This window comes from Actinomadura sp. B10D3, assembly GCF_039871695.1.
GTDB lineage: Bacteria > Actinomycetota > Actinomycetes > Streptosporangiales > Streptosporangiaceae > Spirillospora > Spirillospora madurae.
Genome location: NZ_JBDPLY010000010.1, coordinates 1 through 55,461, shown reverse-complemented (window position 1 = coordinate 55,461; position 55,461 = coordinate 1). Strand labels below are relative to the sequence as shown.

Genomic DNA, 55,461 nt, shown 5'->3' with positions numbered 1-55,461 from the left:
CGGTCAGCTCCCCGGCCCGACCTCGCCTCGACCCCGTTCACGATCGCCACCGAGCTCCGCCACTGGCCCCGGGAGGCCGACCGGCCACGCGTCGCGTCGGTGAGCGCGTTCGGCTTGGGCGGAACCAACGTCCACATGGTGGTGGGCGATGTGCCGGACCCGGACCCGCTGCCCGCACCGGCGCCGGGCACCCCGCCCCATGTCATCGTGCTGTCCACGCGGTCCGACCGCGCCACGGAGGAGCTGCGGGCCGGGCTCGCCGGCCATTTCGCCGCGCACGGCGACGAGCATTTCGCCGACGCCGTGGCGACCCTGCAACACGGCCGTACCGCACATCCCGTTCGGCTCGCCGCCGTGTGCACCGACTCCGTCGACGCGGCCAAGGCGCTGACCGACCCCGCCCGGCGGCTCACCGGTCACGCCGGAGACGCGTCCACCGTGCTCCTGTTCCCCGGGATGGACACGCTCCCGCCACGCGCGGCCATCGCCCTCTACGGGTCGGTGCGCGCATTCACCGTGGCCATGGACGAGTGCCTGGAGCTGTTCGAACGCGCGGGTGCCCGCCGCCTGTACGACACCTGGCATGCCGACCGGCCGGCGAACGACCCCGCTGTGGTGGAGCCCCTCCTGTTCGCCATGCAATGCGCGCTGGCCGCCATGTGGCGTGATTTCGGCGTCGAACCGCACGCCGCCCTCGGATACGGCCTCGGCGAGGTCACCGCGGCCACCGTCGCCGGCCTGATCGACCTCCCCGCCGCGGTGGAGGCGGTACGCGCCCGCGCGATGGCCGGGCACCCGGGCGGCGGCGACGCACGAGAGGCCGCTGCACGATGGGCGGCCGCCATCGCGGCGGCACCGGTTCGGCCGCCGCGGATACCGATCTACTCGGGGACGACCGGCCGGCGCGTCACCGACCTGGAGTCCATCGTTCCAGGGCTCCTAACCGGCCGGTCCATGCGGCCCGAGCCGCTCGGCCAGGCGCTGCGGGCCGTGCTGGACTCGCCCGGCCGGCTGCTGCTGGACGTCGGGCCCGGCACCGCGCTCGGCGACCCTGTGACGGTCGACCCGCCGGTCCCCGTCGTGGCCGGGCTGCCCGCGGGAAAGGAGGATCTGGACGGCATAGCACACGCCGTGGCGGAGCTGTGGGTCAACGGGGTGGAGGTCGACTGGGAAGCCGCCGGCCACCCGGCCCCGTCCCGGCGGGTGGCCCTGCCCGGCTATCCCTACCAGCGAGACCGGTACTGGATCGACCCGCCGTTCAGCACCGTGGAATTCGTGCGCCGGCCCCGGCCGGAGACCGCGGACGGCAGCGCCGGAAGCGCTCTCGTGCTGTCGCCCGACGAGGGCGAGCAGGCCGAGCGCGTCCTGCTCGCCCTCCGGCTCGCCGGCTACCGGACGACGGTGATCCGCCGCGGTGAGGGTTTCGCCGAGACGGACGCGGGGTTCGTCATCGGCGGCGCCGGCGACCTGCGGCGTGTCGGGCTCGTGATGGAGGAGAGCGGTGAGCGGCCTGACGCCTTCGTCCACGCCGCCAGTCTGGCGGCGTCGCCGGCCGCCGGATCCGCCCTCCTCCCCGCCCACGTGGAGGGGACGGCCGAGAGCCACGTCACGTTCGCGGAGCTCGCGACCGGCCGGCGGTCCGGACCCGGCACACCCGCGTTCCACATCCTCACCACCGGTGCGGTGGACGTCTCCGGAGACGACCGGGTCGATCCCGCCAGGGCCGTGCTCCTCGGCGTGGCTCGCGACCTCCTCACCGCGTCCGGCATGCGCGGCGGCGTGATCGACATCGGCGACCGGGTGAGAGCGGCGGACATCGCCGCGGAGCTCCGGCTCGGCCTGCCGGCTCCCCTGGTGGCGCTTCGCGGACGGAACCGGTGGCTTCCCACCGGATGCCCGCTCGCGCTTCCCGCCACCGGATCCGACGGGCTTCGCGAAGGCGGCGTCTACGTGGTCACCGGCGGGCTCGACGGGCCGAGCCTCGCGGTCGCGCAGGCACTCGGCGACAGGCTGCGCGCCCGCGGCATGGACTTGCATCCCATCGCCGCCGACGTCGGCGACCGGAACGCCCTGCGCGGCGAACTGGTCGCACTCACAGCACGGTTCGGACCGGTCAACGGGCTGTTCCATATCGGCAATGACGCGGGACCGGCGACGAACGCACTGCCGGAAGCGGCCGCCGTCTCCGTCAGGAAAGCCCTGGGCTCGGCGAACCTCGCGGAGGTCTTCGCCGACGCGCCACCTCTCGACTTCGCCGTGCTCTTCTCCGGCAGGACGGGCCGCGCCGTGGACGCGGCGGGCGACGCCGTCCTCGATGCGATGGCGGTGACGCCGCCGCCGTCCGGCCGCCCGGTCAGCATCATCTGCCCGGTTCCGCCCGACCTCACACCGACCGGCACCGCACCGACCGGCGCAACGGCAGACCCGGAGCAGCCGGCCGCGATGACGTGGGAGATGGAGTTCAGTGCGAGCACCCACTGGACGCTCGACGAGCATCGGACAGGCCGGACTCCGGTGATGCCGGAGACCGCCTGGCTCGACCTCGTCATCGGCCTGTTCGGCGAGAAGTCCGCCGATTCCGGCGCGGCGGTCGAGCTGCGTGACGTGGCCTTCCACGAACCGTTCACCGTCCAGGGAACCCGCTCCGCGCACGTGACGATCGCCCCTTCCGGCGGTGGGTACGAGTTCGCGATCAGGTCGGCCCCCGAGGACGGCCGGGTCCTCCACGCGACCGGCTGGATCTCCGGGTACGACGGCAGCGCGCCCGTGGCCGATCTCGCGGCGCTCACCACCCGGATGACGGAGACCGGCCGGCGCGTGCACCTGCCGGAGGGGCATCCGTTCACGATCGGCCCGCGCTGGCACAACGTGACGGCGACCGCTCAGACCGGCCGGGAAAAGCTCGTGTCGGTCACGCTGATGAGCGCTTTCGCGGCCGACCTCTCGGAGCACCGGTTGCATCCCGCGCTCCTGGACACCGCGACCGCCGCCATGTTGGCGGCCGGCGAAGGCTCTTTCGCGCCGGCGGCCATCCGCCGGATGCGGGTGTACGGCGACCTGCCGGCCGGTTTCCACAGCCACCTGCGCCGGGAATCGCCGACGGCGACCCCGATGGCGGCCGGCGATATCGAGCTGATCGCACCGGACTGCACCGTGCTCGTGAGCATCGACGGCTTCACCGCGCAGGAGCGCGGCACGGGTGACGGCCGGACCGGACCGGCGGCCACCGATGCCGGCCTCGCGGACCCGACGTCATCCCGGCCCGGCCTCGATCCGGTCGAATGCGCTCAGGTGGTGCTGCGGGCACTGGCGGGCCAGGCCGAGGGCGCGATTCTCGTCCGCCCCGATGCGGGACGGTGATCGGCAGCGGACCCCGAAGAGGGAACCAGGGCGCATCCGCCCACCGGCCCGGCCATCCGGCGGAACCGGTTGGGGATCAGTTCCGGAGCGCCAGCATCGCCGCCCTGGTCAGGTCGGCCTTGTTGCCGAGAGCCCACTTGGACCGGATGCGTTTGACGTAGGTGTCGACCGTGTGCCGGCTGATGCCCAGGCGGGTCGCGACCTGGTTGTGCGTGAACCCCCGTGCGATGAGATCCAAGACCTGGTGCTCACGCGAGGAAAGCGAACCGAGCCGCTGCGCCGGCGCCAGCGCGGCCGGCTCGGTGTCCTCGGTGCCCTCCCAGAACCGCGCGCCCCGGGCCGCTCCCCGCACGGCCGAGACGAAGCTCGTGCCATCCGCTTCGCGATTCACGCAGCCACAGGCGTAGGCGGCGAGCGGCGTCGAACGGACCGCGAAAGCGTCATCGGTGACCAGGAGCAGCGGTGGAGCCCCGAGGGAGAACGCCGCGCCGGCCAGCGCGTCGTGCGCGATCGGGAGTGCCATCACGAGAACGTCCGCCCGCCACCACGACCCGATGCTCTGCAGATCCGAGTGAATCCCTGTCACGGTGATCCCGTTCTGGCTGAGCAAGGCGGAAAGGCCATTCGCATAGATCGGCATGTTGTCGAACAGCTCAACTCTGATCACGCACGCCCTTCCTCCCCGATTTACGCAGCTGAGCGCAGGTGGCAGTCTGCCAGCATCCGGTTTCAGATCCGCTTCACCACTCATGCAGGTGTGCGTCGTCCAGCCGTAGTGACATTCGGGGTTGCGGGCTTCTCCACCGTCCCGGGACGGTGTCATGTCCGGGCTGGAGGTCTCTCCTTGAGGGCGGCGGTGGTGAGGGTCTTCATGCGGCGGCATGCTCGTCGGTAGAAGCGGAGCTGGGTGGCGCGGCCGAAGAGGATGAAGCCGAGGCGCACGATCGGGTTCGGGATGGACGCCCGCTGCGAGAAGCCGTGGACGTGGAACTCCACCTCGCCCGTGTCGAGCCACTTGCGCACTTCCTGGTCCATCTGGCCGCGTTCGAGATGGCCCTGGAGCGTCCGGTAGTGCCAGCCCCACACGCGCGCGCGGCGGCCGTCGACGTCGACGACCCCGTCGACGACGTCTCCGACGCGGAGGCCGAGGTAGAAGCGCAGCCCGTAGAACCGGCCTTCGAGCAGCATGTCCCGTCCGGGCTCCGGAGGTCCCGAGCGGCGGATCTCCCGGATGATGCGCGGGTCGGCGTACTCGTAGTCGCGGACGAGGCGGCGGGCGACCTCCCAGCTTCCTCCCTCGACCGGCGGGCCGGGCGGTTCCGGTGGCAGCGGCTGCCGGAAGTCGTCGACGTGCCAGCCCCGTTCCGGACGGCTCATGTCGTGCTCGTCCGGATCGAAGTTGAGGGGAAGCCGGTGCAAGCCGGCGTGGCGCCGGCGCATCCGCTGCTCGACGCGGGTCCTCGGTCTCATCGGGTCCTCTCCGGCAGGGGCGACCGGTCGGAGCGTGCATGCCCGGCACGGCGGGCCGCATTCCGCACGGCGGCGTAGGTGACGCCGCGCGCCTGCTGGAGGACGCCCGCGGGAGGCAGGTGCGCTATGCGATTGAGGACGGGGTTGAAGCGCATCGGCTCGCTGTCGTCGTCCCGCGCGGGGCCCTGGATCCGCAGTTCACCGAATCGCTCCCAGGGGCCGAACTCGGTGGCCACCACCAGGTCCAGCAGCAGGGGCCGCTCGTCCAGGGCGCGGGCCAGGGAGACGAGGTCAGCGGGGATGTGCGAGCCTCGTCGCGCGACCGCGCCCAGCAGGACCTTGCGGTCACCGGCGCGATACGCGAGGAGGGAGCCGTAGAACGCCGGGCTCCACCTGGTCGCGGGTCGTAGCAGGTGGCGGCCCAGCCGGGTCTGGCCGGTCGTCGCCAGGAGCAGTTCCGCCTCTCCTGAGGACGGTTGCCGCCATCGCAGTGCCAGGCCGAGCACGTCCGGGAGCAGGGGCGGCAGGCCGACCGCGCGGGAGAGCCGCGCACGGCCGCGCAGTGCCGTGCGGTCGTCGAGGAGCGGGACGCCCCAGTACCGGGACGTCCCGTGCAGGGTCAGGGTGGCGTCGAACACCAGGCCCCGGGGATGCAGCGGCCGGTCGCGCAGCTTCGTCGCCAGGGCGAAGGGCCGGGCGAAGGCGGAGGTGACCGCGCCGGTGACGAGCCGCTGGAAGCGCCCGGGGCCCGAGACGTCCGCCCGTTCGGTCCAGACCTCCACGGCACCGATCATGCGGCCGCCCGACAGCTCGGCGACCCGGGTGCAGAAGTGCGTCCACATGTGCAGCTGCATCTCCTTGGCGATGCCCAGGCCCACGTAGAGCGCCTTCCCCAGGCGGTCGGCACTGCGCGCCCAGGACTCGATGGTGAAGACGACGCCGCCGCCCGGGAGGTCCTGGGCCCGGAACTCGATCTCCCCCGCCTCCAGATGGCCCTGGAGCGTTGCAAACCGGAACGACTCCGGCGTCCGCTCCACCACCCGGACCGGGCAGTTCCACGGCCCGGGCATGTGGACCACGTACTCGTCCCCGACCTCCAGCGGCCGGGCGTCCCCCACGGTCTTGTCGAAGACGGCGACCTCGACCGGGGAGGCCGCGTTGAGGTCCTTGCCGAGGCGTTCCATCAGCTGGGCCGCGCTCAGCGGGCAGTCCGAGAGGCGGACCGTGTAGCGCCGCTGGTAGACCGGCCCGGTGCCCTCCCGGGGGGGCTGGATCCCCTCGACGTCGCGGCGCGGTATCCGCTTGATCTCGGCCACGGCTCCCGTGCGGAGCCGGCCCCGCCGGACCCGGCGGGAGTTCCGCAACCACCGCCACAGGGCGATGCCCATGCCCGCGGGCCAGCGCACCGCCCGCGCACGCCGCCGCCATCGTACTCGCACGGCGCCCCCCGATACCGTCGCATCGGTGCCCCGGCATCCGCCGGGCCGATGGGCGTGGCCTACCCGGCCCGATCCCGCCGAATCACGGCGGCGGGCCCGGCTCGCCTTCCGGCGCGGCGGTGTGCGACGGCAGGCCGCGTGTCCGCCGCCGCTCCTTCATCTCGGCTTCCTGGACGTGCCGCCGGCCTCCCGTGAGGCGGTCGCGCACCTCGCCCTCCAGACGGTGGAACGCCTGGTAGTAGCCCTCGTCGTACTCCTCCACGAGCTGGAACGTCCAGCGGCCCCGCAGGACGTTGCGGCCGATCAGCTCCTCGGCGACCCGGTCGGCCAGGTCGCCGTGGCCCGCGGCGCGCAGGAGCTCCACGGCCTCGTCCAGTTGCCCGTCCGCCCGGCCGGTCAGTTGATGGAACGCGTACAGGTGACCCCGCGCGCACTCCGTGGTCTCCAGCGCCTCCGTCACGCGGCCGGCCGCGGCCACGGCCTCGTCGGTGGCGCCCCCCGGCCTGAGATGGCGGGCCGCGGGCCGGTCGGCGGAGCCTTCCTCTGCGATCATGCGTCACCTCTACCCCGCGGCGGGGCCCCCACCCCGCACGGCGCGGCCAGCCGGCGAAGAGCGCCGCGAGACGCCGAGGTCCGCCAGCGCGCCGGGCAGCGGATCATCGGGCGGGTTCCGGTCGTCGGCACGGTCGCCCACCGCGGCGCGGGCCCGCTCGACGAGGCCCCACCAGTCATCGATCGTCACGGGCGGCGAGCCCAGCGGGACCGGCCGTCAGCGGGCGCCGAGGTTCATCCGGATGTCGTCGGCGGCCCAGAGGACGAAGCGCTCGATCGGGGTGATCGTCTGGCCGGGCGCGAGCTCGAAGCGGAACCGCTTGAGCAGGATCGCCAGGACGAGCTCGGCCTCGACCATGGCCAGGGCGGCGCCCTCGCAGCTCCGCGGGCCGAGCCCGAACGGGATGTAGGCGAGGCGGTGGCGTCCCGCGGACGCCTCCGGGGTGAACCGGCCGGGGTCGAACCTCTCCGGGTCGGGCCAGTACTCGGGGTTCATGTGCACGGCCCAGAACGGATAGAAGATCGTCGTGCCGGCCGGGACGGTGTACTCGCCGAGCCGGACGTCCTCGGTGGCCTCCCGCGCGCCGTAGGGGCCGGGCGGGTAGAGCCGCATGGCCTCCTTGACGACCGCGTCCAGGTGGGTCAGTTTGCGGAGGTCACTGTAGTCAGGGGCGGGACGGTCGCCGAGGATCTCGTCCACTTCGGCTGTGGCGCGCTCCGCCGCGTCCGGGTGCCGGGCCAGGAGATACAGGGTCCAGGAGATGGCGACGCCGGTGGTGTGGTGGGCGGCCAGCATGGTCATCAGGACGGTGTCGCGGATCCGCGCCGGGGACTCGCCGGCGGCGGCCAGGGCGGCGATCAGGTCGCTGCGGCCCGCGTCGCCCCGCTCGCGGTGCGCGGCGAGCACCTCGTCGGTGGTCGCGCGCAGGTAGGCCAGGGCCTCCTCGGCCCGGCGCGCCTCCTCGCCGCCGGACGCGTCCGCCTGGCCCATGTAGTGGGTGAGGACGGTCTCGAACGCGGACACGACCCGTCCGGCGGACTCCTCGGACCCGAGGCCGCTGCCGAGCGCGTACTGGCAGATCATGCTCAGCGACAGTTCGCTGAGGTCCTTCTGGAGGGCGATCGGGCCGTCGGTCGCCCGCGCCGCCCACCGGTCGGCCATGCCGGTGGCCAATGCGGTGAACTGCGCGAAGTGGGCCTCGTGCGAGGGGCGCCCGGCCAGCACCGACAGCATCGCCCGCCGCCACGGGCCGTGCTCGGCGGCCGGGATGGTCTGCAGGTTGCCCGACTCCTGGAGGGGAGCCAGGAACTCGAAGAGCTTCTCCGGACGCTTGTCGATCTTCGCGGTCGCCTCCAGCAGGACGGGGTCGGCGACCGACACCGCGAGGCCCGCGCCGGGCAGCGGGAAGCGCACCACCGGCCCGTACTCGGCGTGCAGGTCGAGCTGGTAGTTGTGCAGCCCGCCGGCCGCCGCGATGGCCGCGCCGCCGTCCGACTCGGTGGGCGGTCCAGGGATTTGCGATGCTGTGCTGGCGTCGCCTGGCATTTGCGCTCCCGCGTACAGATCTCGGCTTCGGTTGTCCCCGAGTTGATCACAATGCTTACATGTTCGGGGACGAATCGCGATAAGTCCGAAGCCGGACACGATCCGCCCTCGAGAGGCCGGGAGGAGATGATGGACGGCATCGATGTGAATACGCCGAACGTCCCGCGAATGTACGACTACCTCCTCGGCGGCAAGGACAACTATGCCGCCGACCGGGAGGCCGTGGAAGAGGTGGTCCGGCATGCTCCGGACACGCCGTTCATGGCGCGCGAGAACCGCGCCTTCCTGCGGCGCGCGGTGCGTTTCCTGGCCGAGTCCGGCATCCGCCAGTTCATCGACATCGGCTCGGGGCTGCCCACCCAGGGCAACGTGCACGAGATCGCCCACCAGGTCGCGCCCGACGCCCGCGTCGTGTACGTCGACCGGGAGCCGGTCGTGCTCGCCCACGGGAGGGCGCTGCTGGCCGCCACGCCCGAGGTCACCGTCATCCAGGGCGACGCCCGGCGCCCCGGTGAGATCCTGGAGGATCCGGAGCTGAACGCGCTCATCGACTTCGACCGGCCGGTCGCGGTGCTGATGCTGGCGGTGCTCCACTTCATCGGCGACCACGACGACCCGCCCGGGATCGTGGCGCGCCTCCGCGACGCCGTCGTCCCCGGGAGCTACCTGGCCGTGTCGCACGTGACCGGCGACTTCGACACCGACAGCCGGGTCCGGGACGCGGGCGCGGTATACGAAAAGGCCACGTATCAGATCACCCTGCGTGCCCGCGCGGACATCGCGCGCCTGTTCGACGGCTTCGAACTCGTCGATCCGGGACTCACCACTTTGTCGATGTGGCGTCCGGACCCTCGTTCTACCGTTCCACTCCGGGCCGACCGCCAATGGTGCTACGCCGGCGTCGGACGCAAGGTGGGCCCGGGCGAGGGCGGACCGGCCCGCACCTGAGCCATTTTGGTTGAAATTTGTAATTCCAGCGTCCACCGGGTTTGACCAGTTCCCGCAGGGGTGAGTAAGCGCTCCTTTCCCCCGGGCTCCGGAAACGCCGGCGGTCAGAGGCCGAGGCGCCGGGCGTGCCGGTCGAGGAAGGCGACGACCTCGTCGGCGGGCTTGTCCGGCAGGCCCCACATGATCTCGGTGACGCCGGCCTCCTCCCAGGCGGCGATGTCCTCGGGCGAGGGGCGCATCGCGGCCAGGACGGAGATCTCCGGCCGGCCGCTCCGCCCCGCGTCGCTCCAGGCGGCCTGGAGCGCGGCGGCCTTGGGCAGGATGTCGCGCTCGATCGGGGTGGTGATCCAGCCGTCGGCGTGGGCGGCGATCCACGCGAACGTCTTCGGCCCGCCGCCCGCGCCGATCAGCAGCGGGATGTGCGGCTGGACGGGCTTGGGCCAGGCCCAGGACGGGCCGAACGAGACGAACTCCCCGGCGTAGGACGCCTGCTCCTCGGTCCACAGCGCGCGCATCGCCTCGACGTACTCGCGCAGCACCGTCCGGCGCCTGCCCGCCGGGACGTGGTGGTCGGCGAGCTCGTCGGTGTTCCATCCGAACCCGGCGCCGACCGTGACCCGCCCGCCGGACAGGTGGTCGAGCGTGGCGACGGCCTTGGCGAGCGTGATCGGGTCCGACTCCACCGGCAGCGCCACCGCGGTCGCGAGCCGGATCGTGGACGTGACGGTCACCGCGGACGCCAGCGAGACCCACGGGTCGAGCGTGCGCGTGTAGCGGTCGTCGGGCAGCGTCTCGTCACCCGTGCCCGGATGCGCCGCGTCGCGCTTGACCGGGATGTGCGTGTGCTCGGGCACGTAGAACGTGTGGAACCCGTTCTCCTCTGCGGCCTTCGCGGCGGCGGCGGGCGTGATGCCCCTGTCACTGGTGAAGAGCACGATGCCGTGTCGCATGCGTCCGATACTAGAACGCGTTCTATCGACGCGGGGGCGGGATCCCGGCCTACGGTTCGCGGCCGCCGCGCACGGCCCGCGGCAGCGCGGTCAGCTTCCGGCCGACCTTGAAGCTGACCGAGCCGCGGACGGATTCCAGCTCCTGCCTGGCGCGGGCCAGCTTCTCCTCCGTGCGGGCCAGCCGCTGCTCCGCCTGGGCGAGCCGCTCCTTCACCTTGGCGGAGTCGTTCTTCTTCTTCGCCGCCTTGGCCTTGACGCGGACGAGCGGCCGGCCGGCGACCTCCTGGACCTCGTGCCAGACGTCCTCCCGGCCGCGCAGCCACTCCAGGAGCTCGTCCTGGACGGCGGCCGGGTCGCCCCAGGTGCCGTAGAGCTTCTGGGTGGTGACGCAGATCGGGTGCAGCCCGTCGACGGCCACCGCCTCCCAGACCGCGGCGGAGACGCCGGGGGTGTGCTCGGACCGGTAGTCGTCGCACACGACGAGACCCTCGGCGGGCAGCATGATGTGCGCGGCCCGGATGTCGCCGTGCACGTGCTCGTACAGGTGAGACGCGTCCACGTGCACGAACCGGCAGGTCTCGGGCTGGACCTGGTCGAGGATGAGCGACGTGGGCCCCTGGACGATCACCGGGAGCTCATCGTGGAACGCGCGGTAGTTGGACTCGAACGCCCGGCGGGTCAGGGTGGAGTACGAGCCCTCCATCTCCGCCTGGTTGGAGTCGTCCGGTGCGTCGGAGTCGAACAGGTCGCACACGGTGAAGGTCTCGCCCTCGCGCCGGTGCCGCCCCATGAGGATGGCGCTCTTGCCGAGGTAGGAGCCGAGCTCCACGAGGTCGCCGCGCTGCCCCAGGCGTTCCTGGCGTTCCAGAAACCAGGTGAAGAGCAGCTGGTCGACCTTGGGGAACCACCCCTTGACATCGTCGAGCGAGGCGGGACGCCCGGTGTCTTGGCTGATCATGAACGACTCCATCGTCATCGTGGTGCGGGAGCGAGGGACACGAAGCACCGAATTCGTCATGGTAGGTGAACAGAGCGTCATGACCGCAACCGCCGTTTCGGCCAGAGTGGACGACATTGACAGCGGTGTCCACGGCGCCGTACCGTTCGGCTGATTTCACGGTCGCCCGAGGGAAATCCGGTGAGAGGCCGGTGCGGACGCGCCACTGTATCCGGGACGCAGATCCCGGGAGCCAGGTCGCTCGGGTGATCGCGACCTCATTGTCCGGGACGCGCTAGATCCCCTACGGAGGCACCGTGAGCACTGCGTCTGCACGCAGCATGCCCGCTCGCACCATCCCCCTTCACCGAATCGTTCCGTGGCTGCTCGCGGTCCCCGTGCTGCTGCTGCTCGGCTACCTCGTCCTGATGGACAACGGCGCCGTGTCGCAGACCGGCGGCTACCTCCACGAGCTGATGCACGACGGGCGGCACCTGCTCGGCGTGCCCTGCCACTGACATGGTGCGCACCCTGCTGGTCAGGGGCCTGCTTCTGGGCCTGCTGGCCGGTCTCGTCGCGGGCGCCTTCGCCTTCGCGGCCGGTGAACCCCGGATCGACGAGGCGATCGCACTGGAGAACGCCGCCGCAGCGCACGAGCACGCCGCCGGAGCGGCCCACGAGCACGGCGAAGAGGTGAGCCGGGGCACGCAGAAGGCCGGGCTGTTCCTCGCCACCGGGCTCTACGGGCTCGCCGCCGGCGGCGTGTTCGCGCTCGTGTTCGCGGCCCTGCGGGGGCGTGTCGGCCCGCGGTCGGACGGCGGGCTCGCGCTCGCCGCCGCGGGGACCGCCTTCGCCGCCGTGATCCTCGTCCCGTTCGTCAAGTACCCGGCGAACCCGCCGGCGGTGGGCGACCCGGAGACGATCAACAGCCGGACCGTGCTGTACCTGGCGATGATCGGTGTCGGACTGCTCTCGGCCGCCATCGCGGTGACCACGGCGCGGAGCGTGCCGGGCGGGCCGTGGGCGCGCTGGCCCGCGGCCGTACTCGCCTTCCTTATCCCCGTGGTCGTGGCGTCGCTGCTGCTGCCCGGGGTCGACGAGGTGCCGGACGGTTTCCCGGCCACGCTGCTGTGGCGGTTCCGCATCACCTCGCTCGGGACGCAGATGGTGTTCTGGGCGTCGTTCGGCACGCTCTTCGGGTGGCTCTGCGACCGGGCGGCGCGTCCCGCGCCGGCCCCGGCGCCGGCATGAGCGGGCCCGCCTGAACGGGGTGCTGTTCGTCCGCCACGCGACGTCGGCGGGGATGCGGGAGGCCCGCTTCCCCGCCGGCGAGGCCGCCGACCCGTCCGCGCTGGCGCGGGCGCGGGCGCTCGCCGGGCGGCTGCCGGACGGCGCGTGCTGGACCTCCCCCGCGCCGGCCGCCCGGCAGACCTGCGCCGCGCTCGGGCTCGACGCCCGCCCCGAGGCGGCCCTCGCCGAGGCCGACCACGGCCGGTGGGCCGGGACCGCGTACGCGCGGGTGGCCGCCCGCGAGCCGGACGCGCTCGCGTCCTGGCTGGCGGACCCGCACGCCGCCCCGCACGGCGGCGAGAGCCGGGCGGACCTCGCGGCGCGGGTCGGGGCGTGGCTCGGCACCGGGCCGTCCGGCGTCGCCGTCTGCGACGCGGGCGCCATCCGGGCCGCGCTCGCCCACGCACTCGGCGTCGGCGTCCTCGCGGCCGACCGGATCGATCTCGCGCCGCTGTCCACGACAAGGCTGACCGCCGCCAGGGGCGGCTGGCGCGTCGCACACGTCAACCGGAAGGTCTCGGAGTGAACGCCACCTATCCGTTCAGCGCCGTCGTCGGGCTGGACGACCTGAAGCTGGCGCTGCTGCTGAACGCCGTCTCACCACGGGTGGGCGGCGTCCTGGTGCGGGGCGAGAAGGGCACCGCCAAGTCGACGATCGTGCGCGCGCTGGCCGCGCAGCTGCCCGCCGTGGACACCGTGGCGGGCTGCCGGTTCGCGTGCGACCCGGCGGCGCCGGACCCGGACTGCCCGGACGGGCCGCACGAGGCGGGCGGGCCCGCCGAGCGGCGGCCGTCCGCGCTGGTGGAGCTGCCGGTCGGCGCGTCCGAGGACCGGCTCGCCGGGTCGCTGGACGTCGAGCGGGCGCTGACGGAGGGCGTGAAGGCGTTCGAGCCGGGGCTGCTCGCGGCGGCGCACCGGGGCGTCCTGTACGTGGACGAGGTGAACCTGCTCCACGACCACCTGGTGGACCTGCTGCTGGACGCCGCCGCCCTCGGCACCTGCTACGTCGAGCGCGAGTCGGTGTCGGTCCGGCACGCCGCCCGGTTCCTGCTGGTCGGCACGATGAACCCGGAGGAGGGCGAGCTGCGTCCCCAGCTCCTCGACCGCTTCGGGCTGACCGTCGAGGTGAGGGCGTCCCGGGACCCGAAAGAACGCGCCGAGGTCGTCCGGCGCCGGCTGGCGTTCGAGGCGGACCCCGCCGCGTTCGCCGCGCGGTGGGCGGACGCGGAGGCCACCCTCGCCGGGCGTATCGGCGCCGCGCGGGAGCGGCTGGACGGCGTCCGGCTGCCGGACCGGCGCCTCGAACAGATCGCGGCGGTGTGCGCCGGGTTCGAGGTGGACGGGCTGCGCGCCGACCTGGTCACGGCGAACGCGGCGCTCGCGCACGCCGCCTGGCTCGGGCGGGACGTGGTGACGGCCGAGGACGTGCGCGCGGCGGCCCGGCTGTCGCTGCCGCACCGGCGCCGGCGCGACCCGTTCGACGCCCCCGGCCTGGACGAGTCACTGCTCGACGAGCTCCTGAGCAGCACATCACCCGACGATGACGACCCGCCGCCCGGCGGCGGCACCACGCAGGAGACCGGCGGCGCGCAGGAGGGCGGCGGCGCGCAGGAGGGCGGCACCCCACCGGAAGAGGACCCCGCGCGGGGGGAAGATTCCGCAGGGCGGGAAAGCGGCGCAGTGAGGGACCGCCCTCCGCGGGGCGACGACCCCGCGTGGGGCGACAACGCCCCGCGGCAGAACGACCCGCCTGGGGGTGGCGACGGCGTGGGGAGCGGTGGTGATCACGCGGCGGGCGGCGTGCCGGGTGAGCGGGTCGCGGTGGCTCTGGCGCCGTATGCGGTGCCGATGCTGGAGGTGCCCGGGGTCGGTGACGGTGTCGCGGGGCGGCGGTCGCGGGCGCGGACGCCGCGGGGGCGGGTCACCGGGGCGCGGCGCCCGGACGCGAGGGTCCGGGACCCGCACGTGGTCGCGACCCTGCTGGCCGCCGCGCCGCACCAGCGGGCGCGCGGCCGGGACGGCGCGGGACTCGTGCTACGGCCGGACGACCTGCGGGAGGCGGTCCGCGAAGGCCGCGAGGGCAACCTCGTGCTGTTCGTCGTGGACGCCAGCGGCTCGATGGCGGCCCGCCGCCGGATGACGACGGTGAAGACGGCCGTCCTCAGCCTCCTGCTGGACGCCTACCAGCGCCGCGACAAGGTCGGCCTCGTCACGTTCCGGGGCCGGGCGGCCGAGCTGGTCCTGCCCCCGACGTCGTCCGTCGAGGCGGGGGCGGCGCGGCTGCGGGCGCTGCCGACCGGCGGCCGCACGCCGCTCGCCGCCGGGCTCGTCCGGGCGGCCGAGGTCCTGCGCGCCGAGCGGCTGCGGGACCCGGCGCGGCGCCCCCTGCTGGTGGTCGTCACGGACGGCCGGGCCACCGCGGGCGGCGACGTGGAACGTGCCGCGGGGCTGCTGGCGGGCACGGCGGCGATCGTCGTGGACTGCGAGTCCGGCCCGGTGCGGCTCGGCCTCGCGGGGCGGCTGGCGGTCCGGCTCGGGGCGCGGCTCGTCCCGCTGGACGACCTCGGCGGGGCCGTCCGCGATCACAGGAAGGCGGCCTGAGATGCCCCAGGGAAAGCCCGTGTCCGTCCCCGACGACGGCCTGACCACCCGGCAGCGCCGGAACCGGCCGCTGCTGATCGTCCACACCGGCCCAGGGAAGGGCAAGTCGACGGCCGCGTTCGGGATGGCGCTGCGGGCGTGGAACCAGGGGTGGCCGGTCGGGGTGTTCCAGTTCGTGAAGTCGGCGAAGTGGCGCATCGGCGAGGAGCGGGCGCTGCGGGTGCTGGGCGAGAGCGGCGAGGGCGGTCCGGTCGCCTGGCACAAGATGGGTGAGGGCTGGTCGTGGATCCGGCGGCCCGGCACCGAGGCGGACCACGCGGCGGACGCGCGGGAGGGCTGGGAGCAGATCAAGCGGGACCTGGCCGCCGAGACGTACCGTTTCTATGTGCTGGACGAGTTCACCTACCCGCTCAAGTGGGGCTGGATCGACCTGGACGACGTGGTCGGCGCGCTGACCGGGCGTCCCGGGAACCAGCACGTCGTCGTCACCGGCCGGGACGCCCCGGACCGGCTCGTCGAGGCCGCCGACCTGGTGACGGAGATGGGCAAGGTCCGGCATCCGATGGACGCCGGGCAGAAGGGCCAGCGGGGCATCGAGTGGTGATCCCCCGGCTGGTCGTCGCCGCGCCGTCGTCCGGGAGCGGGAAGACGACGGTCGCGACCGGGCTGATGGCGGCGCTGCGGGCGCGCGGGCTGAAGGTGTCGCCGCACAAGGTCGGCCCCGACTACATCGACCCCGGCTACCACACGCTCGCGGCGGGACGGCCGGGCCGCAACCTCGATCCCTGGCTGACCGGCGAGGAGCGGGTGGGGCCGCTGTTCCGGCACGGTGCGGCCGGGTGCGACGTGGCGGTCGTCGAGGGCGTGATGGGCCTGTTCGACGGGCGCGGCGACACCGGGTTCGCGTCCACGGCGCACGTCGCGGAGCTGCTCGCCGCGCCCGTGGTGCTGGTGGTCGACGCGGCGCGGCAGAGCCGGTCGGTGGCGGCGGCCGTGCACGGGTTCGCGACATTCGAGCCGGGCGTGCGGATCGGCGGCGTGATCCTCAACCGGGTCGGCTCCAACCGGCACGAGGAGCTGTGCAGCAGCGCGCTGGAGGCGACGGGCGTGCCGGTGCTCGGCGCGATCCGGCGGGACGACGCGGTCGTCACGCCGTCCCGGCACCTGGGGCTGATCCCGGCGGCGGAGCGGGGGCCTGAGGCCGTGCGGGCGGTGGAGCGGCTCGGTGAGCTGGTCGGCCGCTCCTGCGATCTGGACGCGCTGCTGCGGCTGGCGGGCACCGCTCCCCCGCTCGCGGGGGCGGCGTGGGACCCGGCCGGGGAGGTAGTCCCGGTGGAGGGCGGCCCGGTCGTCGCGGTGGCGGGCGGTCCGGCGTTCACCTTCTCTTATGCGGAGCACGTGGAGTTGCTGCGCGCGGCGGGCGCCGAGGTCGCCGTCTTCGATCCGCTGCGCGACGAGCGCCTCCCGGACGGGACGGGCGCGCTCGTCATCGGCGGCGGCTTCCCCGAGGTGCACGCCGCCGACCTCGCCGCGAACGCGCCGATGCTCGCGCAGGTCGCCGCGTTCGCCGGGCCGGTCGCCGCCGAGTGCGCCGGGCTGCTGTACCTGTGCGAGGGGCTCGACGGGCTGGCGATGTGCGGGCGGGTGCCGGGGCGGGCGGCGATGACGCCCCGGCTGACGCTCGGGTACCGGGAGGCGGTCGCCGTGGCGGAGTCGCCACTGACCCGGCCGGGCGAGCGGTTCCGGGGGCACGAGTTCCACCGGACGGCCCTGTCCACCGGCGCGGCACCGCTGTTCCGGTGGCGGGACGGCTCCGACGGGTTCGGGGACGACCGCGTCACCGCGTCCTACCTGCACCTGCACTGGGCCGGATACCCGGAGGCGGCTCAGCGGCTGGTGTCGTCCTCCAGGTCGCCCTCGGTCTTGAGGTAGACCTCCTGGAGGCCCTGGAGGATCTCCGGGTCGGGGTGCTCCCACATGCCGCGCTCGGCCGCCTCCAGGAGCCGCTCGGCGATGCCGTGCAGCGCCCACGGGTTCGACTCCTCCATGAACGCGCGGTTCTCCTCGTCCAGGACGTAGGCGGCCGCGAGCCGGTCGTACATCCAGTCCGCCATCACGCCGGTGGTCGCGTCGTAGCCGAACAGGTAGTCGACGGTCGCGGCCAGCTCGAACGCGCCCTTGTAGCCGTGCCGCCGCATCGCGGCGAGCCATCGCGGGTTGACGACGCGGGCCCGGAAGATCCGCGCGGTCTCCTGCGACAGGGTCCGGGTGCGGACGGCGTCCGGGCGGGTGCTGTCCCCGACGTAGGCCTCCGGGGCGCTGCCGGTCAGCGCGCGGACGGTCGCGATCATGCCGCCGTGGTACTGGAAGTAGTCGTCGGAGTCGGCGATGTCGTGCTCGCGGGTGTCGATGTTCTTGGCGGCGACGGCGATCCGCCGGTAGGCGTTCTCCATGTCGGCGCGGGCCGGGACGCCGTCGAGGCCGCGCCCGTAGGCGTGGCCGCCCCACACCGCGTACACCTCGGCGAGGTCGGCGTCGTCCCGCCAGTTGCGGCTGTCGATGAGCGGGAGCAGCCCGGCCCCGTAGGCGCCGGGCGCGGACCCGAAGACGCGCAGCGTGGCCCGCCGCTCGTCCCCGTGCCGGGCGAGGTCGGCCTGGGCGTGGGCCCGGACGTGGTTGTCGGTCTCGGGCTCGTCGAGCCCGGCGACGAGGCGGACGGCGTCGTCCAGCATCGCGACGACGTGCGGGAACGCGTCCCGGAAGAAGCCGCTGATGCGGACGGTCACGTCGATGCGCGGCCGGCCCAGTTCCGCGATGGGGATCGGCTCCAGCGCGGTGACGCGGCGGGACGCCTCGTCCCATTCCGGGCGGACGCCGAGCAGGGCGAGTACCTCGGCGACGTCGTCGCCCGCCGTGCGCATCGCGCTCGTCCCCCACACCGACAGGCCGACCGAGCGCGGCCACTCGCCGTGGTCGGCGCGGTAGCGGTCCAGCAGGGAGGCGGCCATCGCCTGCCCGGTCTCCCAGGCGAGCCGGCTCGGGACGGCGCGCGGGTCCACCGAGTAGAAGTTCCGCCCGGTCGGCAGGACGTTGACGAGCCCGCGCAGCGGCGAACCGCTCGGACCGGCCGGGACGTACCCGCCGTCCAGCGCGTGCAGGACGTGGTCGAGCTCGTCGGGCGTCCGGGCCAGGCGCGGGACGACCTCGGACGCGGCGAACTCCAGCACGCGTGTCACTGCTTCGCGGCGGCCCTCCGGGAGTGCTTCGGCGGCACGGGCGGCGGCGTCCACGGCCCAGCCGGCGTCCTCCATGGCCTGGACGAGCTCGCGGGCTGTGGCCTCGGCCGCGTCGACGTCGCCGAGCGCCTCGCCGCCGTCCTCGCTGAGGCCGAGCGCCTCGCGCAGGCCGGGGAGCGTCTCGCGTCCTGACCACATCTGGCGGGCGCGGAGCATGGCCAGGACCAGGTCGACGCGGGCCGCGCCCTCCGGCGCCTCGCCGAGGACGTGCAGGCCGTCGCGGATCTGCGCGTCCTTCACCTCGCACAGCCACCCGTCCACGTGCAGGAGGAAGTCGTCGAACTCGGTGTCGTGCGGGCGGTCGTCCAGGCCGAGGTCGTGGTCGAGCCTCGCGGCCTGGATGAGCGTCCAGATCTGCGCGCGGATCGCGGGCAGCTTCGCCGGGTCCATCGCGGCGATCGTCGCGTGCTCGTCGAGGAGCTGTTCGAGGCGGGCGATGTCGCCGTAGGTCTCGGCGCGGGCCATCGGCGGGACCATGTGGTCGACGAGGACGGCGTGCGCGCGGCGCTTGGCCTGCGTCCCCTCCCCCGGGTCGTTGACGAGGAACGGGTAGACCAGCGGGACGTCGCCGAGCGCGGCGTCGGTGCCGCAGGACGCGGACATGCCCGCCGCCTTGCCGGGCAGCCACTCCAGGTTGCCGTGCTTGCCGACGTGGACGATCGCGTGCGCGCCGAACTCGTCCGCCAGCCACCGGTACGCGGCCAGGTAGTGGTGGCTCGGCGGCAGGTCGGGGTCGTGGTAGATCGCGATGGGGTTCTGCCCGAAGCCGCGCGGCGGCTGCACCATGACGACGACGTTCCCGGCGCGGAGGGCGGCGAGCACGATGTCGCCGTCCTGGACGAACAGCTGCCCGGGAGGCGCGCCCCAGTGCAGCTCCGTCTCGCCCCGGAACACCTCCGGGAGGGTGCGGTACCAGCGTTCGTAGGACGCCGCCGAGATGCGGACCGGATTGCCCGCGAGCTGCTCCTCGGTGAGCCAGTCCTCGTCCTGCCCGCCGGCCGTGATGAGCGCGTGGACGAGCGCGTCGCCGTCCTGCTCCCGGACGCCGGGGAAGCCCTCGCCGAGGTCGTACCCGGCCGCGTCGAGCCGCGCCAGCAGCCGCACGGTGCTCGCCGGGGTGTCGAGACCGACGGCGTTGCCCACGCGGGAGTGCTTCGTCGGGTACGCCGACAGCATCACCACGATGCGCCGCTCGGCGGGCGGGGTGTGCCGCAGCCGCCCGTGCCGGACCGCGATCCCGGCGACCCGCGCCGCCCGCTCCGGATCGGCCCGGTAGACGGTGAGGCCGTCCTCGCCGGTCTCCTTGAACGAGAACGGGACGGTGATGATCCGCCCGTCGAACTCGGGGATCGCGACCTGCGACGCGGCGTCCAGCGGGGACAGGCCGTCGTCGCTCGCCTCCCACTCGGCGCGGCTCGTCGTGAGGCAGAGGCCCTGGAGGATCGGCACGTCCAGCGCGGCCAGCGCGCCGACGTCCCACGCCTCGTCGTCGCCCCCGGCCCCGGCCGTGGCGGGCCTGGTCCCGCCCGCCGCGAGGACGGTCACGACCAGCGCGTCCGCCTCCCGGAGCGTGTCGAGCAGTGCGGGCTCCGCGGTGCGGAGCGACGAGCAGAACACGGGGAGCGGCCGCCCGCCGGCGTCCTCGACGGCCTCGCACAGGGCCTCGACGAAGTCGGTGTTCCCGGCCATGTGGTGGGCGCGGTAGTAGAGCACGCCGATCACGGGGCCGTCGCCGCCGCGGGTCTCGCGCTCGAGCCGTCCCCAGGCGGGCGCCGGCCGCGGCGGCCCGAACCCGCGTCCGGTCAGCAGCACCGTGTCCGACAGGAACGCGTGCAGTTCGGCGAGGTTGGCGGGACCGCCGTGGGCGAGGTAGGAGTGCGCCTCGGCGCAGACGCCGCCGGACACCGTCGACAGCTCCATCAGCTCCGCGTCGGGGGCCTGCTCGCCGCCGAGGACGACGACCGGCCGGGGCCCCGCGAGCAGGGCGTCGAGCCCGTCCTCCCACGCGCGCCGCCCGCCGAGCAGCCGCACCACGACGAGATCGGTTCCCTCGACCAGCCCGGGCAGGTCGTCCACGGAGAGCCGCGCGGGGTTGCCGAGCCGGTAGCCGGCTCCGGACGCGCGGGCGCTCAGCAGATCGGTGTCGGACGTCGACAGCAGCAGGACGGTGCCAGCGGACACGGCCGTTCCTCCCCCTGGGGTCCTCGCCCCGGTCGCGGGTGTCGCGACGGCAGGAGTCTCCTGGCTCCCGGATCGACGCTCGCCCCGGCCTTCCCGTCCGTGCGGACAGTGGCCTTCGGCGGGGTTCGCTCCCCGGTCACAGTGGCGGGACCGCGCCGGATTCGCACCGGCTTCCTCCCATTGCCATCGCCTGCCCAGAACCCTACGGCAGCGCGGCCCGCCCGCAAAGTGTGGTTAACATCCTCCCCGTGCCGAATGTCAGAGCCCGTGCCGACGCGTGTCCTGGGGCGCTGCAGACACACGACGCCGCCGACGGGGCGCTGGCGCGCGTCCGGGTGCCGGGGGGCGCGGTGTCGTCCGCGCAGCTCAGGGTGCTCGGAGGCGCCGCCCGCGACCTGGGCTCGGACGTCATCGAGCTGACGTCCCGGGGCAACCTCCAGGTGCGCGGCGTCCGGGACCCGGCGGCGCTCGCGGAGCGGCTGGCGGCCGCCGGGCTGCTTCCCTCTCCGTCACATGAGCGTGTGCGCAACATCGTCGCCTCGCCGCTCGGCGGGCGCGGCGAGCACGGCGCCCTGGAGACGGACCCGCTGGTCACGGACCTCGATCGGGCGCTGTGCGGACGGCCGCCGCTGGCAGGGCTGCCGGGACGGTTCCTGTTCGCCTTCGATGACGGCAGCGGCGACGTGGCCTCGCTGCAAGCGGACCTCACGCACACTCCCGGCGGCTTCCTGCTGGCCGGGCTTCCGAGCGTCCTGCCGCCCGGCGACCCGGTCCGGACGATGGTCGCGGCGGCCGAGATCTTCCTCTCGATCCGAGGCGACGCCTGGCGCCTGGCGGAGGTGCCCGACGGCCCGCGGCGTGTGGCGTCCGAGCTCGGCGGAGAGCTGGTGCGGACCGCGGCGGCCCTGGAGCCGCCGCGTCCGCACGCCGGGGTCGTCCCGCAGCGGAACGGGCTGGTCGCGCTGGAGGCCGTTCCGCCGCTCGGCCGGTTGTCCGGCGCGCAGGCCGAGGCGCTCGCCGGCGTCGCGGACGAGGTCAGGGTGACGCCCTGGCGCAGCGCCGTCGTCCGGGACCTGGGCCCGGCGGACGCGTACCGCATCGCGGGACGGCTCGGCTCCGCGGGGTTCGCGACCGACCCCGATTCACCCTGGATCGGCGTCACCGCGTGCACGGGCAGTCCCGGTTGCGCGAGATCGCAGGGCGACGTGCAGGGAGAGGCCCGGCGCTTCGTCGCGGGCCTGAGCCGTGCCCCCGACACCCCCGTCCACTGGGCGGGATGCGAGCGGCGCTGCGGGATGCCCCGCGGCCCGGTCGTGCTGAAGACGGCGAAGGGACAGCAGTGATCGACTACGTCCGGGACGGCGCCGAGATCTACCGGCGGTCGTTCGCGACCATCCGCGCGGAGGCCGATCTGTCGGGGCTGCCGGACGGCGTGGCCCGGGTCGCCGTGCGGATGATCCACGCGTGCGGGATGACCGACCTCGTCGAGGACCTGGTGTGGTCGCCGGGCGTGGTGGAGCGGGCGCGGTCGGCGCTGCTGGACGGCGCGCCGGTCCTCTGCGACGCGCGCATGGTCGCGGCCGGTGTCACGCGGCCCCGGCTGCCCGCGGGCAACGAGGTCGTGTGCACGCTCGGCGAGCCGGGCGTGCCCGAGCTGGCAGCGCGGCTCGGCACCACGCGCAGCGCGGCGGCCCTGGAGCTGTGGCGCGACCGGTTGGACGGGGCGGTCGTGGCCATCGGCAACGCGCCGACCGCGCTGTTCCGGCTGCTGGAGATGGTCGAGGAAGGCGCGGGACGCCCGGCGGCGGTCATCGGCGTGCCGGTCGGGTTCATCGGCGCCGCCGAGTCGAAGGAGGCGCTCGCCGCGAGCGGCCTCGACCATCTGGCGGTGCGCGGGCGGCGCGGCGGCAGCGCGATGACGGCGGCGGCGGTCAACGCCATCGCCGGTGAGGCGGAGTGATGGCGGGACGGCTGTTCGGCGTGGGCGTCGGACCCGGCGACCCGGAGCTGGTCACGGTGAAGGCCGCGCGGCTCATCGGCGACGCCGATGTCGTCGCCTACCACTGCGCGCGGCACGGCCGCAGCATCGCCCGGTCGGTCGCCGAACCGTACCTGCGCGACGGGCAGGTCGAGGAGCAGTTCGTCTATCCGGTGACGACCGAGACGACCGGCCATCCGGGCGGCTACCAGGGGGCGCTGGACGAGTTCTACGCCGATTGCGCCGCCCGTCTCGCGACCCACCTGGACGCGGGACGGACGGTGGTGGTCCTGAGCGAGGGCGACCCGCTGTTCTACGGGTCCTACATGCATCTGCACAAGAGGCTCGCCCCGCACTACCCGACCGAGGTGGTGCCCGGTGTGACGTCGCTGAGCGCGGCGTCGGCCGCGGCGGGACGTCCGCTGGCGGAGCGGGAGGAGACGCTGACCGTCCTGCCCGGCACGCTGCCCGGCGGCGAGCTGGCCGAGCGGCTGCGGGACACCGACGCCGCGGCCGTCCTCAAGCTGGGCCGGACGTTCCCGAAGGTCAGGCAGGCGTTCGAGGACGCCGGCAGGCTCGGCGACGCCTGGTACGTCGAGCGGGCCTCGTCCGAGCGGCAGCGGGTCGTCCCGCTCGCCGACGTCGATCCGGCGGACGTCCCGTACATGTCGCTCGCCCTGCTGACGAGCCCGGCGGAGAGGTCGTTCACCGCGCCGCCCCCCGAACCGGCCCGCGGCGCCGGCGCGGTGGCGGTCGTCGGGCTCGGGCCGGCGGGACGGCCGTGGCTCACCCCGGAGGCGCAGGACGTCCTCGCGTCCGCGACCGACCTCGTCGGCTACGCCCCCTACCTGGACCGGGTCCCCGCGAACCCGCGCCAGCGGCGGCACTCGTCCGGGAACCGGGTGGAGGCCGACCGGGCGCGGCACGCGCTGGCCCTCGCGCGGGACGGGGCACGGGTGGCCGTCGTCTCGTCCGGCGATCCGGGCGTGTTCGCGATGGCGGCGGCCGTGCTGGAGGCCGCGGCGGAGGACGCGTTCGCGGACGTGCCGGTGCGGGTCGTGCCCGGGCTGACGGCCGCGCAGGCCGTCGCGGCGAGGGCGGGCGCACCGCTCGGACACGACTTCTGCGTCCTGTCGCTCTCGGACATCCTCAAGCCGTGGGACGTCATCGCGCGGCGGCTGCGGGCCGCCGCGCAGGCCGATCTGGTGATGGCCCTCTACAACCCGGCGTCCAGCCGCCGCAGGCACCAGCTCCCGGCGGCGCGCGACCTGCTGCTGGAGCACCGCTCCCCCGAGACGCCGGTCGTGGTCGGACGCGACGTCGGCGGCCCGGAGGAGAGCGTCACCGTGACGACGCTCGGGAAGCTGGACCCCGAGGACGTCGACATGCGCTGCCTGCTCATCATCGGCTCGTCCACCACCAAGGTCACCGATCAGGGCGTTGTGTACACTCCCCGCCGCTATCCCTGAACCCGCTCTACCCCTGAATCCACACGGCGGCGGTGGCCACGTCGTCCGCCGCCCGCACGCCCTCGGGGAGCGGCGGGCGGTCGACCATGACGACCGGCATGCCCGCCTCGCGGGCGGCGGTGAGCTTCGCACGCGTCATGGCGCCGCCGCTGTCCTTGGTGACCAGCACGTCCAGGCGGTGCTCGCGGATCAGGGCGTGCTCGCCGTCCACCGTGTACGGGCCGCGCGCGAGCAGAACGTGCACGTTGGACGGGACGGGCGGCTCCGGCGGGTCGACCGACCGGGCGAGGAACCAGGCGTCCGCCCGCGCGGCGAACACCGGGATGCTGCGGCGGCCCGTGGTGAGGAAGACACGGGCACCGTCCGGAAGCGTACGCGCGGCATCGGCCAGGGACGGGACGCGCCGCCAGTCGTCGCCGTCCTCCTCGTGCCACCCCGGCCGGCGCAGCGCGAGCAGCGGCACGCCCGTCATCTCCGAAGCGCGGGCGGCCGAGGCGCTCATCCGCTCCGCGAACGGATGCGTCGCGTCCACCAGGCGGTCGATCCGGTGCTCGCGGAGCCAGGCGGCCAGACCCTCCGCGCCGCCGAACCCGCCGATGTGCACCTCCCCCACCGGCAGGCGCGGGTCGGACACGCGCCCGGCCAGCGACGACACGACGTGCACGCCGGGCAGGCGGGCCGCGAGGGCGCGGGCCTCGGCCGTCCCGCCGAGGATCAGGACGCGCCGCACGAGCGGTCCCGGGCGGCGCTGGAGCGGTCCCGGGCGGCGCTGGAGCGGTCCCGGGCGGCACTGTAGAGGTGGCTGTCGGGGAAGGCCGACGCCGTGAGGACGCGGCCGACGACGATCACCGCCGTGCGCGTCACGCCCGCCGCACGCACGCGGTCCGCGATGTCGCCGAGGGTGCCGCGCAGGACGACCTCGTCCGGCCGGCTGGCGCTTGCGACGACCGCGACCGGGCAGCCGGCGCCGTAGTGCGGCAGCAGCTCGGCCGCCACCGCGTCGATGCGCTGCACGGCCAGGTGCAGCACCATCGTGGCCCTGCTCGCGCCGAGGGTCGCCAGGTCCTCGCCCTCCGGCATCGGGGTCGCGCGGACCGCGGTGCGGGTGAGGATCACGGTCTGGCCGACGCCCGGCACGGTCAGCTCCCGCCCGAGCGAGGCCGCCGCAGCGGCGAACGCGGGGACGCCCGGCACGACCTCGTACGGCACGCCCGCCGCGTCCAGGCGCCGCATCTGCTCGGCGACGGCGCTGAACACCGACGGATCGCCGGAGTGCAGCCGCGCGACGTCCAGGCCGTCGCGGTGCGCGGCGGTCATCTCGGCGACGATCTCGTCGAGGGTCAGGCTCGCGGTGTCGACGAGGCGGGCGCCGGGCGGGCAGGCGTCCAGCAGCTCGCGCGGCACGAGCGACCCCGCGTACAGGCACACCGGCGCCGACTCCAGCACGCGCAGGCCGCGCACGGTGATGAGATCGGCGGCCCCGGGGCCGGCACCGACGAAGCGGACGGTCACGCCGGATCCTTGCGGACCGTCCAGAGCGTGACGGGCAGCGCGGGACGCCAGGCCGTGAAGCCGCCGAGCCGCCCCGCCCGCTCGACGGCGACGCGGACGAGCTCGCCTCCGCGCTCCGCGCGCGCCGCGACGAGCCTGGCCTCGGATTCGAGGGTGACGGCGTTGGCGACCAGGCGCCCGCCCGGCTTCAGCGCGTCCCAGCAGCGCTCCAGCAGGCCGGCGCGGGTGAGCCCGCCGCCGATGAACACCGCGTCGGGCGCGGGGAGGCCGTCCAGCGCGTCCGGGGCCTCGCCCTCGACGACCCGCACGCCGGGCACGCCGAGCGCGGCCGCGTTGCGGCCGATCCGCTCCGCCCGGCCCGCGCTGCTCTCGATCGCGACGGCCGCGCAGGACGGGTGCGCCCGCGCCCACTCGATCGCGACGCTGCCCGTGCCGGCGCCCACGTCCCACAGCAGCTCGCCGGGCAGCGGAGCCAGCCGGGACAGCGTCACCGCGCGGACCTCGCTCTTGGTGATCTGCCCGTCGTGCTCGTACGCGTCGTCCGGAAGCCCCGCCGTGCGGGGCAGCGGCGCGGCGTCCGGCCCGGGCACGCACTCGACGGCGGTGAGGGTGAGCGCGGACGCGGCGGGCTCCGTCCAGTCCTCCGCGACTCCCCGCTGGACCGTCTCCTCCGCGGCCCCGAGATCGCACAGGACGGTCATCCGGCTCGGCCCGAAGCCGCGTCCGGACAGCAGCGCGCCGACGATGATCGGGGCCTCCCGCCCGGCGCCGAGCACGAGGAGGCGGCGGCCCGGGGCGACGGCCGCGTTCAGGACCGCGGCGGGACGGCCGACGATGCTGAGGACGTCCACCCGGTCCAGCGGCCAGCCGAGCCGGGCGCAGGCCAGCGACGCCGAGGACGGGCGCGGCAGCACGCGGAGCCGGTCGGGGCCGAGCATCTCCGCGAGGGTGGAGCCGATGCCGTGGAACATGGGGTCGCCGCTCGCCAGCACCGCGACCTCGCGGTCCGCGTACTTCTCCAGCAGCCCCGGCAGGGCGGGCAGCAGCGGGGACGGCCAGGAGACCCGCTCTGGCTCCTCGACGGGGACCAGGCCGAGCTGCCGGTCGTTGCCGAAGAGCACCTCCGCCCTGCGGACCGCCTCGCGCGATTCCTCGGCGAGCCCCTCCCACCCGTCGGCGCCGATTCCGACGACGGTGATGACGCGCGTGTCCACTGTCCTCCTCGGGGGGAAACGGGCGACAAGCCTATCTGAGGCGCTCTGGCACACTGGCGGCGTGAAGCGGCTCTCGATCATCGGCATCGGCGCGGGCGACCCGGATCAACTGACCTTCCAGGCGGCCAGGGCCATCGCCGCGGCCGACGCGTTCCTCCTCGTCGACAAGGGCGAGGCGAAGCACGACCTGGCCGGCCTGCGGCGCGCCCTCATCGCCGAGCACGGCCGGGCCCCGTACCGGATCGTCGAGGCCCGCGACCCCGAACGCGACCGGACGGCCGCCGCCTACACCGCGGCCGTCGAGGACTGGCGCTCCCGCCGCGCGCGGATCTACGAGTCGTTCGTCGACGGCGAGCTGGCCGACGGTGAGACCGGCGCGCTCCTGGTCTGGGGCGACCCGGGCGTCTACGACAGCACCCTCGCCGCGCTGGAGGAGGTCGGCGCCGAATTCGAGTACGAGGTGGTCCCGGGCATCAGCAGCGTGTCGGCGCTCACCGCCCGGCACCGCGTCGGCCTGACGCGGGTGGGGCGCCCCGTCCACATCACCACGGGCCGCCGCCTCGCCGCCGAGGGCGCCACCGCCGACGACGTCGTCGTCATGCTCGACGCGCACTGCTCGTTCGCCGAGGCGGCGCCCGGTTTCCACATCTACTGGGGCGCCTACCTCGGCACCCCCGACGAGATCCTCATCGAGGGGCCGGTCGCGGAGGTCGCGGACGAGATCCGCGCCGTCCGGGCGGAGGCCCGCGCCCGGAAGGGCTGGATCATGGACACCTACCTGCTGCGCCGCGTCGGCGACGACGCCGGCTGACGCGGCGCGGCTCAGGCCTTGGTGGGGCGAGGTCACCGCCTTCGCCGGGTACCTCCAGCGCTTCAACACCGACATCGAGCGCCTGGCCGGCCATCCGTGGCCGCGCCCCTGGGGGCGGCTAGCCTCGGATGATGCGCTTCGGAGTCAACGTCCCCAACTTCGGTCCCGGCACCGACCCCGGCGTCCTGCGGCAGTGGGCGCGGACGGTCGAGGGCCTCGGGTTCGACCTGCTGATGGTCTCCGACCACGTCGCCATCACGCCCGACGTCGCCGAGCAGTACCCGGCGCCCTTCTACGAGCCGTTCACCACGCTCTCCTGGCTGGCGGGCGTGACCGACCGGGTGCGGCTGGGCACCACCGTGCTCATCGTCCCCTACCGGCACCCGCTGCTCGTCGCCCGCATGGCCGCCAACCTCGACGACCTCAGCGGCGGGCGGCTGGTCCTCGGCACCGGCGTCGGATGGGCGCGCGAGGAGTTCGCGGCGCTCGGCGTCCCGTTCGGCCGCCGGGGCGCCCTGACGGACGAGTACCTGCAGACGATCCGCACCGCGTGGGAGCACACCGCCGACTACCGCGCCGGCCGGATCCCCCTCTGGATCGGCGGGCACAGCGACGCCGCGCTCCGCCGGGCCGTCCGGCTGGGCGACGCGTGGCACCCGCTGCGCTTCACCCTCCCGTGGCTCCAGGACGCGCTGGAGCGCCTGAAGGCCATCGCGGACGACCACGGCCGCCCGGTTCCCGCGCTCCAGCCCCGCATCATCCTCCGGTTGACGCCGTCCCCCGTCACCCGTCCGGACCGCCTCGCCGGCGAGGGCACGATCGAGCAGGTGGCGGACGACCTCGACCGGCTGCGGGCCCTCGGTGCCGACATGGTCGTCCTGGACCCCTTCAACGGCGATCCCGACGAGACCCTGCGCCCCACGACCGCGTGGCGCGACCTCGCCGCGGTCGCCGCCCTCGACATCGCCGCCCCATATTCGGCAGACCATTGATCGTCGTCGCGAGAGTGCCTAGATTGGCAGGGCCACAGACCCCGCCTCGCGGAAGGAGCGAGCCGTGACCGAAGGTGCGACCGGTTCCGTGCGGACGGCCCCGCCGTTCCGCGCCGACCATGTCGGCAGCCTGCTGCGTCCGCCCGAGCTGCTCGCGGCCCGGGACGACCACGCCCAGGGCCGCATCGACGCGGCCGCGCTCGCCGCCGCGGAGGACGCCGCCATCCGCGACGTGATCCGGATGCAGCGCGAGGCCGGGCTCCGGTCGGCCACCGACGGGGAGTTCCGCCGCACGTCCTGGCACATGGACTTCATCTACCGGCTCGGGGGGATCAGCCCGGCGGACGAGAAGATCAAGGTCCAGTTCCACAACGCGGAGGGGGACATCGAGTTCACCACCGCGGCCCTGCGCGTGCACGACAAGGTCCGGCTGGACGACACGATCTTCGCCGACCACTTCGCCTTCCTGAAGGGCACGGTCGAGGAGGGCGTGACCCCGAAGCTGACGATCCCGTCGCCGAACATGGTGCACTACCGGGGCGGGCCGGCGGCGATCGATCCGCAGGTGTACCCCGACATCGAGGAGTTCTGGCACGATCTCGCCGCCGCCTACGCCGAGCAGGTGCGCCGGCTGGGCGATCTGGGCTGCCGGTACCTCCAGCTGGACGACACCAGCCTCGCCTACCTCAACGACCCCGCGCAGCGGGCCATGATCAAGGAGCGCGGCGACGACGCCGAGCACCTGCACCTGCGCTACATCAAGCAGATCAACGCCGCGATCGGCGGGCGGCCCGAGGGCATGAACGTCACCACCCACATGTGCCGGGGCAACTTCCGCTCGTCCTGGACGGCGGAGGGCGGCTACGACTTCGTCGCCGAGGCGCTGTTCGGCGAGCTGGCCGTGGACGGCTTCTTCCTGGAGTTCGACGACGAGCGCTCCGGCGGCTTCGAGCCGCTCCGGTTCGTCCCGCCGGGCAAGATGGTCGTGCTCGGCCTGGTCACCACCAAGCGCGGCGAGCTGGAGTCCAAGGACGACCTCAAGCGCCGCATCGAGGAGGCGTCGCGGTTCGTCCCGCTGGAGCAGATCTGCCTGTCGCCGCAGTGCGGGTTCTCCTCCACCGTCGAGGGCAACGTCCTGACCGCCGAGCAGCAGGCCGCGAAGCTCCGCCTCATCGCCGAGACCGCCGAGGAGGTCTGGGGCTGACCCGCCCCCGCCCGCCCGTTCCCTCGCCTGTCCGTTCGGTCAATGATGGGTGAACACCTCCTCCACATCGCCCGGTGAGATCGCCGGCCGGGAGTAGGCTCGCCGCGGACAGCCGCAGGTCAGGAGAGGAACCGGGCCCTTGAGCGTGATCAGTGTCGGGCAGGCGATCGTCCTCGGGATCGTGGAGGGCCTGACCGAGTTCCTCCCGGTCTCCTCGACCGGCCATCTGAAGATCACCGAAGGCCTGATGGACATCCCGGTGGACGACCCGACCGTCGTCGGGTTCACCGCCGTCATCCAGGTCGGCGCGATCGCGGCCGTGCTGGTGTACTTCTTCTCCGACATCGTCCGGATCGTCCGCGCCTGGGGCCGCGGGATCGCCATTCCGGCGGAGCGCTACCACCACGACTACAAGTTCGGCTGGTGGGTCATCTTCGCCACCGTCCCGGTCGTGCTCGTCGGCGTGGCCGCCAAGGACCTCATCGAGGGGCCGCTCGCCTCGCTGTGGGTCGTCGCCGGGTCCCTGCTCGGCGGCAGCGTCGTGATGTGGCTCGCCGACCGGTACGGCAGGCACAAGCGCGGCGAGGACGACACGTCCCTCACCGACGCGATGCTGATCGGCTCGTCCCAGATCCTGGCGATGCTGTTCCCCGGCTTCTCCCGGTCGGGCGCGACGATGTCCACCGGCCTGCTGCTCGGTCTCGACCGGGTCGCCGCGACCCGGCTGTCGTTCTTCCTGGGCCTGCCCGCCCTGACCGGCGCCGGCGTCTACGAGCTGCCGAGCGCGCTCGGATCGGGCGCCGACCCGCTGCCGCTGGCGGTCGGCACCGTCGTCTCGTTCGTCGTCGCCTACGCGTCCATCGCCTGGCTGCTCAGGTTCGTGGCCCGGCACACCTTCACGTCCTTCGTGATCTACCGGGTCGCCGTCGGTCTGCTCCTGTTCGCCCTGCTGGGCACCGGGACCCTGAACGCCTGAGCGCCGCCCGGCGTGCGAGAGACTGGCAAGATCCGCACGCCCGTGCCGGGCACGGCGCGCGCCCACCCGCCGAGGAACGGAGCGCTGATGGTCACGAACGATGCGATGTGGGCCGGGACGGTCGCCATCACCGGCCACGGGAACGCCGAGCTGGAGGCGTACCTGGCGAGGCCGCTGAGCGACGCGCCGCGCGGCGGCGTGGTGCTGATCCACCACCTGCCCGGGTACGACTCCGGCACCAAGGAGTTCGCCCGGACGTTCGCCGCCCACGGGTACGCGGCGATCGTCCCGAACCTGTACTCGCGCGAGGGCGCCGGCGTCGGCCCGGACGACCAGGCCGCCGCCGCCCGCGCCAAGGGCGGCGTCCCCGACGACCAGCTCGTCGGCGACGTCGCGGGGGCCGCCGCGTACCTGAACTCCCTCGACCACGCCAACGGCAAGGTCGGCGTGATCGGGCACTGCTCGGGCGGCAGGCACGCGTTCCTCGCCGCCTGCGAGCTCGACATCGACGCCGCTGTCGACTGCTACGGCGCGTTCGTGGTGAACGACCCGCCGCCTGACGCCCCGACCACCGCCGGGTCGATCCTCTCCAAGGCGCCGAACCTGTCGTGCCCGCTGCTCGGCCTGTTCGGCGAGGAGGACCGGTTCCCGGCGCCGGACGAGGTCGCCGCGCTCGACGCGGAGCTGACCAAGCTCGGCAAGGAGCACGAGTTCCACACCTATCCGGGCGCCGGGCACGCGTTCTTCGCCGTCGAGCGGCCGGCGTTCCGGCCTGCCGCCGCCAAGGACGGATGGCAGAAGATCTTCACCTTCTTCGGCCGCCACCTGAGCGCCTGAAAGGACCCGGACACATGTGCACCTACCAGACCGTGAAGGTCCGGCTGGACGGCGCGGCGAAGGGCGCCACCGGCTGGTTCACCCTGACCGACGGCGCGGTCTACGTGGACCACCCGTACCACGCCTGCCACGAGCACACGGTGAACATCGACTTCACCAATCCCGGCGACGGGCCGTCCGCGCGGGTCGCGGTCGAGCTGACGGAGGAGTCGGCGCTGGCGCTGGTCGAGGCCATCCAGACGGCCCTCGCCGCCGCGCCGCCCGGCCTGGCCTCCGCCTCCGCCCGGCGCCCCGGCGCGGCCTGACGAGGGTCTGACGGGCGGCGCCCCCGCCGCGCCGCCCGCCGCTCACTCCCCGGCGTGGGCCTTGCGGAGCTCGGCGATGTCGAGCTTGCCCATGGACAGCATCGCCGAGGTGGCGCGAGCCGCCTTCGCCGGGTCCGGGTCGCTCATCAGCTCATGCAGGACGGTCGGGATGACCTGCCAGGACACCCCGAACCTGTCCTTCACCCAGCCGCAGGGGCCCGGCTCGCCGCCGTCCTCGGTGAACCGGTTCCAGTAGTGGTCGACCTCGTCCTGGTCCGCGCAGGGGATCTGGAACGAGATCGCCTCGTTGAAGGTGAACTGCGGGCCGCCGTTGAGGCCCACGAACTTCTGGCCGTTGAGCTCGAACTCCACGGTCACCACCGCCCCGGGCTCGCCGGGGCCGGCCTCGGTCGCGCGGAAGATCTCGCCGATCTTCGCCTCCTTGAAGACGGAGACGTAGTAGTTCGCCGCCTCCTCGGCCTGGCCGTCGAACCACAGGCATGTGATGAACGGGCCGTTCCGGGGGGCGTGGGGGGTCGTCCCCCCACGAGAATCCTGTCCGGATGCCATCGTTACCTCCCGCTTGTAGGTCGCTTCACAGAGGCGGACCAGGCGGGTCCCGGAAACTCATCGGTCCGGGCCGGGCGCGTCAGCGGGCGTGCGTGGAGGAGCTCCGGAAGTCGGTGTAGGTGTAGGGGTTGTCGAGGACCTTCGTCTCGGGGACGTCGGGGTACATGCCCGCCATCCATGCTTCTTGACCCATCGACGAGCGCAGGTACTCCACCGTGGCCTCGACCTCGCGCCGGGCGGCGGCGAGGTCCACGTCCACCAGGCGGTGGGCGTGCTTGACGACGCGCCCGTTCACGACGACGGTGTGGACGTCCCCGCGCTGCGCCTGGAACGCGACGTGCCCGTAGGGGTTGAGCAGGGGGAACGACACCGGCGAGTCGTCGTTCTTGATCAGGACGACGTCGGCCTTCTTGCCGGGTTCGAGGCTGCCGAGGTCGTCGCGGCCGAGCGTCCGGGCGCCGCCGCGGGTGGCCCAGTCGACGACCTGGTCGGCGCGCAGGCTGCAGTGCGTGACGGTGTCCCCGTTGCCGTGCGCCTCCATGTGCATGCGGCAGCGGTCGGCACCGAGCGTGGTCCGCATCGCGGAGAACAGGTCGCCGCTCCACCAGACGCTCGTGTCCATCGACAGCGACACCGGGATGTCGTGCGCGCGCAGCACCCACGTGGGCGGGTAGCCCTGCCCGGCGCTCTGCTCGCTCTCGGTCGAGACGGAGATGGAACCGCCGGTGGCGGCGATGCGGTGGTAGGAGTCGGCGGACAGCGACGCGGCGTGCACGTACACGGTCTCGGGCGTCATGAACCCGTGGTCGTGCATCTGCTTGATGCCCTCGTCGCTGGTCGCGCCCCACACGCCCGCGTGGGTGGTGACGGGGACGCCCAGGTCGCGCGCGACCTCGAAGGCGGGCTTCTCCGGGAAGGCCGGGTCGCCCACCACGTCGAACGCGATCTGGAAGCCGAGCATGTCGCCGCCGATGAGCTTGCCGGCGAAGTCGCGGAACTCCGGCGTCCCGGTCCACTCGGCGGGCGGGGCCTGGATGTTGCCGTAGGCGAGGACGAACCGTCCGGGCACGGAGCGGAGCGCGTCCACCGCGGCGTCGGCGTGGTCGAGGGTCTGCAGGCCGTGGGACCAGTCGACCACCGTCGTCACGCCCGCGTCGATGGCCTCCAGCGCGGCGAGCACGTTCCCGGCGTGGATGTCGTCGGGGCGGAACCGCTTGCCATGCTCCAGGTAGTACCAGACGAAGTACTGGGTCAGCGTCCAGTCGGCGCCGTAGCCGCGCATCGCGGTCTGCCACATGTGCCGGTGCGTGTCGATCATGCCGGGCATGACGATGCCGCCGGACGCGTCGATCTCGGCGGTGCCGTCCGGTACCGGCAGGTCGGGACCGACCGCGCTGATCGTGTCGCCCTCCAGCAGGACGTCGGCGCGGTCCAGCACCGCGCGCCCGTCGGTCATCGGCAGGACGGTACCGCCGCGCAGCACCAGGGGACGGCCGGGCTCGAACTCGCTCATCGGTTGCACTCCTCGTCCGTGGACACGACCGCCGGGAGCAGCACGGACTCATGTCCGCTCTACGGTCACACCTGCTTGTGGCCACTCTTGCCACCGGTAGTCAAAGTGTCAACCACTTGACCCTTCCGGATATCGGCGTGCCAGAATCGAAGTGGCGGACGAACGTCCGTCCAACGGACGAGCGAAGGAGCCGGATGACGGACACCGCGCGCGAGGGGCCGCTGTCGGGGGTGCTGGTGGCGGACTTCTCCCGGATCCTCGCCGGTCCCTACGCGACGATGCTGCTCGCCGACCTCGGCGCCGACGTGGTGAAGGTGGAGGGGCCGAGGGGCGACGACACCCGGACCTGGACGCCGCCGACGCGCGGCGACACGGCGACCTACTACCTCGGCGTCAACCGGGGGAAGCGCTCGATCGCCCTGGACCTGCGGGACGAGGACGACGCCGCGGCGGCCCGCGAGCTGGCCCGCCGCGCGGACGTCCTCATCGAGAACTTCAAGCCGGGCGGCCTCGCCCGGTTCGGGCTCGACTACGACACGGTGCGCGCGGGCAACCCGGGCGTCGTCTACAGCTCGATCACCGGGTTCGGCTCGGGCGCCGGACGGCACGTCCCCGGGTACGACCTGATGGTGCAGGCGATCTCCGGGCTGATGAGCCTGACCGGCGACCCGGACGGCCCGCCGTACCGGGCGGGGATCTCGGTGTTCGACGTGATGGCGGGCAACCACGCCGCGATCGGCATCCTCGCGGCGCTGCGGCACCGCGACGCGACCGGCGAGGGCCAGCTCGTCGAGGTGAACCTGCTGTCGTCGGCGCTGACCGGGCTGGTCAACCACAGCTCCGCCTTCGTCGCCGGCGGCACCGTCCCGTACCGGATGGGCAACGCGCACCCGAGCGTGTTCCCCTACGAGCCGCTGCCGACCGCCGACAACGACCTGATCGTCACGGCGGCGAACGACGGGCAGTTCCGGAAGCTGTGCGAGGTCCTCGGCATCCCGGACATCCCGGACGACCCGCGCTACGCGACGAACGCGGCCCGCACGGCGAACCGGGACGAGCTGCGGCCCCTCCTGGTCGAGCGGCTCAAGGAGCGCGGCGCGGTCGAGTGGTTCGACCTGCTGGTGGAGGCGGGCGTGCCGAGCGGGCCGATCAACACCATCGACGGCGGGTTCGCGATGGCGGAGCGGTTCGAGCTGGACCCGGTCGTGGTGGTCGGCGAGGGCGACCACGCGGTGCCGACGACCCGGCACCCGATCCGGTTCTCCCGGACGCCCGCGACGTACCGGCTGCCGCCGCCGGAGCTCGACGAGCACGGCGCCGAGCTGCGGGAGTGGCTCCGCGCACCGCGGGAGGACGGCCGTGGCTGAGCCGCGCGAGTACCCGACGGCGCTGGGCGCGTCCGGCCGCGAGACGATCACGCTGCTGGGCCACGACCTCGCCGAGGAGGTGATGGGCGAGGTCGGGTTCGGCGAGCTGGCGTTCTGGCTGGCGGCGCAGCGGCGCCCCACGCCGGGCGAGACGCGCGTGTTCGAGGCCGTCCTCGCGGCGCTCGCCGACCACGGCTTCACCCCCACCGCGATCGTCACCCGGCTGACGTACCTGTCGGCGCCCGACTCGGTGCAGGGCGCGCTCGCCGCCGGGCTGCTCGGCGGCGGCTCCCGGTTCCTCGGCGTCACCGAGGACACGGGCCGCTTCCTGCACGGCGTCCTGACCTCGGCCGGCGAGCCCCCCGCGGACGAGGCGGGATGGGACGCGCTGGCGCTGGAGACCGTCCGGGCCGAGCGGGAGGCCGGGCGGTTCGTCCCCGGCCTCGGCCACCACGTGCACAAGGACGGCGACCCGCGCACTCCCCGGCTGATGCGGATCGCCACGGAGGAGGGGACGTTCGGCCCGCACCTGGCGCTGTTCGCCGCGATCGGCCGCGTCCACCCCGAGGTGCTCGGCAAGAAGCTCCCGCTGAACGGCGCCGGGGTCTGCGGCGCCGCCCTCGCCGACCTCGGGCTGCCGCTGGAGCTGCTGCGCGGGTTCGCGCTCCTGGCCCGCACCGCCGGGCTGATCGGGCAGCTCGCCGAGGAGCTGCGCCGCCCCGTCGCCAACGAGATCTTCCTGTCGGTCGACCTGAACAACCGGTCCGTCGCCCCCGACCCCTACACCCCCGGAGACCGTCATGGCTGAACTGGTCGCTGTGATCGCTTCGACCCACCACCCCTTCTACCACCGCGCGAGCACGGCGACCGGGGAGGACCGCCCCGGCTTCGCGGACGAGTGGGTCCGCAAGGTCGAGGCGTTCCGCGAGACGCTCACCCGGGCCCGGCCGGACGTCCTGGTGATGGTCGGCTCCGACCACTTCCACCAGCTGTGGCTGGACAACATGCCGCAGTTCCTCATCGGCAAGGCGCCGTTCTACGACGCGAACTGGTACAACGAGGAACGCGAGTTCGGGCTGCCGCGGATGCTCTTCAAGGGCCAGGAGGACCTGTCGGCGTACCTGCTGCGCGAGGGCCTGGACGCCGGCTTCGACCTGGCGTTCTCCAACGAGCTGCGCATCGACCACTCGATCACGTGCCCGATCATCACGCTGCGCCCGCAGAACGACCTGCCGATCGTGCCCGTCTACACCAACATCTTCGCGCCGCCGCTGCCGCGGCCGAAACGGTTCGTCCAGCTCGGCAGGACCATCCGCGAGCTGGTCGAGTCGTGGCCGGGAGACCAGCGGGTCGCGATCATCGGGACCGGGCACCTGTCGCTGGAGCTGGGCGGCCCGCGCCAGTTCGGTCCGCACGGCCCCGACCCGGAGTTCGACGCGAAGGCGGTGGAGTGGATCTCCTCCGGCGACATCGAGGGATGCCTCGCCGAGGTGACGCTCGACAGCCTGCACCGGCCCGGCAACGCCACCCACGGGTTCATGGACTTCATGCTCATGATGGGCGTCGCGGGCGAGGGGCGGAAGGCCGACTACGTCGACACCTACGACCTGTTCCACACGATGGAGGCGTACTTCACCTGGTACCCGAACGGAGCCGGCCAGTGAGCAAGTACCTGCTGAACAAGTTCCTCTACACCGTCGACCGCGACCCGGAGCTCGTCGAGCGCTACCGGGAGGAGCCGGAGGCGACCGTCGCCTGGTGGGAGGAGGAGCAGGCCAACCGCATCATCAACTGCCACGGCGGCGAGTCGTCCACCTGGCTGCGGTTCGACGACACCGAGCGGGCCGCGCTCGCCGGGCACGACTACCCCAAGCTGTTCGAGCTGGGCGCGCACCCGTTCCTGACGCTCACGCTCTTCATCGCCATGTTCGAACGCGACCACGACGAGCCGCTCGGCTTCCAGCTGGAGTACGCGCGGAGGCTCTCGCACTTCACGCTCCCTTACCCCGACATCGCGACCTGAGCCGATGACGCGACCCGAGGCAATGCGCGCCGCGGAGATCAGGGAGCCGGGCCGCCCGCCGGTGGTGGCGGACCGCGAACCGCCCGTGCCGGGGGACGGCGAGGTGCTCGTCGACGTCCTCGCCGCACCGATCACGCCGCTGGACCTGCTGTGCGCGACCGGGACGTCCTACTTCGGACGGCCCGCGACACCGTACGTGCCGGGCGTCCAGGGCGTCGGGACCGCCGGCGACCGGACGGTGTGGTTCCCGTGCCCGGCCGGGATGGCGCCCGGCGACGGGAGCATGGCCGAGGTCGCGGCGGTGCCGGAGGCGGCGCTCGTCGCGCTGCCGGACGGCGTCGACCCCGTGGCGATGGCCGCGCTCGGGCTGTCGGCCGTCGCCGCCCACATGGCGCTGACCTGGCGCGGCGGGCTGGCCGCCGGCGAGCAGGTCGTGGTGCTCGGCGTCGGCGGCGTGGTCGGGCAGGCCGCCGTCCGGCTCGCCCAGGCGGCGGGAGCGCGCCGGGTCGTCGCGGGCGCGCGGTCGGCGGACGGCCGGGAGCGGGCGCGGCGGGCCGGGGCGGACGCCGTCGTCGCCCTCGACACCGCCGACGTCGCCGAGCTCGGGCGGCGGTTCGCCGATGCCGCCGACGGCCCGGTCGATCTCGTGCTCGACCCGCTGTTCGGCGCCCCGGCGGCGGCAGCGGCCGGGACGCTGCGCCCCGGCGGGCGGCTGGTCAACCTCGGGAGCTCGGCCGGCGAGACGTGCCCGATCGAGTCCTCGACCATCCGGGGCAGGTCGCTGCGGCTGCTCGGCTACACCAACAACGAGTTGACGCCCGAGCAGCGCGCCGCGTCCATCGCGTTCGTCGCCGAGCGGGCGGCGGCCGGGGAGCTGGCCGTCGCGCACGAGACCGTCCCGCTGGAGGGCGCGGCGGAGGCGTGGCGGCGGCAGGCCGAGGGGACGGCGGCGGGCCGGATCGTCCTCACCCCGCGGCCGGCCGGGTGACCTGCGGGACGGCCTCCAGCCGGGCGAAGTCCGCGCTGATCTCCCCCGCCGTGTGCAGCAGCAGCGGCAGGTGCTCCTCCAGCAGGCGCTCCAGCGGCGTCTCGGCGGCGTGCGTGTTCACGTTGATGCCCGCGATGACCGTCCCGGAGCCGTCCCGCAGGGGCGCCGCCACCGAGCGGATGCCGCGCGCGAGCTGCTCGTCCGTCAGCGCCCATCCGCGGGCCCGCACCTCGCGCAGCTCCGCGTCCCGCTCCTCGCGGGTGAGGTGGACGCGCGGCTCCAGCCCGGAGCGGGTCGGCTCGGTGAGGATCCGGTCGACTTCGGCCGGGTCGAGCGCGGCGAGCTGGACCTTGCCGAGCGAGGTCTGCAGGGCCGGGAACCGCGTCCCGATCTGCACCGTCAGCGCGACGATCTTGGGGACGGCGACGCGCGCGACGTAGACGATGTCGGACCCGTCGAGCTGCGCGATCGAGCAGGACTCGTTCGTCCGGGCGACGAGCCGCTCCATGTGCGGGCGCGCGACCTCCCACAGGCTCATGGAGCGGACGTAGGCGACGCCGAGGTCGAGCACGCGCGGGGTGAGCGCGTAGCCGCCCTCCTCCACCTGCACGTAGCCGAGCTCCCGCAGCGTGAGCAGGATGCGGCGGGCGGTGGGCCGGGCCAGTCCGGCGGCCTCGGCGACCTGGGCGAGCGACATCACGGGGCGCCGCGCCTCGAAGGCGGTGATGACGTCGAGGCCCCGGGCCAGCGCCTCGATGAAATCCGGTCCGGTGCCTTCCCGTGGCATCGATCGTCCCCTCCCCGCCGCCGACCAGGGTGTCCATCATACGGACACCTGACCGGAACGGCGTGCAGGGGGCCCGCGCCCTCACGGGTAGAAGCGGAAGACCGGTCGAAGGACGCAGGCGGGCTTCCCACCGTTCTCGATCTCGACGACGAGGTCGACGGCGACCTGGACGCCGCCGCCGGCGACGTCCGACACCTCCCCCAGCGTTCCGGACAGCCGGATGCGGGCGCCGGCCGGGACGGGTGCCGGGAACCGGACCCTGTCCAGCCCGTAGTTGACCTTGGTCGTGACGCCGGTGACGTCGAGCAATTCGGTCCAGAGCGGGATGACCAGGGACAGCGTCAGGTACCCGTGCGCGATCGGGCCGCCGAACGGGCCCTTCTTCGCCCGCTCGGGGTCGACGTGGATCCACTGGTGGTCGCCGGTCGCGTCGGCGAAGGCGTTGATCCGGTCCTGGTCCACCTCCAGCCAGCGGCTCGTGCCGAGCGAGGCGCCGGCCAGGCTCTTCAGGTCCTCGAACGCGACGGTCGTGCTCACTGCGTGCCTCCCTGGTCGGTGCCGTCGCCCTCGGCGGATCCCAGGCCGAGGACGCGGACCGCGTTCTCCTTGAGGATCTTGGGCCGGACGTGCGGCTTGATCTCCAGCTTCGCGAAGTCCTCCCGCCAGCGGTCCGGGGTGATGACGGGGAAGTCCGAGCCGAACAGCACCTTGTCCTGCAGCAGGCTGTTGGCGTACCGGACGAGCTGCGGCGGGAAGTACTTGGGCGACCAGCCGGACAGGTCGATGTGGACGTTCGGCTTGTGCGTCGCGACGGCGAGGGCCTCGTCCTGCCACGGGAACGACGGATGCGCCATGATGATCGTCAGGTCGGGCAGGTCGACGGCGACGCCGTCCAGCAGCACCGGGTTCGACAGGCCGAGCCGGATGCCCCCGCCGCCCGGCATGCCGGCGCCGATCCCGGTCTGCCCCGTGTGGAAGAGGGCGGGGACCCCGTGCTCGGCGGCGACCTCCAGCAGCGGGTAGGCGCTGCGGTCGTCGGGCGCGAAGCCCTGGAGGGACGGGTGGAACTTGATCCCGCGCACGCCCCGCTCCTCGATCAGGCGGCGGAACGTCCGCGCGCCGGCGCGGCCCTTGGCGGGGTCGATGCTCGCGAACGGGATCAGGACGTCGGGATGCTCGGCCGCGGCGTCCGCGATCTCCTCGTTGGACAGCGCCGGATGGCCGGTGGCGTTCTCGATGTCGACCGTGAACACGACGGCCGCCATGCGGCGCTCGCGGTAGTAGGACGCGATCTCGTGGACGTTCGGGATGCGGTGCCCGCCGCCGAAGTACTTCGCGGACGCTTCGAGGTACTCGTCCGGGAGCGACAGGTGGCCGTGCAGGTCGGTCTCGACGTGGACGTGGACGTCGACGGCCTCCAGTGCCTCCAGGTCGAGGTTCGTCATCGTGCCGCCTCCGGGGCCTCGGGGAGGTCCTCGCCCACGCTCTGCTCGTACCCGGCGAAAACGGTGGGCCAGGCCTCGGCGATGTCGTCCGCGCCCCAGCCGCCGTCCCGGTAGGCGGCGACCGCCTGGACCGGATGCGTCCAGAGCGACAGCCGGTCGCCGCCGACGCCGACGGCCTGCCCGGTGATGCCGGACGCGGCGTCGGAGGCGAGGAACGCGACGAGGCCGGCGGCGTCCTCGGGGGTGCCGAACGCCAGGGCGCGGCGGGCGAAGGGCGGCATCGCGCGGCCCTCACGCGCCGCCTCGACGTATGGCGCGAGCGTCGGGATCGTCTCGGTCATCGCGGTCGCCGCGACCGGGACGACCGCGTTCACGGTGACGTTCGCGCGGGCCAGCTCCATCGCCCAGGTGCGGACGAAGCCGACGATCCCGGCCTTGGCCGCGGAGTAGTTGGTCTGCCCGAAGTTCCCGCGCTGCCCGGCCGGGGAGCCGACCAGGATGAGCCGCCCGCCCTCGCCCTGCTCGCGGAACCGCACGGCCGCCGCGCGGGCGCAGGTGAACGTGCCGCGCAGATGGACCTGGACGACGGTGTCGAAGTCGTCGTCGGTCATCTTCCACAGCACCCGGTCGCGCAGGACGCCGGCGTTGGTCACCATCACGTCGAGCCGGCCGAACTCGTCCACCGCCCGCCCGACCAGGGCCTCGGCCGTCTCGGACGTGCCGATCGCGGCGGCGTGCGCGACGGCCCGCCCGCCCGCGGCGGCGATCCGTTCCGCCGCGGCCCCGGCCGCCGCGGCGTCCACGTCGTTGACCACGACGGCCGCTCCCGCGCGGGCGAGTTCCCCGGCGTAGGCCAGGCCGAGGCCGCGCCCGGCGCCGGTGACCACCGCCACCTTCCCGTTCAGCTCCATTGCCACCCCTCCCGAACCGCTCGTCCCCCGAAGCTAGATGTCGATCTGTCGAGCGTCAATATTTGATCGAATAATCTGGGGTCACGGCCGGGAGGCCGCGCGGCATGGTGTGATGGCGCCGGTGAACCGGACCGGGGGAAGGACGGGGATGACCGCCGAGCAGGACGCGTTCCCGGGCGCACGGCCACGCCGGCGTGCGCCCCAGCAACTGCTGTTCAGCTTCCTCGGGTCGCTGGTCCTCGACCGCGGACACCCGCCGATCAGCTCGCGCGTCTTCCTGCACCTGCTGGAGGACCTCGGCGTCGCCGAGGCCGCGGGCCGCGCCACGCTCGCCCGGATGACCCGCAAGGGCCTGCTCGCCCGCACCCGGGAGGGGCGCACCGCGCGGTTCTCGCTCACCCCGTGGGCCGAGGACCTGCTGCGCGAGGCCACGCCCCGGGTCACCTCGCCCGCGCCGTTCACCCACCCGGGCGGCGAGTGGACGCTGCTCAGCTACTCCATGCCGGAGAGCCGCCGCGACCTGCGCCACCAGATCCGGGCGCGGCTGATCTGGGCCGGCTTCGGCGGGCTGCGGGACGGGCTGTGGATCGCGCCGGGCCGCGTCGACATCGACGCGATCTTCGACGGCCCCGAGTACGCGGAGCTGGCGGAGCTGGCCGACGCGTTCTACTCCGTCCCCGTCGAGGGCACCGACGTACCGCGGCTGCTGCACCGCGCCTGGGACGTGCCGGCGATCCGCGCGGAGCACGAGTCCTTCATCGCCACCTGGACGCCCGACCGCGAGCGGCACGGGCACCCGCTCAGCCGGCTCACCCTGCTCGGCGCCGACTGGCTGCAGTTACTGCGCACCGACCCCGGTCTGCCCGCCGAGCACCTCCCGGACGGCTGGCCGGCCGCCGCGTCCACCGCCCTGTACCGGGAGCGGTTCGGCGCGCTCGAACCCGACGCGTCCGAGCAGCTCCGCGCGCTCCTGCGGGACGACGCCGGGCGCCGCTGAACCCCTGCGGACGCGGGCGCGTATCCCTGGGGCGACGGGCCACACCCCCACCGGATGACGTCGTCCGCCTCCGGCGGCGCGCGTCACCTGCGCGCGAGGAGCCACTCCGTGTCAACGGACTCGATCGATCCGGGACTGCTGCGCAAGAACGCGCACAGCCCGTCCTTCTTCGCCCTCCAGAGGGCGTCGTCCGGGCGTCAGGACCTGGTCGACTTCTGCATCCCGTGCAATCCGTACTTCCCGACGCCGGCGATGTTCTCCCAGCTGTCGGGCTCCCTGGAGCACATCCTCAAGTACTACCCGAGCGACGCCGACACGATCACGGCCGAGCTGTGCGCCACGCTGGGGCACAACCCGCAGACGGTCGTGATGGGCAACGGCTCGACGGAGCTGATCACCTGGATCGACCACCTGCTCGTCCGGGAGAGCCTCGCCACGCCGATCCCGACGTTCGGGCGGTGGACGGACCAGCCCATGGAGACCGGCAAGCGGGTCGACATGTTCCAGCTCCACGAGCTCCGCGGCTTCGAGTTCGACGTGGACGCGTTCGTCCAGTTCATCCGGACGCGGGGGTCGCGGGTCGCGGTCGTCTGCAACCCGAACAACCCCGACGGCGGGTACGTCCCGCGCCGCGAGATCGTCCGGCTGCTGGACTGCCTCATCGACCTGGACCTGGTCGTGGTGGACGAGTCGTTCCTGGACTTCGTGGACGCCGAGGCGCACACCAGCGTCGCGGACGAGGCCCGCATCCGGCCCAACGTGATCGTGCTGAAGAGCCTCGGGAAGAACTTCGGGCTGCACGGCATCCGGTTCGGCTACATGGTCGCCAACCCGGCGCTGGCGCAGACCGTCCGGGCGGCACTGCCGAAGTGGAACCTCAACTCCTTCGCCGAGGTCGTGGTGTTCCTGCTGCGCGAGCACGGCGCCGAGTACCGGGAGAGCCTGCGGCTGCTCGCCCGCGACCGGATGCTCATGGCCCAGCAGCTCGCATCCCTGCCCGGGCTGAAGGTGTTCCCGTCGCAGGGCAACTTCATCATGGTCAAGCTGCCGGACGGCAAGGACGGCGTGGCGCTGCGCGACCACCTGATCACCCACCACGGGGTGTTCGTCCGCGAGTGCGGCAACAAGCTGGGCTCGACGAGCCAGTTCCTGCGGCTCGTGGTCCGGCCGCAGGCGGACGTGCAGCGGCTCCTGATCGGTCTCGGCTCCTATCTGTACGGGTCCTCGGCCGAGGCGCCGCCCGACAACGTGGTCTCGCCCGGCCACGGCTGGGGGGAGCCCGCGCCGCCGGTCGCCGTCCCGGGCCTGGACGGCGACCCGCTGAGCCGCTTCACCGATCCGCAGCACAACGAGACCCGACCCGAGGATTTCCGAGCGGCCATTTAAGGAAAGGCCGAAAGGGGAGCAGTCGAGTAAGTATCCCGGGTGACCTGGCGAGCACGGCGGGTGCGCCGTACGTTGGCAGGCGTTGCTCATCCTGGAGCGGCCCGGCACGGCGCTCCGACGCGATCCTCGGAAAGGTCCTCAATGGAGAATCCGCTCGTCATCGACCCGTCCGGCAGCGATGTCCAGGGCGAGGCCGCGAAACTGCGAGAGCGAGGACCGGTGACGCCCGTGGAACTCCCCGGCGGTGTCGCCGCCTGGGCGGTCGCCGGGCAGGAGCAGCTCAAAAGGCTTTTGGCCGACCCGCGGGTGTCGAAGAACCCGCATCTGCACTGGAGAAAATGGATCGACGGCGAAATCGCGGAGGACTGGCCGCTCCGCCTGTGGGTGTCGGTGCAGAACATGTTCACCGCCTACGGCGACGACCACCGGCGGCTGCGCAACATCATCTCGCGGGCGTTCACCCCGCGGCGCACCGAGGCGCTCCGGCCGGACGTCGAGCAGATCACCAGCGACCTCGTCGACGGGCTCGCCGCCTCCCCCGGCGGGCGCGCCGACCTGCGGGAGGCGTTCGCCTACCCGCTGCCGATCGAGGTGATCTGCCGGCTGTTCGGCGTCCCGGTCGAGACCCGCCCGGCGCTGCGGCGCTGCGTCGACGGCGTGTTCAACACCGCGCTGACACCCGAGGAGGCCATCGCCAACCAGACCGAGATGTACGGCATCCTGCAGGACTTCGTCGCCTTCCGGCGCCGCGAGCCCGCCGACGACCTGGCCGGCGTCCTCATCTCGTCCCGGGACGAGGAGGGCTCGCGGCTCAGCGAGACCGAGCTGGTCGACACGCTGATCCTGATGATCTCCGCGGGGCACGAGACGACGGTGAACCTGCTCGACCAGGCGATCGTGGCGCTGCTGACGCACCCGGAGCAGCGGGCGCTGGTCCGGTCGGGCGAGGTGCCGTGGAGCGAGGTGATCGAGGAGGCGCTGCGCTGGCAGGCGCCGGTGGCGAACCTGCCGCTGCGCTACGCGGTCGAGGACATCGACGTCGACGGCGTCACCATCGGGAAGGGCGAGGCGATTCTCGCGGCCTACGCGGCGGCGGGCCGCGACCTTTCCCTCCACGGCGACGACGCCGACTCCTTCGACATCACCCGCGCGAACAAGGAGCACATCTCGTTCGGGCACGGCGTCCACTTCTGCGTGGGATCGCATCTGGCGAGGATGGAGGCCGAGGTGGCGCTCCCGGCGCTTTTCGAGCGGTTCCCGGATATGACGCTCGCCGTGCAGCCCGACGAACTGCGCCCGGTCGAGTCGTTCATCTCCAACGGGCACCGGACACTGCCCGTGAACCTCAATTCCTGATCAATTCGACGCCCGCTTTCCCGGCCTGGACGCGAAAAGCCGGGAAAGCGGGCGTGCTGCGGCGTTTCCGTTGTGGCGCGCAGGCCCTTTCACGCCTTCCGGCGGGCACGGGCGCGCCGTTTGCCCTCGTGCATCGCCTGGACCCGCGCGATCGGGATCGTGTGGCCCTGCTCGATCAGGTCGGCGGGCAGCCCCTGCGGCTCCGGCATGAGGCCGGCCCAGGGGTCGCGGTCGGCGACCAGGGCGGCGGCCGTCTTCAGCGTGAAGGCCGCCGGGGTGACGCGGTCGAGCTCGTCCCACGGCACGGGGAACGACACCGGCGCGCCGGGGCGGATCCGCGGGCTGTAGGCGGCGACCACGGTCGCGCCGCCCGCGCGGGTCGAGTCGAGGAACACCTTGCCGCCGCGGTCCTCGCGGATGAACGCGGTCGTGGCGAGCCCGGGGTCGAGCCGCTCGGCGCGGGCGGCGAGGGCGCGGGTGGCCGCCGCGACGTCCTCGATGGACGTCGTGCCGTCCAGGGGCACGAACACGTGCACGCCCTTGGCGCCGCTGGTCTTGACCGCGCCGCGCAGGCCCGAGTTCTCCAGCGCCCGGCGGACGAGATGCGCGGCGGCGACCGCGGCGCCGAAGTCGTCCGGCTCCGGCGGGTCGATGTCGAGGACCATGTGGGTGGGCGTGGTCCACGCGCCGGCCGTGACGAGCGGCGGGTGGTACTCGACGGCGCGCTGGTTGGCGAACCACAGCAGCGTGCGCCGGTCGTCGCACAGCGCGTAGGACACCTCCCGCTGCGACGACTCCGCCCACACCGCGACCGTCCGCACCCAGGACGGCGTGTACTTCGGCGTGTTCTTCTGCATGAACGGCTTCTGGCCGCGCAGCACGCGCTTCACCGACAGCGGCCGGCCCGCGAGCTGCGGGATGATGCGGCCCGCGACGGCGTCCAGGTAGTCGACCAGGTCGCGCTTCGTCGCGTCCGCACCGTCGAACAGGGGCTGGTCGAGGTTCGTCAGCCGGACCCCGTCACGCTCTTCGTCGGCGCTCACCCGTCCACCATCGCACGAGGTGCCGACAACCGGGCTCGGGTACCGTCGTGACCATGTACGTACCGGCGCATTTCTCCGCGGACGACGCCGAGGTCAGGGAGCTGCTCGCCGGATGCGGCGCGGCCGACCTCGTCACCAGCACGCCGCGCGGCCTGGTCGCGACCTACCTGCCCGTCCTGTACGACCCGGCCGCCGGCGAGCACGGCGCGCTGCTGGCGCATGTGGCGCGCAACAACGACCAGTGGAGCAACCCCGCCGCCGGGGAGTCGCTGTTCATCGTGCACGGCCCGGACGCCTACGTGTCGCCGTCCTGGTACCTGTCCAAGGCCGAGCACGGGCGCGTGGTGCCGACGTGGAACTACCTCACCGCACACGTCTACGGCCGTCTCGTCGTGCACGACGATCCGGAGTGGGTCGGGCGCATGGTCCGCCGCCTCACCGAGCACCATGAGAACGGCCGGACCTCGGCCTGGTCGGTGGACGACGCGCCGCCGGCGTTCATCGAGGGCCAGCTGCGCGCGATCGTGGGGCTCGAACTGGTCATCACCCGGATCGAGGCCAAGGCGAAGATGAGCCAGAACCGCCCGGAGGCCGACATCGCCGGCGTCGTCGAGGCCTATCGCGCCGGGGGCGACACCCCGATGACCGAGGCCATGACCCGGCGGCGGCCGGCGACCCGGTAGCGGAGGGATCGGCCGGGTCCGGTCAGCGGGGGCGCCAGGGCGAATCGGGCTCGGTGGGACGGGGGTCGGCGCTCACCCGGAGCGCGTAGGTGGGGGCGGCGGCATCGGGCAGCGGCCCGAGGTAGGTGTGGCCCGTCAGGTGGCACCAGGCCGGCAGGTCGATCGGGGCCGCGGGGTCGGTGGCGATCAGGTGGATCACCGTGCCGGGCGGCAGGCCGGCGATGTGGCCGCGGAGCTCCAGGAGGAGCCGCACGCAGGACTTGTCGCCGCCGTCGATGACGACCGGGTCGTCCCTGCTCATCTGCACCCCCTGCTCATCTGCACCCCTGGCTCATCTGCACCCCCGGATCCGCGAGGCCGGCACGCCGCAGAGGGAAATATAGGGCTTTGGTGTGACAAGCGGGGTGGTCAGACCGAGGTTGCGCGCGAGCCGGCAGGAGGAACCGCGGCCGAACCGGACCGCCGCGGCATGAGCGAGGGACGTCCCAGACTTGACCATTTCTTTCAGATTCCGTCCAGGTTCGGGACATACAGTCGCAGTGATGCACCCCCCGTCGTCGTCCAGGTGAGGAAACCGGCTTTGGGGCGAGTCATGGAGCTCGGAGTGGCACGAGTGGAGCGCACGGAGACCTGCGGGACGCTGACGTTCCCGGACGAGGTCGACCTGAGCAACGGGGAGGCGATCCTCGCGCAGGCCGTGGAGCTCCTCGACACCGGGGTGCCGGCCCTGATCCTCGACCTCGGCTCCTGCACGTTCTGCGACTCCAACGGGCTGCACGTGATCACCCACTCGCAGATGCGGGCGACCGAGCTCGGCATCCCGATGTGGGTGGTGCTGCCGCCGCGCGGCATCGTCCGGCGGGTTGCGGAGGTCGCGGGGCTCCAGCGCCGCGTCGCCATCGCGCCGGACGTGGCGACCGCCCGCGAGGCGCTGACGGCGACGGCGCGCCGGTAGGGGTCAGCGTTCCAGAACGCGGTCGATCCACGCGTCCGACGTGCCGAGGAGCAGGTGGCCCGCGCCGAGGATGCTCGCGTCGCGGCCCGCGCGGGACGTGGCGATCTCCAGGGTGCGGGTGGCCAGGGGCAGGCAGCGCTCGTAGATGACGCCGCGGATCGTCGCGACCAGCGGCTCGGCGTTGGACAGGCTGCCGCCGATGACCAGGGCGTCGGGGTTGAAGAAGTTCACCAGGGCGGTCAGCACGTCCCCGATGAGGCGTCCGGCGGTGCGCACCGCGCTGGTGGCCTGCGGGACGCCGTCGGTGACGAGGTCGACGATCTCCGCCGGGCTGCCGGCCCGGATGCCCTGGGCGGCGAGCGACGCGGCGAGGGCGGCGCCGCTGGCATGGGCCTCCAGGCAGTCGGGATGGCCGCAGGAGCAGTCGACGGTGGCCTCGGACAGGATCCGGACGTGGCTGATGTCGCCCGCCGCGCCGCGGCCCCGGTGCAGCCGCCCGTCCACGATGACGCCGCAGCCGATGCCGCTGCCGAGCTTGATCACCATGACGTTGTCGAGGGACGGCCAGGACCGGCGGTGCTCCCCCACGGCCATGAGGTTGGCGTCGTTCTCGACCAGGGCCGGGACCCCGGCGAGGCCGGCCACGTGGTCGCGGACGGGGAAGTCGTTCCAGCCCGGCATCCGCGAGGGCGAGACGACCTGGCCCGTCGCCGGGTCGACCGGGCCCGGCAGCCCGATGCCGATGCCGCGGACGGGCACGTCCTCCAGCCCGTGGTCGCGGGCGAGCGCGCGGAGGCTGCCGATGACCGTGGCGAGGGTCTTCTCCGGCCCGACCGCGATGTCGCACGCGAGGTCGGACAGCGCGAGGGGCGTCCCGGCGAGGTCGACGGCGGCGAGGCGGGCATGGTGCGCGCCGAGGTCGGCGACGAGGAAGACGCCCGCCCCGCGGGCGAGGCGGAGGCGGCGGGGCCGCCGGCCCCCGCGCGAGGCCCCGGCGCCCTCCTCGGCGAACAGGCCGGCCTCGATGAGCTGCTCGACCCGCAGCGAGACGCTGGACGCGGCGAGGCCGGACAGCCGGGCGAGCTCGGCCCGCGACTCCGCCTGGCCGGTGGCCACCAGCCGCACCAGCGCCGCCGGTCCGTCCTCTCTGCTGTTACGCACCCCAGATAGATAGCATGCGCGAACTTGATACGGCAACGCGTTGACTTACGTCGATTTGAAGTTCTATCGTCCTCATTGACTTCGATTTCGAAGGAAGTTGGGACGTGGGTGACCGAATGATCGAGGTGCGCGGCCTCCACAAGCGCTTCGGCGAGCACACCGCCCTGCGCGATGTGGACCTCGACGTGGCGCGCGGCGAGGTCGTCGTGGTGATCGGCCCGTCCGGGTCGGGCAAGTCGACGCTGTGCCGGTGCCTGAACCGGCTGGAGACGCCGGACGCCGGCGTGGTCCGCTTCGACGGCGAGGAACTGCCCGCCGAGGGGCGCGCCCTCGCCCGGCTGCGCGCGGACGTCGGCATGGTGTTCCAGGCGTTCAACCTGTTCCAGCACAAGACCGTCCTGCAGAACCTGACCCTGGCGCCCACGCGGGTGCGCGGCCTCTCGCGCGCCGAGGCGGAGCGCAACGCCCGCGAGCTGCTCGACCGGGTCGGCATCGGCGAGCAGGCCGGCAAGCTCCCGGCGCGGCTGTCCGGCGGCCAGCAGCAGCGCGCCGCGATCGCCCGCGCGCTCGCGATGCGGCCGAAGGCGATGCTGTTCGACGAGCCGACGTCCGCGCTCGACCCGGAGATGGTCGGCGAGGTCCTGGACGTGATGACGGGCCTCGCCCGCGACGGCATGACGATGGTGGTCGTCACCCACGAGATGGGGTTCGCCCGCCAGGTCGCCGACCGCGTGGTGTTCATGGCGGACGGCGAGGTCGTCGAGACCGGCACGCCGTCCGCCTTCTTCGACTCCCCCGCCAGCGACCGGGCCCGGGACTTCCTGGCCAAGGTCCTCAGCCACTAGTGCGACCCCCGGCGCGCCGCCCATGGCGCGCCACCCGAGAAAGGTTGTTGATCATGGTGCGTACCCCTGCGGGGATGCGGCGGGCGGCGGTGGCCGCGGTCGCCGCGCTGTCGCTGACGGGCCTCGCGGCCTGCTCCGGCGGCGACTCCGACTCGGCCGTGCCCGGTTCCGGCGGCGGGAAGACCGATGACCTGGCGGCCTCGGCCCCGGTGGCGTCGAACGTCCCGGCCGGCTCCACGATGGAGAAGATCAAGCAGCGCGGCGAGCTGATCGTGGGCGGCTCGCTGGACGCGCCGCTGCTGTCCCAGCAGAACCCGGCGACGAAGAAGGTCGAGGGGCTGGACGCCGACTTCGGCCGGCTGCTCGCCACGTACATCATCGGCAAGCCCAACGTGAAGATCGTCAACTCGGCGTCGGAGACCCGCGAGGCGCTGCTGTCCAACGGCACCGTGGACGTGGTGTTCCAGACCTACAGCATCACCCCGGAGCGGGCGAAGCAGGTCGCGTTCGCCGGGCCCTACTACAGCTCGGGCCTCGTCATCGCCACCAAGAAGGACGAGACGGGCATCAAGCTCCCGGCCGACCTCAAGGGCAAGACGGTCATCGCGGGCGCCAACACCCCGGCCATCCCGGCGATCAAGAAGGCCGCCCCGGACGCGAAGATCATCACGTTCGGCAGCGACCCCGAGTGCGTGCAGGCGCTGAAGCAGGGCCGCGGCGACGCCTACGTCCAGGACGAGGCGGTGCTGCTCGCGACCGCGAAGCAGGACCCCACGATCCAGATCCAGGGCAAGCCGTTCACCAGCGACCCCTACGGGATCGGCCTCAAGCACGGCGACACGCAGATGAAGCAGTTCGTCAACGACTGGCTCAAGCAGATCCAGGCGTCCGGCCTGTGGGCCAAGGTCTGGAAGAACTCGATCGGGACGGTCGTGCAGGGCGACGCCCCGCAGCCGCCCGCGATCGGGTCCGCGCCCGGCTCGGAGTGACCCGCGCCCCATGGACGTCATCACCGACCATCTCGGGGAGTTCGGCGACGGCCTGCTGCTGACCGTCGAGTTGACGCTGCTGTCGCTCGCCGGCGCGCTGGCGGCCGGGATCGCCGTCGCCGCGATGCGGGTCAGCCCGGTGCGCGTGCTGCGCGCCGCCGGGATGGCCTACGTCGAGGTGCTGCAGAACATCCCGCTGCTGGTGTGGCTCGTCATCGCCGTGTTCGGGCTCCCCGAGATCGGGGTGATCGCCGGGCTGTTCACCACGTCGGTCGTCGTCATCTCCCTCTACCAGGGGGCGTACACGGCCGAGGCGATCCGCTCCGGGATCAACGCGGTGCCGGCCGGGCAGGGCGAGGCGGCGCGGGCGCTCGGGCTGACGTTCGTCCAGTCGCTGCGGCTGGTCGTCCTGCCGCAGGCGCTGCGGACGGTCGTTCAGCCGCTCGGCAACATCGCGATCATGACGCTGATGAACACCGCGCTGGCCGCGGCGGTCGGCGTGGTCGAGCTGACCGCCGCCGCCAACCGGGTCAACCTGGCCGAGGCGCGGCCGATCTGGATCTTCGTGACGGCGGGGCTGGCGTACATGGCGCTGTCGGCGGTCTTCGGGCTCGTGACCGGCGGCCTGGAACGGAAGCTGGCGATCCTGCGATGAGCTCCTCGCGCCTGCTGTTCGACGAGCCGGGGCCGCGCGCCCGGCGCCGCATCCGGATCGCCACCGCGCTGACCCTGCTGGCCGGCGCCGCCCTCGTCGCGCTGGCGCTGCGGCAGTTCGCCGACAACGGCCAGCTCGCCGCCGACCGGTGGCGCCCGTACGGGACGTGGCCGATGTGGCGGTACCTGCTGGAGGGCCTGCGCTCCACGGTGTACGCGGCGGCCGTGTCGATCGCGCTGGCCATGGCGGCCGGTGTCGTGCTCGCGCTCGGGCGGCTGTCGCCGGCGCGGTGGCTGCGCCTCCCGTCGGCGGCCTACGTCGAGGTCGTCCGGACGATCCCGGCGCTGCTGCTCGTCTACGTCGTGCTGTTCGCGCTGCCGAAGTACGGCGTCGACCTGCCGCTGTTCTGGAAGCTCGTGGTGCCGCTGTCGGTGTCCAACGCCGCCGCGTTCGCCGAGATCTTCCGGGCCGGGATCCGGTCGGTGGAGCGCGGCCAGCTGGAGGCGGGGCTCGCGCTCGGGCTGACGCGCGGGCGGGCGATGCGGCTCATCGTCCTGCCGCAGGCGGCGCGGCGCGTCCTGCCGTCGCTGGTCAGCCAGTCCGCGGGCCTGCTGAAGGACACCTCGCTCGGCTACGTCGTCAGCTACGCCGAGCTGCTGTACAGCGGGAAGGTGCTGGCGAACTACAACCACCTGCTCATCCAGACCTACCTGGTGATCGCGCTGATCTACCTCGTGATCAACGCGTCGCTGGCCAAGCTCGCGCGGACGCTGGAGGCCCGGCAGCGGACCCGCCCGTCCCGCGCCGTCCGCGAGGCCGCCCCGGCCGCGCAACCGTGAGGAACCCCATGTACGACGTGCTGGCGGAGGTCGTCCGGAACGGCTTCGTCGAGAGCCGCCACTACGGAAGCGTCGCCGGGCTCGCCCCGGACGGGACGCTCGCCCACACCCGCGGCGACCCGGCGGAGACCGTCCTGCCGCGCTCCACGACCAAGCCGTTCCAGGCGCTCGCGTGCCTGCGGGCCGGCGCGCCGCTGGAGGGCGAGCGCCTCGCGATCGCGGCGGGCAGCCACACCGGCGAGGACTTCCACGTGAAGACGGTCGAGGGCATCCTCGCGGACGCGGGGCTCGACACGGACGCGCTGCGGTGCCCGCCGTCCTGGCCCGAGGACGAGGCGGCCAAGGCCGCGCTCATCCGCGCGGGCGAGGGCGAGTCCCGGGTGCGGATGAACTGCTCCGGCAAGCACGCCGCCATGCTCGCCGCGTGCGCCGCCAACGGGTGGCCGCTCGACACCTATCTCTCTCCCGAGCATCCGCTGCAGGCGGCCGTCAAGGAGGCCATGGCCGTCTGCGCGGGCGAGGAGCCGGCGCCCGTCGCGGTGGACGGCTGCGGCGCCCCGCTGTTCGGGCTCACGCTGGCGGGCCTGGCACGGGCCGCCCAGTCCCTCGTCCTGTCCGGGGACGCCCGGCCGGTCGCCGACGCCATGCGCGCCCACCCCGAGTACGTCGGCGGGACCGGGCACGCCAACACCGAGTTCATGCGGGCCCTGCCCGGCTCGGTCGCCAAGGGCGGCGCGGAGGGCGTGTTCATCGCCGCGACCGCCGAGGGCCACGCCGTCGCGGTGAAGGTCGTCGACGGCAGCCCCCGTGCCACCACCGCCATCGCGCTGCGCGCGCTCTCCGCGCTCGGCGCCGACACCACCCCGGCCGAGCCGCTGGGCTCCGTCCCCGTCCTCGGCGGCGGGCGCCCGGTCGGCGAGATCCGCATTCCAGAGGAAGGACGTACGTGAGCCTCACCTACGAGATCTGCATCGACAGCGTCGCGGGCGCCGTCGCCGCCGAGAAGGCGGGCGCCCACCGCGTCGAGCTGTGCGCGGCGCTGTTCGAGGGAGGACTCACCCCGACCCTGGGCACGGTCCGCGCCGCGCTCGCCGCCGTGGGGGCGATCCGGGTGAACGTCATCATCCGCCCGCGCGGCGGCGACTTCATCTTCGACGAGCACGAGGTCGCGGCGATGGAGCACGACGTGGCGCTCGTCCGGGAGGCCGGCGCGCACGGCGTGGTGATCGGCGCGCTCACCCCGGAGGGGACGGTCGACCGCCCCGTCGTCGAGCGGCTGATCGCCGCGGCGGACGGGCTGCCGGTCACCTTCCACCGGGCCTTCGACATGGCCGCCGACCCGTTCGCGACGCTGGACGCGCTCGCCGGCCTCGGCGTGGCGCGCGTCCTGACGTCCGGGCAGGACGTGACCGCCCTGGAGGGCGCGCCGCTGATCGCGGAGCTGGTGGAGCGCGCGGGCGACCGGATCATCGTCATGCCGGGCGGCGGGATCACCGACCGCAACGTGGCCCGCGTCGTCGAGGCGACCGGCGCCCGCGAGATCCACTTCGCCGCGCTGAGCGAGGAGCCGAGCCCGGCCGTCCACCGCAACCCGTACCCGTTCATGGGCGGGGAGCTGCGGCAGCCGGAGTACCGGCGGCAGGTCACCACCGCCGCCGGTGTCTCCGCGGTGATCCGCGCGGCCGGCTGACCGCCAGGGGGCTCCTTCACCCCACCCGTTCGATGCGGGCGCGCCTGATGAGGAACTTGCCGGCCTCGCGCACCTGCTCGAAGGCGGCGTCGTTCAGCAGCATGCAGCTGCCGGACACCGACGTGACCTCCACGGTCGTCGACTTGCCGTTGTCGAGGTTGGTGACCTTCACCTTCGTCCCGACGGGAAGGGTGCCGCTGGACGCGGCCGGCGCGCCCGCCTCGCCGGACAGCGTCACCGTCGATCCGGGGCACACCACCTCACCGGACGCGGCGGGCGCCGTGCTCTGCGACGGCTCCGGCGCGGCGCTCCGGGTGGGCGGCGCCTGCCGGCCCGCCCCCTGGGAGCCGCCGGACGCGCCGGACTTGGCGGACTTGGCGGCCGCCTCCTCCTTGCTGCAGAACGACTCGGTGAACGCGTCGACGGTCTCGCCGCGGGCCTTCTTGGCCCGCTCCCCCAGGCACAGCGACGAGATCTTGTTCGCCGGGCCGAGGCCGCTGACGGCGTTGGTGGTGTTGGCGAACCGCTCGCGCTGGCGGCAGTGGAAGGCGAGCCCGAAGTCCAGCGCGGGATCGCCCTGGGCGGCGCGCGTGTTGACCGCCTGGCAGGTGGCGCTGATCTGCATGGCGGGCTTCTCGCCCTTCGCCCGCGCCGCCTGGCGCTGGTTCTCCAGCGCGGCGAACTCCGTCTGGTCGCAGTTCTGCGCGGCGCCGACGTTCACGGCCCGCCCCGCCGCGATGTCCTGCCGGATCTGCGCGCAGGCGGACGACTCCCCGGCGACCTGTCCAGCCACCCGCGCCTCCCCGCTCCCGCAGGCGACCGCCCCGCCCAGCACCGCCACCAGTCCCGCCGTGCCGAGCACCGTGCGCGCGAAAACCGTCCGGCCCATGTTCACTCCTTCTATCGACGAACATTTCTGGTTACGGGGCCGGACGGGACGGAGTTCAAAGATCAAATCTGCCTTAAATCCGCCGAATTCCTGCCTAATAGACATTGCCGCCGCGGAGAGCAGTTCTTTGCGTGATCTTGTGGCGCCGTGGGGGCCGCGGACTTGCGGACGGGGCATGGATCTCTGGGACCGAGGCCGGGTGACGGCGCCGACGAGCGGGAGCGGGCTACATGCAGGTGAAGCTGGAGGCGGAGCTCGGTCGCATTCCGATCCTGGATGTGGCGCCGGTGGTGGGGTGCGGCCGGTGGCCGGCCAAGGCGGTGGTGGGTGAGACCGTCGAGGTGTCGGCGACGGTGTTCCGCGAGGGGCACGAGATGCTGGGTGCGGCGGTGGTGCTGCGGACGCCGGACGGCGAGGAGCTGCCGCCGCGGCGGATGGCCGAGGTCGGTGAGGGGCTGGACCGGTGGTCGGCGCAGGTGACGCCGACCGAGATGGGGTCGT

The 55,461-nt window shown here is 73.5% G+C and carries 57 protein-coding genes and 2 riboswitches (1 of these 59 only partly in view); of the genes, 35 read left to right on the top strand and 22 right to left on the bottom strand.

The features are described 5' to 3' along the window. Positions 1-3,360, top strand: partial view of a beta-ketoacyl synthase N-terminal-like domain-containing protein gene (locus ABGB11_RS17200; RefSeq protein ID WP_347633817.1) — the 3' portion only. Its footprint begins 981 nt before the window's first position; only the last 3,360 of its 4,341 coding nucleotides appear in the window; the start codon falls outside the window, past its left edge; it ends in the stop codon at positions 3,358-3,360. A gap of 76 nt (positions 3,361-3,436) precedes the next feature. On the opposite strand, the gene ABGB11_RS17195 is transcribed toward ABGB11_RS17200, so the two are convergent. From ABGB11_RS17195 to ABGB11_RS17170, 6 genes are all read right to left on the bottom strand, one after another. Then, positions 3,437-4,027: a LuxR C-terminal-related transcriptional regulator gene (locus ABGB11_RS17195; RefSeq protein ID WP_347633815.1), complete on the bottom strand. Its 591-nt coding sequence runs from the start codon at positions 4,025-4,027 to the stop codon at positions 3,437-3,439. A gap of 152 nt (positions 4,028-4,179) precedes the next feature. Beyond that, complete coding sequence (locus tag ABGB11_RS17190) at positions 4,180-4,830, bottom strand: DUF1990 family protein (RefSeq protein WP_347633813.1); 651 nt, start codon at positions 4,828-4,830, stop codon at positions 4,180-4,182. Then, positions 4,827-6,269: a DUF1990 family protein gene (locus ABGB11_RS17185; protein ID WP_347633811.1), complete on the bottom strand. Its 1,443-nt coding sequence runs from the start codon at positions 6,267-6,269 to the stop codon at positions 4,827-4,829. Before ABGB11_RS17185 ends, ABGB11_RS17190 begins: the two co-directional genes overlap by 4 nt. 82 nt (positions 6,270-6,351) lie before the next feature. Next, positions 6,352-6,822 (bottom strand): hypothetical protein, encoded by a 471-nt coding sequence (locus ABGB11_RS17180; protein WP_347633809.1) that lies wholly within the window; start codon positions 6,820-6,822, stop codon positions 6,352-6,354. A 9-nt stretch (positions 6,823-6,831) separates the two neighbouring features. Continuing rightward, complete coding sequence (locus ABGB11_RS17175) at positions 6,832-7,011, bottom strand: hypothetical protein (protein WP_347633807.1); 180 nt, start codon at positions 7,009-7,011, stop codon at positions 6,832-6,834. Positions 7,012-7,038: 27 nt separating this feature from the next. Further along, positions 7,039-8,367 (bottom strand): cytochrome P450, encoded by a 1,329-nt coding sequence (locus ABGB11_RS17170; protein WP_347633805.1) that lies wholly within the window; start codon positions 8,365-8,367, stop codon positions 7,039-7,041. Positions 8,368-8,493: 126 nt separating this feature from the next. Between ABGB11_RS17170 and ABGB11_RS17165 the strand changes: the two genes are divergently transcribed. Further along, positions 8,494-9,315, top strand: coding sequence for an SAM-dependent methyltransferase (locus tag ABGB11_RS17165; protein ID WP_347633803.1), 822 nt, complete (start codon positions 8,494-8,496; stop codon positions 9,313-9,315). A 104-nt stretch (positions 9,316-9,419) separates the two neighbouring features. Here the strand turns inward: ABGB11_RS17165 and ABGB11_RS17160 are convergent, their stop codons facing one another. Both ABGB11_RS17160 and ABGB11_RS17155 read right to left on the bottom strand, forming a co-directional pair. Beyond that, positions 9,420-10,265: an LLM class F420-dependent oxidoreductase gene (locus ABGB11_RS17160; RefSeq protein ID WP_347633801.1), complete on the bottom strand. Its 846-nt coding sequence runs from the start codon at positions 10,263-10,265 to the stop codon at positions 9,420-9,422. Positions 10,266-10,314: 49 nt separating this feature from the next. Further along, positions 10,315-11,223, bottom strand: coding sequence for a class I SAM-dependent methyltransferase (locus ABGB11_RS17155; RefSeq protein WP_347633799.1), 909 nt, complete (start codon positions 11,221-11,223; stop codon positions 10,315-10,317). On the opposite strand from ABGB11_RS17155, the gene ABGB11_RS17150 reads away from it, so the two are divergent. The 7 genes from ABGB11_RS17150 to ABGB11_RS17120 all read left to right on the top strand — a co-directional run bounded on the left by ABGB11_RS17150 (position 11,222) and on the right by ABGB11_RS17120 (position 17,025). Next, positions 11,222-11,377, top strand: coding sequence for a hypothetical protein (locus ABGB11_RS17150; RefSeq protein WP_347633797.1), 156 nt, complete (start codon positions 11,222-11,224; stop codon positions 11,375-11,377). The genes ABGB11_RS17155 and ABGB11_RS17150 overlap by 2 nt on opposite strands. A 22-nt stretch (positions 11,378-11,399) precedes the next feature. Further along, positions 11,400-11,460: riboswitch (cobalamin riboswitch) on the top strand. An 83-nt stretch (positions 11,461-11,543) separates the two neighbouring features. Beyond that, positions 11,544-11,720, top strand: coding sequence for a CbtB-domain containing protein (locus tag ABGB11_RS17145; RefSeq protein ID WP_021595803.1), 177 nt, complete (start codon positions 11,544-11,546; stop codon positions 11,718-11,720). 1 nt (position 11,721) lies between these two features. Beyond that, complete coding sequence (locus ABGB11_RS17140; RefSeq protein WP_347633795.1) at positions 11,722-12,453, top strand: CbtA family protein; 732 nt, start codon at positions 11,722-11,724, stop codon at positions 12,451-12,453. A gap of 19 nt (positions 12,454-12,472) precedes the next feature. Next, positions 12,473-13,018 (top strand): histidine phosphatase family protein, encoded by a 546-nt coding sequence (locus tag ABGB11_RS17135; protein ID WP_347633793.1) that lies wholly within the window; start codon positions 12,473-12,475, stop codon positions 13,016-13,018. Further along, the gene (locus ABGB11_RS17130; RefSeq protein ID WP_347633791.1) at positions 13,015-15,093 is read left to right on the top strand and encodes a VWA domain-containing protein; all 2,079 of its coding nucleotides are present in this window, start codon (positions 13,015-13,017) and stop codon (positions 15,091-15,093) included. The genes ABGB11_RS17135 and ABGB11_RS17130 overlap by 4 nt, the downstream gene beginning before the upstream one ends. Before the next feature lies 1 nt (position 15,094). Continuing rightward, positions 15,095-15,697 carry a cob(I)yrinic acid a,c-diamide adenosyltransferase gene (cobO, locus tag ABGB11_RS17125; RefSeq protein ID WP_347633789.1) on the top strand — a complete coding sequence of 201 codons (603 nt, stop codon included), beginning with the start codon at positions 15,095-15,097 and terminating at the stop codon, positions 15,695-15,697. Then, complete coding sequence (locus tag ABGB11_RS17120; RefSeq protein ID WP_347633787.1) at positions 15,694-17,025, top strand: cobyrinate a,c-diamide synthase; 1,332 nt, start codon at positions 15,694-15,696, stop codon at positions 17,023-17,025. The genes cobO and ABGB11_RS17120 overlap by 4 nt, the downstream gene beginning before the upstream one ends. Here ABGB11_RS17120 and cobN read toward each other — a convergent pair. Continuing rightward, positions 16,980-20,570, bottom strand: coding sequence for a cobaltochelatase subunit CobN (gene cobN / locus ABGB11_RS17115; RefSeq protein WP_347633785.1), 3,591 nt, complete (start codon positions 20,568-20,570; stop codon positions 16,980-16,982). The genes ABGB11_RS17120 and cobN overlap by 46 nt on opposite strands. Positions 20,571-20,623: 53 nt before the next feature. Then, positions 20,624-20,747, bottom strand: a riboswitch (cobalamin riboswitch). A 71-nt stretch (positions 20,748-20,818) separates the two neighbouring features. On the opposite strand from cobN, the gene ABGB11_RS17110 reads away from it, so the two are divergent. Genes ABGB11_RS17110 through ABGB11_RS17100 form a run of 3 tightly spaced genes read left to right on the top strand, consistent with a single transcriptional unit; the run spans position 20,819 to position 24,017 of the window. Next, positions 20,819-21,913 (top strand): precorrin-3B synthase, encoded by a 1,095-nt coding sequence (locus tag ABGB11_RS17110; RefSeq protein WP_347633783.1) that lies wholly within the window; start codon positions 20,819-20,821, stop codon positions 21,911-21,913. Further along, positions 21,910-22,530: a precorrin-8X methylmutase gene (locus ABGB11_RS17105; RefSeq protein WP_347633781.1), complete on the top strand. Its 621-nt coding sequence runs from the start codon at positions 21,910-21,912 to the stop codon at positions 22,528-22,530. The genes ABGB11_RS17110 and ABGB11_RS17105 overlap by 4 nt, the downstream gene beginning before the upstream one ends. Continuing rightward, on the top strand, positions 22,530-24,017 hold the full coding sequence (locus ABGB11_RS17100) for a precorrin-2 C(20)-methyltransferase (protein WP_347633779.1): 1,488 nt from the start codon (positions 22,530-22,532) through the stop codon (positions 24,015-24,017). The genes ABGB11_RS17105 and ABGB11_RS17100 overlap by 1 nt, the downstream gene beginning before the upstream one ends. Positions 24,018-24,024: 7 nt before the next feature. On the opposite strand, the gene ABGB11_RS17095 is transcribed toward ABGB11_RS17100, so the two are convergent. Genes ABGB11_RS17095 through cbiE form a run of 3 tightly spaced genes read right to left on the bottom strand, consistent with a single transcriptional unit; the run spans position 24,025 to position 26,743 of the window. After that, positions 24,025-24,747, bottom strand: a complete 723-nt coding sequence (locus tag ABGB11_RS17095) for a cobalt-precorrin-6A reductase (RefSeq protein ID WP_347633777.1) — start codon at positions 24,745-24,747, stop codon at positions 24,025-24,027. Continuing rightward, positions 24,732-25,529 carry a precorrin-4 C(11)-methyltransferase gene (gene cobM, locus ABGB11_RS17090; RefSeq protein WP_347633776.1) on the bottom strand — a complete coding sequence of 266 codons (798 nt, stop codon included), beginning with the start codon at positions 25,527-25,529 and terminating at the stop codon, positions 24,732-24,734. Before cobM ends, ABGB11_RS17095 begins: the two co-directional genes overlap by 16 nt. After that, positions 25,526-26,743 (bottom strand): precorrin-6y C5,15-methyltransferase (decarboxylating) subunit CbiE, encoded by a 1,218-nt coding sequence (cbiE, locus tag ABGB11_RS17085; protein WP_347633774.1) that lies wholly within the window; start codon positions 26,741-26,743, stop codon positions 25,526-25,528. Before cbiE ends, cobM begins: the two co-directional genes overlap by 4 nt. A 61-nt stretch (positions 26,744-26,804) precedes the next feature. Between cbiE and cobF the strand changes: the two genes are divergently transcribed. The 6 genes from cobF (at position 26,805) to ABGB11_RS17055 (ending at position 31,868) form a co-directional block, all read left to right on the top strand. Then, positions 26,805-27,554, top strand: coding sequence for a precorrin-6A synthase (deacetylating) (gene cobF, locus ABGB11_RS17080; protein ID WP_347633772.1), 750 nt, complete (start codon positions 26,805-26,807; stop codon positions 27,552-27,554). Between the two features lie 131 nt (positions 27,555-27,685). After that, a complete protein-coding gene (locus ABGB11_RS17075) occupies positions 27,686-28,546 on the top strand; it encodes an LLM class flavin-dependent oxidoreductase (protein WP_347633770.1) in 861 nt (286 codons plus the stop codon). 64 nt (positions 28,547-28,610) lie between these two features. Beyond that, on the top strand, positions 28,611-29,750 hold the full coding sequence (locus ABGB11_RS17070; protein ID WP_347633768.1) for a 5-methyltetrahydropteroyltriglutamate--homocysteine S-methyltransferase: 1,140 nt from the start codon (positions 28,611-28,613) through the stop codon (positions 29,748-29,750). A gap of 145 nt (positions 29,751-29,895) precedes the next feature. Then, positions 29,896-30,726 carry an undecaprenyl-diphosphate phosphatase gene (locus ABGB11_RS17065; RefSeq protein WP_347634110.1) on the top strand — a complete coding sequence of 277 codons (831 nt, stop codon included), beginning with the start codon at positions 29,896-29,898 and terminating at the stop codon, positions 30,724-30,726. Positions 30,727-30,813: 87 nt separating this feature from the next. Then, positions 30,814-31,563, top strand: a complete 750-nt coding sequence (locus tag ABGB11_RS17060) for a dienelactone hydrolase family protein (RefSeq protein ID WP_347633766.1) — start codon at positions 30,814-30,816, stop codon at positions 31,561-31,563. A gap of 14 nt (positions 31,564-31,577) precedes the next feature. Next, positions 31,578-31,868 carry a DUF6295 family protein gene (locus ABGB11_RS17055; protein ID WP_347633764.1) on the top strand — a complete coding sequence of 97 codons (291 nt, stop codon included), beginning with the start codon at positions 31,578-31,580 and terminating at the stop codon, positions 31,866-31,868. Between the two features lie 42 nt (positions 31,869-31,910). On the opposite strand, the gene ABGB11_RS17050 is transcribed toward ABGB11_RS17055, so the two are convergent. Continuing rightward, entirely contained in the window at positions 31,911-32,438 is a 528-nt protein-coding gene (locus tag ABGB11_RS17050) for a VOC family protein (protein WP_347633762.1), read from the bottom strand. Positions 32,439-32,517: 79 nt separating this feature from the next. Then, complete coding sequence (locus ABGB11_RS17045) at positions 32,518-33,960, bottom strand: amidohydrolase family protein (protein ID WP_347633760.1); 1,443 nt, start codon at positions 33,958-33,960, stop codon at positions 32,518-32,520. 185 nt (positions 33,961-34,145) lie between these two features. Here ABGB11_RS17045 and ABGB11_RS17040 point away from each other — a divergent pair, with 185 nt between their 5' ends. Genes ABGB11_RS17040 through ABGB11_RS17020 form a run of 5 tightly spaced genes read left to right on the top strand, consistent with a single transcriptional unit; the run spans position 34,146 to position 38,329 of the window. Then, entirely contained in the window at positions 34,146-35,318 is a 1,173-nt protein-coding gene (locus tag ABGB11_RS17040; protein ID WP_347633758.1) for a CoA transferase, read from the top strand. Then, a complete protein-coding gene (locus tag ABGB11_RS17035; RefSeq protein WP_347633756.1) occupies positions 35,311-36,126 on the top strand; it encodes a citryl-CoA lyase in 816 nt (271 codons plus the stop codon). The genes ABGB11_RS17040 and ABGB11_RS17035 overlap by 8 nt, the downstream gene beginning before the upstream one ends. Then, positions 36,119-36,982, top strand: a complete 864-nt coding sequence (locus tag ABGB11_RS17030; RefSeq protein ID WP_347633754.1) for an extradiol ring-cleavage dioxygenase — start codon at positions 36,119-36,121, stop codon at positions 36,980-36,982. The genes ABGB11_RS17035 and ABGB11_RS17030 overlap by 8 nt, the downstream gene beginning before the upstream one ends. Beyond that, the gene (locus tag ABGB11_RS17025) at positions 36,979-37,341 is read left to right on the top strand and encodes a hypothetical protein (RefSeq protein ID WP_347633752.1); all 363 of its coding nucleotides are present in this window, start codon (positions 36,979-36,981) and stop codon (positions 37,339-37,341) included. Before ABGB11_RS17030 ends, ABGB11_RS17025 begins: the two co-directional genes overlap by 4 nt. Positions 37,342-37,345: 4 nt before the next feature. Further along, on the top strand, positions 37,346-38,329 hold the full coding sequence (locus ABGB11_RS17020; RefSeq protein ID WP_347633750.1) for a zinc-binding alcohol dehydrogenase family protein: 984 nt from the start codon (positions 37,346-37,348) through the stop codon (positions 38,327-38,329). Here ABGB11_RS17020 and ABGB11_RS17015 read toward each other — a convergent pair. The 4 genes from ABGB11_RS17015 to ABGB11_RS17000 form a co-directional block, all read right to left on the bottom strand. Beyond that, positions 38,307-39,116: an IclR family transcriptional regulator C-terminal domain-containing protein gene (locus tag ABGB11_RS17015; RefSeq protein ID WP_347633748.1), complete on the bottom strand. Its 810-nt coding sequence runs from the start codon at positions 39,114-39,116 to the stop codon at positions 38,307-38,309. The two genes, ABGB11_RS17020 and ABGB11_RS17015, sit on opposite strands and share 23 nt — an antisense overlap. Before the next feature lie 81 nt (positions 39,117-39,197). Further along, positions 39,198-39,653, bottom strand: coding sequence for a MaoC family dehydratase (locus ABGB11_RS17010; protein ID WP_347633746.1), 456 nt, complete (start codon positions 39,651-39,653; stop codon positions 39,198-39,200). Continuing rightward, positions 39,650-40,561, bottom strand: a complete 912-nt coding sequence (locus ABGB11_RS17005) for an amidohydrolase family protein (RefSeq protein WP_347633744.1) — start codon at positions 40,559-40,561, stop codon at positions 39,650-39,652. Before ABGB11_RS17005 ends, ABGB11_RS17010 begins: the two co-directional genes overlap by 4 nt. Next, the gene (locus ABGB11_RS17000; protein ID WP_347633742.1) at positions 40,558-41,472 is read right to left on the bottom strand and encodes an SDR family NAD(P)-dependent oxidoreductase; all 915 of its coding nucleotides are present in this window, start codon (positions 41,470-41,472) and stop codon (positions 40,558-40,560) included. Before ABGB11_RS17000 ends, ABGB11_RS17005 begins: the two co-directional genes overlap by 4 nt. Before the next feature lie 148 nt (positions 41,473-41,620). Here ABGB11_RS17000 and ABGB11_RS16995 point away from each other — a divergent pair, with 148 nt between their 5' ends. From ABGB11_RS16995 to ABGB11_RS16985, 3 genes are all read left to right on the top strand, one after another. Next, complete coding sequence (locus ABGB11_RS16995; protein WP_347633740.1) at positions 41,621-42,469, top strand: PaaX family transcriptional regulator C-terminal domain-containing protein; 849 nt, start codon at positions 41,621-41,623, stop codon at positions 42,467-42,469. A 108-nt stretch (positions 42,470-42,577) separates the two neighbouring features. Next, positions 42,578-43,855, top strand: a complete 1,278-nt coding sequence (locus ABGB11_RS16990; RefSeq protein WP_347633738.1) for a histidinol-phosphate transaminase — start codon at positions 42,578-42,580, stop codon at positions 43,853-43,855. 141 nt (positions 43,856-43,996) lie between these two features. Then, positions 43,997-45,211, top strand: coding sequence for a cytochrome P450 (locus ABGB11_RS16985; protein ID WP_347633736.1), 1,215 nt, complete (start codon positions 43,997-43,999; stop codon positions 45,209-45,211). Between the two features lie 89 nt (positions 45,212-45,300). Here the strand turns inward: ABGB11_RS16985 and ABGB11_RS16980 are convergent, their stop codons facing one another. Continuing rightward, positions 45,301-46,254, bottom strand: coding sequence for an ATP-dependent DNA ligase (locus ABGB11_RS16980; protein WP_347633734.1), 954 nt, complete (start codon positions 46,252-46,254; stop codon positions 45,301-45,303). Between the two features lie 53 nt (positions 46,255-46,307). Between ABGB11_RS16980 and ABGB11_RS16975 the strand changes: the two genes are divergently transcribed. After that, positions 46,308-46,937 carry an FMN-binding negative transcriptional regulator gene (locus ABGB11_RS16975; RefSeq protein WP_347633732.1) on the top strand — a complete coding sequence of 210 codons (630 nt, stop codon included), beginning with the start codon at positions 46,308-46,310 and terminating at the stop codon, positions 46,935-46,937. 22 nt (positions 46,938-46,959) lie between these two features. On the opposite strand, the gene ABGB11_RS16970 is transcribed toward ABGB11_RS16975, so the two are convergent. Further along, a complete protein-coding gene (locus ABGB11_RS16970) occupies positions 46,960-47,238 on the bottom strand; it encodes a sulfurtransferase TusA family protein (protein WP_347633730.1) in 279 nt (92 codons plus the stop codon). Positions 47,239-47,541: 303 nt separating this feature from the next. Between ABGB11_RS16970 and ABGB11_RS16965 the strand changes: the two genes are divergently transcribed. Beyond that, entirely contained in the window at positions 47,542-47,892 is a 351-nt protein-coding gene (locus tag ABGB11_RS16965; protein WP_347633728.1) for an STAS domain-containing protein, read from the top strand. Between the two features lie 3 nt (positions 47,893-47,895). Here the strand turns inward: ABGB11_RS16965 and ABGB11_RS16960 are convergent, their stop codons facing one another. Next, positions 47,896-49,053 carry an ROK family protein gene (locus tag ABGB11_RS16960; RefSeq protein ID WP_347633726.1) on the bottom strand — a complete coding sequence of 386 codons (1,158 nt, stop codon included), beginning with the start codon at positions 49,051-49,053 and terminating at the stop codon, positions 47,896-47,898. A 116-nt stretch (positions 49,054-49,169) separates the two neighbouring features. Here ABGB11_RS16960 and ABGB11_RS16955 point away from each other — a divergent pair, with 116 nt between their 5' ends. Genes ABGB11_RS16955 through ABGB11_RS16930 form a run of 6 tightly spaced genes read left to right on the top strand, consistent with a single transcriptional unit; the run spans position 49,170 to position 54,071 of the window. Then, positions 49,170-49,898, top strand: a complete 729-nt coding sequence (locus tag ABGB11_RS16955; protein WP_347634108.1) for an amino acid ABC transporter ATP-binding protein — start codon at positions 49,170-49,172, stop codon at positions 49,896-49,898. A gap of 53 nt (positions 49,899-49,951) precedes the next feature. Continuing rightward, a complete protein-coding gene (locus ABGB11_RS16950) occupies positions 49,952-50,887 on the top strand; it encodes a glutamate ABC transporter substrate-binding protein (protein WP_347633724.1) in 936 nt (311 codons plus the stop codon). Positions 50,888-50,897: 10 nt separating this feature from the next. After that, a complete protein-coding gene (locus ABGB11_RS16945; protein WP_347633722.1) occupies positions 50,898-51,542 on the top strand; it encodes an amino acid ABC transporter permease in 645 nt (214 codons plus the stop codon). Continuing rightward, entirely contained in the window at positions 51,539-52,381 is an 843-nt protein-coding gene (locus ABGB11_RS16940) for an amino acid ABC transporter permease (protein ID WP_347633720.1), read from the top strand. Before ABGB11_RS16945 ends, ABGB11_RS16940 begins: the two co-directional genes overlap by 4 nt. 8 nt (positions 52,382-52,389) lie before the next feature. Continuing rightward, positions 52,390-53,331, top strand: coding sequence for an asparaginase (locus tag ABGB11_RS16935; RefSeq protein WP_347633718.1), 942 nt, complete (start codon positions 52,390-52,392; stop codon positions 53,329-53,331). Next, a complete protein-coding gene (locus tag ABGB11_RS16930; protein ID WP_347633716.1) occupies positions 53,328-54,071 on the top strand; it encodes a copper homeostasis protein CutC in 744 nt (247 codons plus the stop codon). The genes ABGB11_RS16935 and ABGB11_RS16930 overlap by 4 nt, the downstream gene beginning before the upstream one ends. 16 nt (positions 54,072-54,087) lie before the next feature. Here the strand turns inward: ABGB11_RS16930 and ABGB11_RS16925 are convergent, their stop codons facing one another. Next, on the bottom strand, positions 54,088-54,960 hold the full coding sequence (locus tag ABGB11_RS16925) for a hypothetical protein (RefSeq protein ID WP_347633714.1): 873 nt from the start codon (positions 54,958-54,960) through the stop codon (positions 54,088-54,090). Between the two features lie 230 nt (positions 54,961-55,190). Between ABGB11_RS16925 and ABGB11_RS16920 the strand changes: the two genes are divergently transcribed. Further along, a partial coding sequence (locus tag ABGB11_RS16920) for a maltotransferase domain-containing protein (RefSeq protein ID WP_347633712.1) occupies positions 55,191-55,461 on the top strand: 271 nt, incomplete at its 3' end.

Excerpts from the sequence above, each read along its gene's own strand:
- ABGB11_RS17190 (WP_347633813.1), bottom strand. The coding sequence starts at position 4,830 with ATGAGACCGAGGACCCGCGTCGAGCAGCGGATGCGCCGGCGCCACGCC.
- ABGB11_RS17180 (WP_347633809.1), bottom strand. The coding sequence starts at position 6,822 with ATGATCGCAGAGGAAGGCTCCGCCGACCGGCCCGCGGCCCGCCATCTC.
- ABGB11_RS17170 (WP_347633805.1), bottom strand. The coding sequence starts at position 8,367 with ATGCCAGGCGACGCCAGCACAGCATCGCAAATCCCTGGACCGCCCACC.
- ABGB11_RS17165 (WP_347633803.1), top strand. The coding sequence starts at position 8,494 with ATGATGGACGGCATCGATGTGAATACGCCGAACGTCCCGCGAATGTAC.
- ABGB11_RS17160 (WP_347633801.1), bottom strand. The coding sequence starts at position 10,265 with ATGCGACACGGCATCGTGCTCTTCACCAGTGACAGGGGCATCACGCCC.
- ABGB11_RS17150 (WP_347633797.1), top strand. The coding sequence starts at position 11,222 with ATGAACGACTCCATCGTCATCGTGGTGCGGGAGCGAGGGACACGAAGC.
- ABGB11_RS17155 (WP_347633799.1), bottom strand. The coding sequence starts at position 11,223 with ATGATCAGCCAAGACACCGGGCGTCCCGCCTCGCTCGACGATGTCAAG.
- ABGB11_RS17145 (WP_021595803.1), top strand. The coding sequence starts at position 11,544 with ATGCCCGCTCGCACCATCCCCCTTCACCGAATCGTTCCGTGGCTGCTC.
- ABGB11_RS17140 (WP_347633795.1), top strand. The coding sequence starts at position 11,722 with ATGGTGCGCACCCTGCTGGTCAGGGGCCTGCTTCTGGGCCTGCTGGCC.
- cobO (WP_347633789.1), top strand. The coding sequence starts at position 15,095 with ATGCCCCAGGGAAAGCCCGTGTCCGTCCCCGACGACGGCCTGACCACC.
- ABGB11_RS17100 (WP_347633779.1), top strand. The coding sequence starts at position 22,530 with ATGGCGGGACGGCTGTTCGGCGTGGGCGTCGGACCCGGCGACCCGGAG.
- ABGB11_RS17075 (WP_347633770.1), top strand. The coding sequence starts at position 27,686 with ATGCGCTTCGGAGTCAACGTCCCCAACTTCGGTCCCGGCACCGACCCC.
- ABGB11_RS17060 (WP_347633766.1), top strand. The coding sequence starts at position 30,814 with ATGGTCACGAACGATGCGATGTGGGCCGGGACGGTCGCCATCACCGGC.
- ABGB11_RS17055 (WP_347633764.1), top strand. The coding sequence starts at position 31,578 with ATGTGCACCTACCAGACCGTGAAGGTCCGGCTGGACGGCGCGGCGAAG.
- ABGB11_RS17050 (WP_347633762.1), bottom strand. The coding sequence starts at position 32,438 with ATGGCATCCGGACAGGATTCTCGTGGGGGGACGACCCCCCACGCCCCC.
- ABGB11_RS17040 (WP_347633758.1), top strand. The coding sequence starts at position 34,146 with ATGACGGACACCGCGCGCGAGGGGCCGCTGTCGGGGGTGCTGGTGGCG.
- ABGB11_RS17030 (WP_347633754.1), top strand. The coding sequence starts at position 36,119 with ATGGCTGAACTGGTCGCTGTGATCGCTTCGACCCACCACCCCTTCTAC.
- ABGB11_RS17020 (WP_347633750.1), top strand. The coding sequence starts at position 37,346 with ATGACGCGACCCGAGGCAATGCGCGCCGCGGAGATCAGGGAGCCGGGC.
- ABGB11_RS17015 (WP_347633748.1), bottom strand. The coding sequence starts at position 39,116 with ATGCCACGGGAAGGCACCGGACCGGATTTCATCGAGGCGCTGGCCCGG.
- ABGB11_RS17005 (WP_347633744.1), bottom strand. The coding sequence starts at position 40,561 with ATGACGAACCTCGACCTGGAGGCACTGGAGGCCGTCGACGTCCACGTC.
- ABGB11_RS17000 (WP_347633742.1), bottom strand. The coding sequence starts at position 41,472 with ATGGAGCTGAACGGGAAGGTGGCGGTGGTCACCGGCGCCGGGCGCGGC.
- ABGB11_RS16995 (WP_347633740.1), top strand. The coding sequence starts at position 41,621 with ATGACCGCCGAGCAGGACGCGTTCCCGGGCGCACGGCCACGCCGGCGT.
- ABGB11_RS16985 (WP_347633736.1), top strand. The coding sequence starts at position 43,997 with ATGGAGAATCCGCTCGTCATCGACCCGTCCGGCAGCGATGTCCAGGGC.
- ABGB11_RS16975 (WP_347633732.1), top strand. The coding sequence starts at position 46,308 with ATGTACGTACCGGCGCATTTCTCCGCGGACGACGCCGAGGTCAGGGAG.
- ABGB11_RS16970 (WP_347633730.1), bottom strand. The coding sequence starts at position 47,238 with ATGAGCAGGGACGACCCGGTCGTCATCGACGGCGGCGACAAGTCCTGC.
- ABGB11_RS16955 (WP_347634108.1), top strand. The coding sequence starts at position 49,170 with ATGATCGAGGTGCGCGGCCTCCACAAGCGCTTCGGCGAGCACACCGCC.
- ABGB11_RS16950 (WP_347633724.1), top strand. The coding sequence starts at position 49,952 with ATGGTGCGTACCCCTGCGGGGATGCGGCGGGCGGCGGTGGCCGCGGTC.
- ABGB11_RS16945 (WP_347633722.1), top strand. The coding sequence starts at position 50,898 with ATGGACGTCATCACCGACCATCTCGGGGAGTTCGGCGACGGCCTGCTG.
- ABGB11_RS16940 (WP_347633720.1), top strand. The coding sequence starts at position 51,539 with ATGAGCTCCTCGCGCCTGCTGTTCGACGAGCCGGGGCCGCGCGCCCGG.
- ABGB11_RS16935 (WP_347633718.1), top strand. The coding sequence starts at position 52,390 with ATGTACGACGTGCTGGCGGAGGTCGTCCGGAACGGCTTCGTCGAGAGC.
- ABGB11_RS16925 (WP_347633714.1), bottom strand. The coding sequence starts at position 54,960 with ATGGGCCGGACGGTTTTCGCGCGCACGGTGCTCGGCACGGCGGGACTG.